The organism is Acinetobacter sp. CIP 64.2, from assembly GCF_000369645.1.
Taxonomy (GTDB): domain Bacteria; phylum Pseudomonadota; class Gammaproteobacteria; order Pseudomonadales; family Moraxellaceae; genus Acinetobacter.
Map to the genome: position 1 here is coordinate 1,074,475 of NZ_KB850121.1, position 57,671 is coordinate 1,132,145.

A 57,671-nucleotide genomic window follows, 5' to 3' on the forward strand; every position below is an offset into this window, starting at 1 on the left:
GATCAACACAATATTGTGTGAAGCTTCCGCAATCGCCAGATGAAATTCTGCATCTGCAACCGCCGCTCGGGCTGAATCGCCTGCATTTTGATAACGGCTGATCTCATCAAAATAATGATGGATTTTGGCACGATCTTCAGCGGTTGAACGCAATGCCGCATACCATGCCGTGCCGCCTTCCAGTAATAAACGGGCTTCTTGTACATCAAAACGATACAGTGGATCTTCTTCAATCAAAGGACTGATCGGATTGACGATGAGCTGTTGCGGCCATTGCTCAGGTAACTGTTGGATATAAGTGCCATCACCACGGCGGCTACTGAGCACGCCCTGACTATTCAACTGTTGGATCGCTTCACGCAAGGACGGACGAGATACGCCTAAGCTGGCCGCCAGTTGACGCTCGGCAGGTAAGCGATCACCTTGTTTCATCTGGCGTTGCCCAATGAGCGCCTGTAATTTCATGACCACTTGATCAGAGATTCTCATCACATTTCCTTGATTAGCGTTATGGAATCATCCACGGCAGTAGGTAAGCCTGAACCGTGACGATGATGCCGACAAAGACAGTAAATATGATGCTATGTTTTACCGTGAAACGGAACAAGTCTGACTCTTTTCCAACCAAACCCACCGCGGCACAGGCAATCGCAATCGATTGCGGTGAAATCATCTTGCCCGTTACGCCTCCACTGGTATTGGCAGCCACCAGTAACACTTCTGGAATCCCAATTTGCTGTGCCGTGGTCGCCTGCAAAGCCGAGAACAAGGCATTGGATGAGGTATCGGAACCCGTCAGGAAGACACCCAACCAACCCAAAAATGGAGAGAAGAAAGTAAAGGCATGGCCAGTATGTGAAAGTGCCAGAGCCAGTGTCGCAGACAGGCCTGAGTAATTGGCAATAAAGGCAAAGGCCAATACCATGCCAATCGAATAAATCGGGGTTTTTAATTCATTTAATGTTTCCGCAAAAGTACTGACCGCATCACGGGTTTTCATTTTCAGAAAAATGATGGTGATGATGGCCGCAATAAAAATAGCCGTACCTGTGGCAGAGAACCAGTCAAATTTATAGATCGCTTCATAGGCCGTGGTTTCTGGCACAATCGGCGGCATTTTTTCCACCAGTTTATGCAGATACGGGACTTCGATTTTAAACATCCAGTCCGCCAAGGCACCGTTTTTGGCAAACAGCGCTTTAAACGGTTGGATACTCCAAATCGTCACCATCACGGTTAAAATCATAAACGGCGACCATGCTTTAGCAATCTGGGCAATGCTATAGCACTGTTGAGATGAAGCCGCTTGGTTTGCTGCTTGTTCATCGGTCATGTCAAAACGGAAAATATGCTTTGGTTTCCAGACGCGGAACAATAGGGTCAGGCTGACCAATGAGGCAATCGCAGCGGTAATATCAGGCAATTCTGGCCCTAGAAAATTCGAGGTCAGGTATTGCGCAATAGCAAAAGCACTACCACCGACCAGTACCGCTGGCCAAGTTTCTTTCACACCACGCCAGCCATCCATGATCGCCATAATCCAGAACAGCACAATAATGGTTAAAAAAGGCAACTGGCGACCGACCATCTGGCTGATTTCCATGGTCTCTACACCCGACACTTGCCCTGCCACAATAATTGGAATCCCCATCGCACCAAAGGCCACAGGTGCCGTATTCACGATCAGACAAAGACCCGCAGCATATAGCGGTTTAAAACCTAAACCGACCAACAGGGCTGCGGTAATCGCCACAGGCGCACCAAAACCTGCTGCGCCTTCTAAAAAGGTACCAAAGGCAAAACCGACCAAGAGCATCTGCAAACGCTGATCTTCAGTGATCGACAAAATACTGGAACGAATCACATCGAACTGCCCAGTCTTCACCGAAATTTTATACAGAAATACCGCCCCGATAATAATCCACGAAATCGGCCACAAACCGTAAAAAAAACCATAAACAACAGAAGCAAATGCCATTTCAGCTGGCATTTGATAAGAAAACAGCGCTATCAGCAAAGCAATAATCACGGTACAAGTCCCCGCGACACTGCCTTTCATACGAAACACTGCCAAAGCTAAAAAGAAGAAAATAATCGGGATCAGCGCAACGGCACTGGATAACCAAATATTATTGAAAGGATCATAAAGTTGTTGCCACACATTAAGCATTCTCATCTCCTTGAAATGCTGGGCGTCATTTTGTTTTCACTTCGATATTTAATGAATCTTTTTAATATTGGTATGACCAATATTAAACAAATAAGCAAATCCCACCTATTTGCAATCTAAATCCATCTTAATTGTACGAATTATCAGGCGCAACCCCACTATCACACCAATAATTGGTATGACCAATAATAATTAAACTAAATCAATCCCTTTTAATGAAGCCCTATTATTCACGCTAGACTAAAGTCGTATAAACAGTAAGGCATGCTGATTAAGCGAGAAAATGATGAGTTGGACACAAACAAGCTAAACACGATAAATATGACTTTTTAGCGATATCGGTATAATGTGTTCACAACTCAAATCACATCACTATGAATTGAACAATATGACTCAACTGACTTGCTTTAAAGCCTACGATATTCGTGGCAAACTCGGCACAGAACTCAATGAAGAGATTGCCTATAACATTGGTCGTGCCTATGGACAGATCTACCAGCCTAAAACCGTGGTGATTGGTTGTGATATCCGTTTAAGTAGTGAAGGCCTTAAACAAGCGACAATTCATGGTTTGAATGATGCAGGCGTAAATGTGCTTGATTTAGGCATGACTGGGACAGAAGAAGTCTATTTCGCCGCCTTCCATTTGGATGTACAAGGCGGTATCGAAGTGACTGCCAGCCACAACCCGATGGATTACAACGGCATGAAATTGGTACGTGAGAATGCACGCCCCATTAGTGCAGAGACAGGCTTAAAAGAGATTCAAGCGCTGGCAGAATCTGGTCAATTCGCAGAAGTTGTCGAAAAAGGCACCACGCAACACTACAATATTTTGCCTGAATTCATTGAGCACCTACTGACTTATATTGATCCACAGAAAATCAAACCGCTTAAACTGGTCGTGAATGCAGGCAATGGCGCAGCGGGCCATGTCATTGATGCCATTGAACAAAAATTCCAACAACTGAATATTCCCGTAGAATTTATCAAAATTCACCATGAAGCCGATGGCACGTTCCCAAATGGCATTCCCAACCCAATCTTGATTGAAAACCGCGACAGTACCCGTGATGCAGTGCTTCAGCATCAAGCGGATATGGGCATTGCCTGGGATGGCGACTTTGACCGTTGCTTCCTGTTCGATGAAAAAGGTCAGTTTATCGAAGGCTATTACATCGTTGGTTTATTGGCACAGGCCTTCCTGATCAAACAATCAGGTGAAAAGATTGTGCATGATCCACGTTTGGTCTGGAATACCTTTGATATCGTCGATCAATACCAAGGCATCGCAGTACAATCTAAATCTGGACATGCGTTTATTAAGGATGTCATGCGTGAACACAATGCCGTGTATGGCGGGGAAATGAGTGCCCATCACTATTTCCGTGATTTTGCTTACTGTGATAGTGGCATGATTCCTTGGTTGCTCAGCATCGCTCTGCTCTCAGAAACGGGACAATCACTTTCAACCCTGGTTGAAAACATGATTGCCAAATTCCCATGCAGCGGTGAAATCAACTTTAAAGTGGCAGACACGCAAAAGACTGTACAAAAAATCTTTGACCATTATGCCGACAAAAATCCGCAGGTCGATCGTACTGATGGCGTCAGCCTTGATTTTGGCGCATGGCGTTTAAATGTTCGTGCTTCGAATACTGAGCCATTATTGCGCTTAAATATTGAGAGCCGCGCCGATCAAAATCCGCAACCGATGCAGCATTATGTTGATGAATTAACTACTTTAATTCAGGGTTAATTTATTTCCAATAAAAAAGGAGCATCTTGCTCCTTTTTTATTGCTTTTATCGTTAATTGAAGCCGTTTGGATTCTGCTTCTGCCAATTCCAGCTGTCTGCTAACATATCTTCCAAAGTATATTGAGGCTGCCAGCCAAGTTCAGCTTTAGCCCGTGAGGCATCTGCATAAAAGGCTGCTAAATCTCCTGTTCTGCGGTCAGCAAATTCTGCAGCAATTAGAATCCCAGTTACACGTTCAAAAGTTTCTTTAATTTGTAAAACCGAAATCGGAGTGCCTGTCCCAATATTCCATGCCCGACATCCTTGATTTTTTAAGCGATTGCTAACCGCCAAAACATGCGCCGATGCCAAATCAACGACATGAATAAAATCCCGCTCACAAGTCCCATCGTTTGTTGGGTAGTCATTACCATAAATAGATAACTTTTCACGACGACCGACCGCCACTTGGGTGACATAAGGCATAAGGTTGTTCGGAATGCCTTGTGGATCTTCACCGATCTGGCCACTTTTATGGGCACCGACTGGATTAAAATAACGTAGCAAGGCAATAGACCAACATGCGTCTGCTTGTGCTAATTTTTGCAGCATCTGCTCGATAATCAGTTTGGTATAACCATAATTATTGTTAGGTAAGTTTAACGGCATATCTTCCTGATACGGGGATGGGTTCAATTCACCATATACTGTAGCGGACGAACTAAATACCAAGGTATAAACACCTGCTTTTTTCATGGATTTAAATAGTTGTACACTACCTGCAATATTGTGATCAAAATAAGTCAAGGGAATTTGTTGACTCTCACCAACTGCTTTTAAACCGGCAAAATGAATCACAGCATCAATCGAATGATCCTGAAAGACTTGATCCAAGCCTTTTTGATCACGAATATCACCTTTCACAAAAACCAACGCTTTATTCGCCAACTTTTGCACACGAATCAGTGATTCTTCACAGCTATTCGAAAGATTGTCAAAGACAATAACTTCATGACCTGCATGAAGTAACTCTAAACAGGTATGTGAACCAATATAACCTGCACCACCAGTGACTAAAATCTTAGCCATCCGCCTTTCCCAACAATATTTTCAACAAACCTTGCGTAGATGCATCAAAAGGAGATAAATCATCCTGCTCACGATTTAAAATTGGCAAAAGTTGATTGGCAATCTCTTTGCCTTTTTCCACCCCCCATTGATCAAAGGGGTTAATATTCCAGAGTACCGACTGTACAAAGACTTTATGTTCATACATCGCAATCAACATCCCTAGACTATAAGGATTCAGCTCTTTAAGTAAAATGGTGGAGCTCGGTTGATTACCTTCATATTGCTTATAAGTTGGTAAGTCTTTTAGCTCATCTACCGCAAGTGCTTGATTCCCAAAGGCCAATAAACGTGACTGTGCCAGACAATTTGATAAGGCCAAATGATGCTGCTCAGCCAATGCCTCTGCACTTTCAGCATAGGTAAATTGATTCGCATTATAACGTTTTACAGGCGCAATAAAGTCACAACTAACTGAATGGGTACCTTGATGAAGCAACTGGTAAAAGGCATGTTGTGCATTCGGCCCTACCTCCCCCCAAACAATCGGGCAAGTAGCCGAGCTGACCTTTTCACCATTGCGTTGAATCGACTTACCATTCGACTCCATTTCAAGTTGCTGTAAATATGCCGCGAAATACTTGAGACGGCCATCATAAGGCAGAACTGCATGGGTCTGGATATCCAAGAAATTATTATTCCAGGCACCTAAAAGACCCATCAGGACAGGAATATTCTGCTGAAATGGTGCGGTCTGGAAATGCTGATCAATGGCATGCGCTCCTGCAAGCAGTTGCTTAAAGCCCTCTACACCAATGGTCAATGCAATTGGTAAGCCAATACATGACCAGAGCGAATAACGACCGCCGACCCAATCCCAGAGCAACAGTTGCTTGTCAGTAGCAATGCCCCATTCCGTCATTTTCTCAGGTTTAGTCGAAACCCCAATAAAATGATTTTGCAGAATCTTCTCATTATGGCCCAATGCCTTTTCTAGCCATTGACGTACGGTCTGTGCATTAGAAAGCGTATCAATGGTACCAAATGATTTTGACGAGATAATAAATAAAGTTGTTTCAGGACGAAGCTGATGTAGCAATTCCGATAGCTGACTACCGTCCATCGTTGAAACGAAATGTACATCTAAAGGCTTTGTGGTTGTAACTTTAAAATCGGACAGTGCATGTGTCACCATCAATGGTCCTAAATCGGACCCACCGACTCCAATATTGACCACATCCTGAATCACTTCACCTGTCGCACCACGATACTGCCCCGCATGGATTTTATCCACCAAGGCATACATACGCTCAAGCTGTTGGTGTACCGCTTGATTAATCTCGGAAAAGTTCTCGCTTGATTGAGGTAAACGCAGAGCCCAATGCATCGCTGCCCGATGCTCAGTGTAATTCACTTGCTCTGATGAAAATAACTTTTTGATCCATGGTCTTAGATCTTGGGCCTGTGCCAGATCAACCAGACTATTTAAAATAGTCTGGTTGATCCGATGCTTGCTAAAGTCTAAAACAATTTGATCATATTCAACCGAAAAACATTTAAAGCGTGTAGGATCAACTTCGAATAATGTTTTTAGATGGGTCTTTTTAAACTGCTGTTGTAAAGAGGACAAATGCTTAAGCACCTCAGCTGGTACCTTGATTGCAAAAGGTTGAGTCTGCTTGATCATCATTATCGTCCCACCCCCATATATGCAAAACCTTGCGCTTTAACATAATCTGGGTCATAAATATTGCGACCATCCAAAATTAAAGGATGCGCCATAAGCCGTTCAAGTTGCTTAAATTCGGGGCTCCAATATTGTTTCCAAGCGGTCAGTACACAAAGACCATATACATTTCTCACTGCATCATACTGATCTTCGCAGAGGACTAAGTCATCACGTTGCCCATACATCAATCTAATTTCATCTAATGCCTGAGGGTCATGAAGATAAACTGTTACCCCTTGTGCCCAAAGTGCAGCCAGCATTTGGTGAATCGGTGATTGTTGAATACTGGAGGTATTTTCTTTAAAAGATGCCCCCCAAATCGCAATGGATTTACCTTGCAAGTCACCGTGGTAATAATTCCAGAACTTACGAAACAGGATTTCTTTTTGCTGCTCGTTAATTTCCCAGACTTGGCCTAGCAATTGGCTTTTCACCCCAGTATTTGCCACCGTATTAGAAAGTGTCAAAATATCATGAGAAAAGTTTTCACCGCCAAATCCAGCACCTGGCGCTAAGTAGGCTGAACCAATCCGGTTATCTGCCGCCATGCCCTGTCGCACTGAAGCAATATCAATCCCAAGCTTTTCAGCCACCACAGCCAAGTCATTGATATAACTGATCCGTGTCGCCAACATGCCTGAAATACTGAGTTTGGTAAATTCAGCATCTAAAATTGGCATAAACAGATATTGCTGTTCCAGAGGGAAAAAAGGTCGAAGCAATTCTTTTACTTTGATCTGAACATCAGTCTGGATACACCCTACAATCAGTTGTTTGGCTTGAGTTAAACTATGTAAAGCATTTCCTTCTTGAATCGTATCGGGTAAATAGACCCAGTCATCCTTGGATAGAATCTGCTGGAAACGCTCTGTGCCTTGTAAACCAAAGGTTGACGCATTAATCATAAGTTTAGGATGAATAATCGGTCTCTGTTTTAACGACTGCAAAAGTTGAAAAACTTGCTGCTCTTGTGTCTGATTAAAACTAAACAGATAAACATCAATATCGAGTGGAATACCATTCAGATCACGATAACTCAAAAAACCAGTACTTAATTGCTTCTCTAATAACTGACTTACATGCTCATCATGAAATGAATATTGTTGCCCTTCTACGGCTTTATCGAGTTGTGAACACCAATAAACAAAGTGCCCAGATTCAGACAATAATGCAGACATGACGCCTGCATATAAAGTATTACCAAAAATTGCAACTTTCATTAATATTTGCTCCCCAATCTAGAGAGCCAATTCTTGGATTAAGCTCTTAAAATCTGTGCCTAATTTTGGATGTTCAATTCCATAGTGTAATACAGCTTTTAGATAGCCGAGTTTGCTACCACAATCAAAGGTTTGTCCTTTCATACGATAAGCTTCAACTGTTTCCGATTGTTGCAATGCCGCAATCGCATCGGTAAGCTGGATCTCATTTCCTGCACCACGTGGCGTATTTTCCAAAAGCGCCATAATCTGAGCTGGTAAAATATAACGGCCAACTACGGATAAATTCGAAGGCGCTGTGCCTACTGCCGGTTTTTCTACAATACCTTGCATGACAATACTTTCACCTTCATGCGGTGATGCAGTAACATCCACAATACCATATTGGTCAACCAAATGGTCTGGCACTGCTTCCACCATAATTTGTGCAGCCTTAGACTGCTCAAAACGTTGAATCATCAAGGAAAGGTCATTAACTGTTGACTGATTTTTTACCAAAACATCAGGTAACAATATTGCAAAAGCATCATTACCAATAATGTCTTTAGCACAAAGTACCGCATGTCCAAGCCCAAGCGGCTGTGGTTGACGGACACTCACGACACTGACATGTTTTGGTAAAATATCAGTAATTTCTTTAAGTAGATCAAATTTCTTTTTTTGCTCTAAGGTTGTTTCCAGCTCAAAATTACGATCAAAATAGTTCTCAATCGACACTTTAGATGAATGCGTGACCAAAATAATTTGTTCAATACCCGCTTCAACCGCTTCACGCACCACATACTCAATCGCTGGACGGTCAACTACGGTAACCATTTCTTTTGGGATAGACTTACTTGCCGGTAAGAACCGTGTACCTAAACCAGCGACTGGTAAGATTGCTTTTTTAACCATTTTCTGTAAATCTTTACTTTGTTAAGGAGTTTGATTGAGACTCTGAACCTGTGAAACGAGTTGCACCAACAACCTGATCTGGTGAGTTGATGCCTTCTTTTCTGAGCATAACACTAACAGTCTTGAACATAATTTTAAAATCTAGGGAAATATTATGAGTTTCGACATATTTAACATCTAAATCAAATTTTTCTTCCCAAGATAAATTATTTCGTCCATTCACTTGAGCCAGTCCTGTCATTCCTGGTTTTACTTCATGGCGACGCATTTGGTAAGGCGTATAATGTTCTAAAAACTCTGGCATCTGTGGTCGAGGACCAACAATGCTCATTTCACCCTTTAAAACATTCAATAATTGAGGCATCTCATCTAAAGTAGTAGCCCTTAATTTATGTCCAAATGGGGTAATTCGTTGATCATCAGGCAATGCATTCCCTTCAGCATCCAAAGCATCTCTCATAGATCGAAATTTTATCATTTTAAACAGCTTTCCATGCTTTCCTGGACGCTCTTGTAGATAGAAAATTGGAGAACCTAAATTTTTTCGAACTTTATAAGCAACAATTAAAAAAACAGGTAATAACAAAATTATTGCCAACGAACTAATAAGAATGTCTAAAAGCCTTTTCATATAATAGCACTCAAATGGTTTCTAAGACTTGTAGCAACCTAGCAAAAAGAAATCATTAAAATTTAAACCTGAAGAATAGTATACCCAGATCGATCTAAATGCCTTAAAAAAGCTGCTTTTTTAACCATACTTTAACAATAATACAGTTCCATTAAACCATACAAATTTTAGCATATATTTCTAATGTCATCTTGAAAACGCTATTGTTTTACATAATTTTTTTACAAAAAAATTAAACAATTTAATTAATTCAGATACATAACTAAACGTTAAATATTGTCATAAGCAAAGACCTCGGACTCTTCAATAATGTATCTCTTTACTGGGGAAGATATCTTATAACCAACAATTACTTGAACCCTTATCTTACAAACTTGTACTTAATACCATACATTTCACGCAAAAAAAACCTGTCTCAATACTATGAATAATGAATGAAAACTTAAGATTATAAAACTATAACTTAAAATACATTTCAATTATTCTTTAATTAGTTAAAAATTAATCTTTAAAAAATCAAGATAATGTTTAAAAAACCACAATCAATTAAATACAGAATAACTGCAAAACATTGATAAGATAATAAATGCAACTTAAAATCATGAAAACCTGAATCACAGACAACTCTATTAAAAACATCTCAACCCTTAAAAATTTATAAATAAAACCATTTCTAACACTCTACATTAATCCAAGAAAAAAGCATAAACAGCAGATATTAATTTACTCTATCAACAAGATAATTCGTAAAGATCAAAGCATCATACATACAGTAATTACAAAATCTTGCAAAAACCATGAAATATTTCAAAAACGAAAAAACTCTCCAATGCAACTATAAAATCACTCACCCATTTCTATTCAACTCAAAAATATTTCTTACTTAACATCTTCATATTGCATACTAATAGATTTTAAGCATTGTTTATTAAGTATTTTGCGATTAGGATCATAAATCCATCCCCACTTATTAAAATAATGAAAAGCACTTTGTATATGTGCCTTGAGCAACAAACCACTTTTATAAGAAGCTTTTTCATGTACATGAGTTATAAAAAACTGTGGGCAATATAATGCTCCAAATTTCTCTGCACACCGTCTTGATAAGTCAATATCCTCCATATACATAAAGTATCGCTCATCAAATCCGTTTAAATTTAATAAAGCATCTGACTTAAACAGCATAAAGCATCCTGAAAGATAGGGTGCAAACACAGGTTTCTCTATGTGAAAATTTTGTAATAAATATTTTCTATCCAATTTAGCAGCCAACTTCTGAGAGAACCGTCTTGAAAACAAATTCATTGGTGTTGGAAGTAACCTAGCACCAAATTGATTTTCTCCATTCGGATATAAAATTTTAGGTAGAAATAATCCTTCTTCCCTAGCCAAGGCATATTTAACCAAGTTCTCAAATTCTTTTTGCTCAAAACGAATATCTGGATTGCAGACAAGAAAAAGGGGGCCTCCATCAGCATATTTTTGAATTGCAAAATTATGACCATAACCAAATCCAAAGTTACCATTTGACTTCAAATAAACTACTTTTTCATTTTTGTACGTATTTGCCCAATCACTATGATCATTATCAACCAAGATAATTTTTTTAACGGCATTAGAACTCGATAGACAATTTAAAGTATCTTTCAAATCATCATAAGTGTGTTTGTATAAAACTATTGATGCAATAACCATAAACTACCTAAAATATCTTAGTGGGAATTTCAAATATTCGAAAATATAAGCTAACAAGAAAAAAACTAAGGAAATTTTTTTCTTTTCTCTTAAATATAATAATGCATCAATAAATCCTTTATGCATTTTATAAATATTACTAGATAAACCGCTCTCACCAAGTGGTTTTTTAAAGCCATTAGCTAAAGGTTTATCAATAAAATAGAAATTGCTTTGAATTGACATAAGCCAGCAACAATAATCTTCACAGTATGATAGATGTTCAGGAAATCCAGGAAATTTATTTTTTCTAACAAAGACAGTAGGAGTAGCAATAAAGTTTTTTAAAACAAAAGAATATCTTTTTTTCTTTTTTAAAATAATATTTTCCAAACAAATTTCTTCATCAGAAGGCAATGGTGAATACAAATGATATAAAAAGTCGAGATCATACTTTAATGCAAACTGGAGCATAACCTCCATTTTTTGAGCATGCCAAACATCATCAGAATCTAAAAAAGCAATATATTCACAATTTGATCTAAGCACGCCATTGTTGCGTGCTCTAGAAGGGCCACTATTCTCTTGTTGAATTATTAAAAAAGAAATCTCCGCAGGTGATACTTCTTTTAACTTTTTTAAAATAGATATTGTAGAATCGGAGGAACCATCATCCACACATATTACTTCTGTCGGCTTAAATGTTTGGTTAAAAACAGAGTTAACTGTTCTTTCAATCGTCATTTCCGAGTTAAAGCAAGGAATAATTACAGATACTGACATATATAAAATTACTCAACTAAAACACTCATATGATTTTCGCCAGCTTATATACAAGAACAATTAAAATAATTCAACAAATCCTCATACATTTACTTATCAAAAAAAATATTTTTATAAGGTACCAAATTATTTACAGTTCTTGTCTCAGCCATATCAACTTTGAGGGCCCCTACATACAAAACAGAATATAAAAGAACCAATGATATTAATACTAAAACACGAATTTTTTTATCAAAAATAAATAACAATTCAGCGACCAACACTATTTCAAAAATTTTAAAGTAGTATGAGAACCGAGATAATGCAATTACAGAAGAAAAAACATTCAAATAAACAATATTCATCACAAATAAAGCGACAATATAAATATTATATTTATTCTTTTCAATAATCCTTGGGGAAAGGTATACATAGACTAATGCCAAGGCATTTAATATTAAAATTTTAATAAAACTTACAGACTCTCCTGCCTGATAAAACTCATACCTTGCACCTTTAGCAAAATAATATACTAAATTCCCAATATTAAAACCTAAAAACAACATTGAAAATAAAATTAAAAAGTAATAGTAATTATATTTAACTTTTGGAGCATATTTCCATACAAGCAGATGAGTCACAAATGCAATCGCTGCAGTATAATGAAAAGAAAATGCCAAAATCATCAATAAAAGATAAATAAAGAACTTCTTATCTCTCAAGAATGAAAAAGCATAAAAAGCAATTACTATTGCTAGCTCTTGCCTCATAATAGAAAAAGTATTTAAAAACAACCCAGGTATAAGGACAAAAATTAATATTGCAATACTTGAGTGGTTGGTATATTTTTTTATACCAAGATATAAAAATAGAAAAGTAGCTAAGGCAGTAAAGAAGAATAGACTTTGGAAGTCATCAAAAAAAACTCTTAAGAATTTTATTAAAAAAACATAACCAAATTCTATAGTATGATGAAAAGTATCATACTCAAAAAAGTTACGATACATAGCCCAATCGTAACCAGTTTCAAATCTAAAACCAACAAAGAAAACAATAAAAATGAATGCAATTTTTTGAAAAAGTTGGATATCCGTCTTTATTAAAGAGTTCAATATCAGCAAGGCTATAAGGACAACAACAAAAAGGATATAAATTGTCACTCTAAATATCCTATAATTTTAACTACAGAACAAACCATCTGAATCATCTTATATTACCCAGCTACCCATAGAAATATTAAAATTAATCGATCTATTAAATTAACTATTTAATATCTGGTAAAAATGACTATTCCCAGTTTTTCTTTCATTTTCAACTTTCGACTCAAGCTTAGTTAAAACCTCTCCGACTGAACTAGCATCGAGGCGTTCAATATTTAGAAATTTATTGATACCAAAATAAATACTATAAACCTTTGCCCAATATCGCCATTTTGATCTAGCAATCCGCTTCATATATGAATTAATCTGAACTTTTATAGCTTGTACTTCCTCAACACTATACCGCAATTGTAAAAACAACTCAAAGTCTTCAGTAAACTCTGGAAATTCCGACAAATATTCAGCATAAATTAGTGGAAAATTTAATTTAGAAATTAAATCAGCATGGCCTACTTTCTTTAATGCACTCATTGCTGCATCAGGCCAGACAGTCTGCCCAACAATACGTTTTGGAAGTTTGTCAGACCATTCTTCTATTGTTTCTTTAGCAAACCAAGGCTGATGTTCAAAAGCAGTATGATTATTCTTTTTAGCTCCTTTACCTGCATAACTTGAACCAGAAGCTCCTGAAATTATGAGAGGAAAATTTAAATAATAATGCTTCTTAGCAAAAAAGACTAACCCAACCGCTGAAGACATGTCAGCAATGGAGCCAGGAAAATATGTACCTGTTTTCGCTTTTAATAAGTTCAAAGTTTCCCTAGACACAATTCCATGGTAAAGCCTAGTTATTCCATTCAAAGTCAAGCATCCATTTTCCAACAAGGAATTTAGCCCAGAAATCGCATCTTGTTGATATAAATCACCATTATGAGAGTGATAAATCAACATACCAGCTAAAGATTTTTTCTTCCCACAATTTTTGTATCTATATTCTGGCCAGCAATATGATCCTTGTTTGCAATTTAATGAATCAACATCATGCTTTTTCATCCATTTAACTATATCTAAAGACTGTTTGATAATTCCATCATCGTCGCCTAAAAAGCAAACATACTCACCACTTGAATTATCAATTGCATCCTCAGAATTCTGACAAACTGTAACATGGTTAAGATTATGAAAATATTTTAATCGTGGATCATTACTATAGTTGATTAAAAAATCTTTAATTGGAGCATTATCTTCAGAATTATCTTGAATTACAATCTCATAATCACTACTATTCCAATCTAAAAGTTTTTGGACTAGATTTATTAAGGTTGAATACCGATTTTTTGAGGGTATAACAATACTTAAAAGAGGCCTCATTTGCTGCCACTCCTTACAAGATTAAATAATTTATTTGACGGATTGCATTTATTATAGATCATTATATTAATAACAACACTGGATAAACCAATAACTATTGACTCAATAATAAATGCATAAGGAAGCTTCGTAGAAACAGGAAATGAGATTACAAAAGCACCAATGACTATAGTAATTAATGTAGGTAGAAAAATATCAAACATCAACCACCTAAAAGTATGTCCTGCTAAAAATCTATTTACAACGTATAAGCCTATGATAAAAAAACTAATTAAATTAACAAATAACCAAGGAATAGTAGCGCCTAACATACCATAATTCTTAATACTAAATATCATTAAGGGAATGACAGTCATCAAGCAAACAACTCCTAAATACAAATTTATTTTTGTAAAACCATTAGCTAAAGCAAGATAAAAGGGGGTCAGTTGCATACACAGGAAGAATCCACCTAAAACCAAAAATTTCACTACATAATTCGTAGCTAAGGAAATTTCAGGCTTACCAGTCCACAACGTAATTAATGGAATAGAATAAAATGCAATGCAAAATACAACTGGAGCAACTACTGCAGTAATTAAAAAAGAATATTTATGATATGTTTCACTTAGTTTATCGATATTAAATTGTGAAACATAACCAGTAAATAATGGAAAAACTGAGATAACAATAGGACTAGCTATAATGGTTGGAACTTGTGCAAGTGTACTTGCAATTGAATAATAACCAAACTCAGTAAGGCCCAAGTATTTACTTGTTATCAACTTATCACTTTGTATATTTATAGCAGAAATAAAAGCAATCCCCATCATACCCAATGCATATTTTGAGACCGATTTAAACAAATCTATTGAAAATACTAGTTCTCTTGTAGCCAAATAATTATACAATAAATTTCTAAATACGAATAAAAGAATGATATTACAAATTACTTGCCACCAAAAATATATTTCTAATTTGGGGATAAAATATAATGGTATTAACACTATACCAGACCTAAAAGCGCTCCATATAATTTTAACTTTATTTGTTAAAACCTGATGCTGCAAACCATTTAACCCACCCTCATACAACGTGGAAAAAAGTTGTAATGCAACACCCACACCAATTAGTCTTAAGAAATATGCCACATTATCAATTGAGTAATGGTCAGATTTTAAAAAATTCTTTGCAATATAGCCTGCAAAAACCACAACTAAAGCCATTAATAAAAAACATATACCTAGATAAATTCTCTCAAAGGTATAAACCAAGTTGGCTTTTGTTTCTACATTAATATCTCTTGCCAACTCTCTTGTTAAAGTTGCAGTTAAACCAGCATCAGCAAATACTAACAGCCCCAATATTACTGTATAAAAATTTATTATTGCGTATGATTCAATACCTAACAAATCAATATATAAGCGTACAAAGATAAATATAGATACAAAGCCCCATAGCTTACCTAAATAGTTAGCAACAATATTTTTAGTAACTTTATCCACTCTGTTAAAAACCTGTACTCATGTTGCCAACCTTCAAATTAACTTTAAAATATATAAACCTTAAAAAGTTCAGCCAAATTAAATAATTTGAAACGCACTAAAAAGACTGCATGAATTAAAAAAGAATCCCATCATACTTAAAAAAAACACCATTTCTAGTGTTAAAAACCATGACCTTGCTATTCCCACAATTAATATTATATTCAGCTTGGTCTAATTCAACCCAGCCTAAAGAACTATAATATTTCAACAATGGTTCCTTGCAAAACAATAATCCAACTTTATTTAACTCAATTATAGTCTTATTCGCTACTTCCATTAATTTAAATCCATAACCCTGACCCTTTTCAATTGCACATACATTACCAACACCAAAACCTTTTATCACCATTTCCTCTATAAACAAATCAATGTCAATTAAATTTAAATAAGCCACATTTTTCCCATTCAAAGATAACAGCACATGAATATCTGAGTCCTTTATATTTTTCTTTATCCACTGCAATTGCTCAGCATAGCTATAATGCCATTGTGCAGATTTAATTCTGATGATGTCATTTAATTCATTCTCAGTTATTTCTTTGTGTACTATCAACTTAATTTCATACATATTGATCAACCTATATTTCAGTTTCCTTTACCCACCAACCACAGGGTAACGCTAGAAACTTATTCATAAAATCATTAACTCCATTTAAGTTTTCAGCATTATTAAAAACAGAGTAAATATTGTTATTGATATGAACTCCTGTTGCATACCAATTTTGATTACGGAAATTTTGTAAAGCTTGTGCTTTATCCTCACATAAGACACCAAAAACCCAATAATTTGGCTGAGTATTAGGTATTAATTTTAGAGGTTTTATAAATGGAACTTCTTGAATTCTATTATTCCAATCTATCGCATTTGCCTTTTGTTTTTCTAACAAACTAGACAAATTATCCATTTGCTTCAAACCAATATATGAATTAATTTCACTAAGCGTTGCACCATAACCCTCTAAAGTGATATCACAATTTGGATTAATTTCACCCGCTGAGGTTCTAAAATCCTTTCGATCTATACCGTAGTCACGCATGAGAATTGCTTTCTCATATAATTCTTTAGAAGAAAGGCTTATTGCCGCCCCGTCTACAGTATTTGGTAATCGAACTGTTTGGAAAGAAAATACTGTTAAGTCGGCGCCTAAATTTCCTGTTTTTTGGGTGTTGTATTCTGAACCGAATGCTTCAATACAATCATCAACAATCCAAAGACCATGATCTTTAGCTAATTGATTAATTGCTGCTATATCACCTAAATAACCACAAAAATGATTATGAAATATCGCTTTTGTTTTTGCAGTGATTCTTTTCTTAACATCGGCAACGCATAGCGAACCAGTATTTGGGTCAACATCAGCCCACACGACCTTGAGTCCCTTAATCACAAAAGGCTGATTAGATGCCAAACAACTTACAGGGGATGCGATTATCTCATCCCCTGGCTTTAAATCTAATATCGACAAAGCTAATAGCATAGCTTGATTATAAGAATTCACAGATATTACGTGTGGATTCCCTATAAATTTTGCTAATTCTGATTCAAATAGTTTCCCATATTTTCCATATGCTAATTGACCTGAATATAGAATATTCTCTAGTTCAGGCAAAATATCATTTGGCATATACGGTTTAAAAATAGGAATCATTACCAACCTTTCCGAATTAATTCAATCATCTTATCGCAGTCATCTTTAGTGACCCACCACCCACATGGAATGTGTACCATCTTTTCATAGAACTGATCTAAATTTGGTAGTTCCACAGGATTATCATTTAAGTATTCATGTAAATCATTACGTTTATGAAGTTCAGAAGCAGCTATTCCATTTGCCTCCATCATTTTGATAAATCCAGCTCTATTCTCAACCTTTAATGTGTATAGCCAGTAAGATGGCTCTGAGTTATCATAGTATTTAATTATCTCTACACCTTGTACACCCGTTAGATTCTGATCAAGGTATTTACCATTCTCGATATACTTATCAACAATTTTATTGATTCCTTCCAACTGTAGAAGGCCTACGCAAGCATTCACATTGTTCATATGATACTTATAGCCCTGTTCAGTTATATTATTCTCTAATCTGGTTTTCTTTTTATCCAACCCAAACCATCTTATAATTTTACCACGCTCGTAAAGGGCTTTATCTTGAATCTGCAATGCCCCACCATCTATGGTCGTTAGATGTTTTATTGCTTGAAAAGAAAATACGGTAAATGGAAAATGATTGCCTGTTTTTTTGCCATCAAATTTAGCCCCTATTGCATGCGCTGCATCTTCAATTACAGGAATCCCATATTTTTCAGAAATTTCCTGAATTCTCTTTACATCAACAGGGATACCTGCATAGTCGACAACAATGATTGCTTTCGTTTTTTCATTGATTGCTTTTTCAATCGAGTCTGGCGATATATTGCCAGTTTCGTAATCGACATCAGCCCAACGAACGTTTGCTCCAACCATTTTAATCGCTACATTGGTTGGTTCAGCGGTCAATGCTGTACTAATGACTTCATCACCTTGCCCAACCCCAGCCAATATCAATGCGATATGTAATGCTGCGGTGCCTGAGTTTAATGACAGCGTATTTCCACTTCCAATATATTCTTCGAATTTTCTTTCAAAATTTTCAACAACCTCGCCTTGAGCGATATATCCACTATACAAGACCTCCTCTAAACGAGGAATCAACAGCGCTCTGTCAGGTAAACTGGTTTTTATCAATGGCAACATTTTCTTATCCTTGATGTGCTTTTAATTCATCTTGAACATAATCTAAAGTGAGTAATAGTTCTTTTAGCTCTGCAACATTCAATCTATGAGTATTATGTGAATTATATTCGTCATCAAGTAAAGCTGGTGCATTTTCTTGCACGTACTTACTATAGTTTAAATCTCTAAAATCAGCAGGAATCCGGTAAAAATCTCCTAAATCATCAGCTTTAGCCATTTCCTCTTTAGAGCAAAGAGTTTCAAACAGTTTTTCGCCATGACGCTCGCCAATAATTTTAATCTCATTATCTGCATTAAAGAGCTCTTTAAGTGCTTGAGCTAAAACCTCAATTGTTGCACCTGGTGATTTTTGTACCAGAATATCGCCAGGATTACCCTGACTGAAAGCAAACATAACTAGTTCTACTGAATCCTGTAGCGACATCATAAAACGTGTCATATTAGGATTCGTAATCGTTAGAGGTAAACCTTCTTTAATTTGTTTAATGAATAACGGAATAATGGAGCCACGTGAACACATCACATTTCCATAACGCGTTGCGGTATAAACCGCCTCTATATTTTTTACTCGGGTATCTCTAGCTTTAGATACGGCCAATTTTTCCATTAACGCTTTTGACATTCCCATAGTGTTAATTGGATATACCGCTTTATCTGTACTCAAAACAACAACACGTTGTACATTATTGCGAGCTGCGGCTTCAAGCACATTTTCTGCACCTAAAATATTGGTTTGCACCGCTTGCATTGGATAGAACTCACATGATGGGACTTGCTTCAACGCTGCTGCGTGAAAAACAAAGTCCACCCCCATCATTGCTTGATTTATATCATTGAAATTCCTAATATCCCCAAGAATAAAATCAAGCTTTTCATTTTTATACTCAATTCGCATATCTTCTTGTTTTTTCTCATCACGGCTAAAGATTCTAATTTCTTTCAGCTGTGAATTTAAAAAGCCTTTGATCATCGCATTACCAAATGAACCTGTACCACCTGTGATCAAAAGCGTTTTACCTTTAAACATCTCTGATAGGTCTTGAACTTGTTTAGTTTCCATTTTTCCTCAATCTCTTTGCTTCACTACCCACATAAGTTATTAAAATCAAATGATTTCAATGTTAGATAGTTGTAACTATTTTGAATGGTGAGAATGCCTTTTAAATCCACTTCACCAAACACAACTTATTAATCCAAAATTTCCAAAATCTTAAAGATTGGAAAATCGGCTTGCCTCTTGATCTTTTTCACTCACCAGTATTTCCGCCAAGCCATCGACTTGCCAATCTATAGCCAAGTCTTCATCATTCCAAATTATTGCACGCTCACTTGCTTTATTATAATAATTGGTTGCTTTATATAAAAATTGGGTGTTGTCCTCTAATGCAACAAAACCATGAGCAAAGCCTTCAGGAATCCAGAACTGCTTATGGTTTTCACCTGACAGTTCAACGCCAACCCACTGCCCATAAGTTTTCGAGTCTTCTCGAATATCAACAGCTATATCCCATGCACGCCCTTGAACAACTCGAACTAATTTACCCTGTGCAAAAGGACTAAGTTGATAGTGCAATCCACGTAATACACCCTTTTGAGATAACGAGTGATTGTCTTGAACAAATTGAGGGATACCGAGACCACGCTCTTGTAATGCTTGTTCGAAAACCTGTTGATTAAAGCTTTCCATAAACCAACCGCGGTCATCTCCAAACACTTTGGGTTCAAGTATTAGAAGGCCTTTAATTTTTGTTTCAATTACATTCATTTTACTTCTCTATCGAGGCTACTAAGCTTAATTAAAAATTATGCTTTTGACTTCTTTTGCTGTTCTTGGTGCAATTTCAATAAATATTGACCATAACCAGTTTTCTTGAAAAAAGTAGCTCTATCTAATAGCTGATCAGTATCAATCCAACCATTGTTAAAGGCAATTTCCTCTAAACAAGCAACTTTCAAGCCTTGACGATGTTCAACTGTTTGAACAAATTGACTTGCTTCCAATAGTGAATCGTGTGTACCCGTATCTAGCCAAGCAAATCCGCGACCAAGTAATTCCACATTGAGATGTTCTTGCTGCAAATACACATTATTTACATCAGTTATTTCCAACTCACCACGATGTGATGGCTTAATATTTTTTGCAATTTCAACTACTTTATTGTCATAGAAATACAATCCCGTAACAGCATAATTTGATTTAGGCTGTTCGGGTTTTTCTTCAATACTTAAGGCTTTGCCTGTTGAATCAAAGTCGACTACACCAAAACGTTCGGGATCCTTAACATAATACCCAAACACTGTTGCCCCTGTCTGTCTTTCAGAAGCACGTTTTAACTGAGCTCCAAAGCTTTGCCCGTAGAAGATATTATCTCCAAGGATAAGGCAGACATTATCATCACCAATGAACTCCTCTCCGAGAATAAAGGCTTGAGCTAAGCCATCTGGTGAAGGTTGTACTTTATAAGAAAGTTTTATTCCTAATTCTTCTCCTGTGCCTAATAATTTCTCAAAATTAGGTAGGTCTTCAGGAGTAGAAATAATAAGAATCTCATTAATTCCGGCCAACATTAAAACAGACAAAGGATAGTAAATCATCGGTTTATCATAAATTGGAAGGAGCTGTTTTGATGTACCCATTGTAATAGGGTATAAGCGCGTTCCAGACCCGCCAGCAAGAATAATACCTTTACGTTTTAATTGGCTCATTAGATTATTTCCTCTAAAACATGTGCTACCCCGAACTTCCAGTCGGGTAAGTGTATTTTAAAATTCGTTTGTAATTTATTGGTATTCAATCTTGAATTCAATGGACGTTTGGCTGGTGTTGGATATGCTATTGTTTCAATGGCATTGACTTTTTGAATTTCTAAGTTTTGACCTTTTTGTTTTGCCAAATCAAAAACAAACTGTGCATATTCATACCATGAACATTGCCCCGCAGCTGCAAGGTGATAATGTCCAAGTAACTGTTTTTGTTTATCTAAGTCAACCAGTGAATAATATTTCAAAGCTTGGCTAGTAACATCAGCAATCAGTGCAGCACCTGTAGGAGCTCCAATTTGATCATTGATAACACTTAACTCTTCACGACTCGATGCCAATTTCAACATCGTTTTTATAAAGTTATTGCCATGCGAGCCGTATACCCAACATGTTCTAAAATTTATAAAAGCGCATCCACTTTGCTCTAATGCAATTTCACCTAGTCGTTTAGTATGTCCATAGAGATTTACAGGATCAGACTGATCATTTTCAGACCAAGCTTTTTCGCCTTCACCATTAAATACATAATCCGTAGAATAATGAATCAATAGCGCCTTGTGTTCCGCGCAAAGCTCAGCTAGTTTTTTAACTGCTAGATGGTTAATCAAATCAGCTGTTTCCAGATCCGATTCAGCTTTATCGACAGCCGTATATGCAGCAGCATTTACCACGACATCGGGCTGAACTGCTTCAATTGCGTTTTGAATTTGAACAAAATTTGCTAAATCACCACACAAACCATCTTCATTTATAGTACGATCCAGAGCGACCACTTCACCTAAGGGTTGTAAAGCGCGCTGCAACTCCCAACCCACCTGTCCATTTTTTCCAAGCAATAATATTTTCATAATTTTGTTCAGCGCTTAGGCATTGCTGGCCTGATATTGTCGTTGAACCCATTTTTGGTATTCACCACTTTGAACATTTTCCACCCACTCTTGGTTATTCAAATACCATTCAACTGTTTTACGTAAACCAGTTTCAAAACTCTCTTGTGGAACCCAACCTAGATCTTTCTGAATTTTGCTTGCGTCAATCGCATAACGTAAATCATGACCAGGACGATCTGTTACATAGGTAATCAAATCTTCATATTGGTCTACGCCACTTGGCTTGTTCGGGGCTAACTCTTCCAGCAATGTACAGATTGCCTTGACAACATCTATATTTTTTTGTTCGTTGTGCCCACCAATGTTATAGGTCTCACCTACAGCAGCCTCAGTCACAACTTTATATAACGCACGAGCATGATCTTCGACAAATAACCAATCACGGATTTGACTACCATTACCGTAAACAGGTAAAGCCTTACCATTTAATGCATTTAAAATAATTAAAGGGATAAGCTTTTCTGGGAAATGATAGGGGCCATAATTGTTTGAACAATTCGTTAAAACAACAGGCAACCCATATGTACGCTGCCAAGCACGTACCAAGTGATCTGAACTTGCTTTGCTTGCAGAATAAGGAGAACTCGGGGCATACGGTGTCGTTTCCGTAAACAGATCCGTTGTTCCTTCTAAATCACCATAGACCTCATCCGTCGAGATATGATGAAAGCGAAAATTCTTTTTTTGTGCTTCGTCTAATGCTAACCAATATTTACGTGCAACCTCCAGCAAGGTGTATGTTCCGATAATATTAGTCTGAATAAAAGCACTTGGTCCATCAATAGAACGATCAACATGAGATTCGGCCGCGAGATGCATAATAGCATCTGGCTGGAACTGTTCAAAAACATGTTCTAATTTTTCAGCATCACAAATATCAACTTGTTGAAACTGATAACGGGGATCCTGATCAATTTCTTTTAATGACTCCAAGTTACCCGCATAGGTAAGCTTATCTACATTGAGAATTTCATCATTCGTATTTTTTATAATATGGCGCACAACAGCAGAACCGATGAATCCAGCTCCGCCAGTTAATAATATTCGCATACTTCCTACCACTTCTCTTAAAATTCGACCACAGCTTACGCTTTAAACATTAAGTTATTTAGACATTAAAGTTACAGAATATAAGTTAAGTTTTTGTAGCCAGATCCTATTTTGAAGCATCATATAACAAATTTTGTCACTTTGTTAGAGTATCCTTCTTATCGTTTTCTTATATTTATTTTAAGTTTTGAAACTTTTCACAACAATCCTGTATTGTTTGTTGTCATTACAATTTACCAAACAATTCGAAGATTTTAGATCAAAAAAAGAGTGTTATGATTTTTCCTGCTTTTCAGCTAAAATTGCAGAGTTTTGTGTTCCCTAATGGTCGGCAATAAGAGTTAGGGTTTAACAGATAAAATATAATTAAGGGTTTCATGTGAAGTACAAACAGCTTTTCTCGATTCTTGCAGTCAGTCTTAGCACAGCAAGTTGTGCAATAACTTCTGGTCTCCAAACATATGATTTACCAGCTGAAGGAAGCTACCAGACTGATCAAGGTGCCAATATCGCCGTTGTACAACTTACCCAAGAGAACTTGCTCAATCTGACGCCAGAAAGCTACCTTGCCCAAAAAGATCTTAGTTCCCTCTTTAATACACCACATTATCAATATCGCTTAAGTGCAGGCGATGTACTTTCTATCCAGTTATGGGCCTATCCAGAAATCACACCCCCAGTAAACAATATTAACAATACTGAATCAGCTCAAGCAAGCGGATATCCTATTGATATTAATGGAAATGTACAACTTCCACTAGTAGGACAGGTACATATTGCAGGTAAAACACTCCCTGAAGCAAATCGATTTTTACATACCCAATTCGCAAAGTATTTAAAAGCACCAGACATTGTGGTTCGTGTTCTATCTTACGAGGGCAATCGCTATTTTGTGAATGGTCAGGTGATGCGTAGTGGGCAATATACCTTAAAAGACCAACCTATTAGCTTATATACCGCATTAAGTATGGCTGGAGGTATCAACACGCAATCTGGCGATAGTACATCTATTCAGCTTATTCGTAATGGTGTTAGCTACGACTTAAATCTTATTGCACTAGAAAAAAATGGCTATTCTTTACATAAACTCCTGATCCAACCTAACGATACTATTTTTGTAAATACCAAGCAAAATCAGAAACTTTATGTCATGGGGGAGTCCAGCCGTAGTCAAGCGATTAGTCTACGCGATCAAGGCATGACCTTAAGTGATGTCCTTGGAGAAAGTGAGGGCATTAATCCATATTCAGCAAGTGCAGCACGTATTTATGTAATGCGTACAAATCTCAATACCCACAAGTCTACGGTTTATCATTTAAACCTTAGTAATTTCGGTAATCTGGCATTAGCCAACCAGTTTCAAATGCAGAAAAATGATATTGTCTATATTGATGCTACTGGCCTCACTCGCTGGCAACGTATCATGAATCAGGTTATTCCATTCTCTAGTGCTTTATATACCTTTGATCGACTAGGTAAGAATTAGAATGCAATTACAAAATATCTTAGTCGTCTGTGTGGGTAATATTTGTCGAAGCCCAATGGCAGAGTATTACTTACAAGCTCAGCATCCAACTTTACATATCTCATCGGCAGGTATTGCTGCACTTGTCGGAAATCCAGCTGATGCCAAAGCAATTCATTGCATGGACCAAGTGAATATCGATATGCGGGCACATGTTGCTCGTCAGCTGAATGCTGAACTAATCAAGCAAAATGATCTTATTCTCGTCATGAGTAGTAATCAGCAAAAGCACATTGAACAAACTTGGCCATTTGCAAAAGGGAAGGTTTTCCGGTTAGGTCATTGGCAAGAAAAAAATGTGCCTGACCCCTATCAGCATGACCAAGCTTTTTTTGATCAGACTTGTCGTAATATTCAAAGCTATACGCAAGATTGGCGTACCCGATTATAATTCTGTATTAGTTGTAAACTTATGAACCAAAATTCTAAAATTAGTGAAGATACGATTGATGTAAAAGAATTATTCTTTTCTTTAATCGCTCAATGGAAAATTATTGCACTCTGCGTAATTTTAAGTTTGATTTGCGCACTTCTTTATCTACGCATTACATCGGATATCTATTCTGTAGATGCAATGGTGCAAGTTGAGGAAAGTAAAGGCGCAGCATCGGCAGCACTACTGGGTGACCTATCGAAGGTTGCAGGCGGTTTAGAAAAATCTCCAGCTGACGCAGAGATTGAAATCTTACGCTCTAGAATGGTTCTAGGTCAGGTCATTCATAACCTCAATCTTGATATTATAATTAAGGATAATTCATCAGGATTAATAAGTAAGCTTACATCACAGAACAATAATAAAATTAAATATCAACATGACGCAGTCACTTTCAGTAATCAACAAAATAATCTAACCATAAAAAAACTAATTGTACCTGAATTTTATTTAGATAAACCATTAAAATTAGAATTTAAAGACTCTGATCGTTTCAATTTGATCTATAACGACCAAATTGTATTTAGCGGAAATATAAATAAAAACAATAGATTAGATTCAAATAAGGGATTGTGGACTGTTGAAATTAATGCTCAAGGTGAACTGTCAAAACAAAGTTATACGTTATCTAAACTTGCGCTGCCGACCGCAGTTAAAAATTTTAATGACATATATTCCGTTGCAGAAAAAGGGAAAATGACTGGGGTCATTGGCCTTAGCTATCTGGGTCAGGACCCTAAACAAATTACTCAAACGCTAAATAATGTCCTTAACGTATATCATCAGCAAAATATTGAACGTAAGTCTCTAGAATCTAAACAGACTTTAGTTTTCTTGGAAAAACAGCTCCCAGAGCTTAGAAAGCAGTTGGAAGATTCTGAAATTAAATTTAACCAGTTCCGTGAAAAGTATAAAACCGTTGATGTGAATGCAGAATCAGAGCTTCTACTAAAACAAAACATTGACCTAGAAAAGTTAAAAATCGAATTGCAACAGAAACAAGCAGAACTGTCTGCCAAATATACCAATGACCATCCATTAATTCGTCAGATTGATGCGCAAGTTGCAGAAATTAATAAAAAAATAGCTGATTTAAACAATCGTCTTACCCAGCTTCCTGAAACACAGCGCCTCTATTTACAGCTGTACCGTGATGTCAAGGTAAATACGGAATTGTATACCTCATTACTTAATTCGTACCAGCAATTGAAAATTGCCAATGCTGGTGAGATTGGCAATGTTCGCATTATTGATACCGCTGTAGAGCCAGTTAAACCAGTTAAGCCACAAAAGTTGATCGTTTTAATTTTATCACTATTTATGGGTATCTTTATTGGTGTTTTAATTGCCTTGATTCGCAATCTGTTTCAAACAGGGGTTAAAGATTCGGCGCAAATCGAAAATGAGTTTGACCTACCTGTTTACGCGACTGTACCTCGCTCACCTATTCAGGAAACTCGTATAAGTATCTTGAAAAAGAAAAAATCGATTCCTATTTTGGCAGTTAAACATAGTGATGATATTGCCATTGAAAGCTTGAGAAGTATTCGAACCGCAATCCATTTTGCTTTGAGCAGTGCCAAAAATAATATCATTATGATTTCTGGTCCAGCGCCAGAAGTTGGTAAATCCTTTGTCTCGACCAACCTTGCAACAATATTCGCACAAAGTAATAAACGCGTATTACTGATCGATGCCGATATGCGTCGTGGCTATATGCATAAATACTTTAACCTAGAGGTAACGCCAGGCCTATCAGAACTGTTAAGCCAACAAGTTAGCTTAGAACATGTTCTGCATAAAACGAATGTTGAAAATTTAGATGTGATTAGTCGGGGTAAAAGTCCAACCAATCCATCTGAAATGCTAAGCTCAACCTTCTTTAAAGAGCTTTTAGAAACACTGAGCCCGCTCTATGATCATATCATTATTGATACACCACCCGTTTTAGCAGTTACTGATGGGATTATTATTTCACAATACGCTGGTGTCAATTTAATGATTGCTCGCTACGCAAAATCTCAAATGAAAGAACTAGAACTGAGTGTTAACCGTTTTGAGCAAGCCGGGGTTAAAGTCAATGGCTTTATTCTCAATGACATTCAACGTTCGACTGCCGGAGGTGGATATAACTATGCTTATGCCTACACGGCGCAAAAAGATAATTAATATCTTCTAATTGAATGTGCAAAGCCAGATCTCCGGATCTGGCTTTTTATTTGACACCTGCAAACATAAATCTTATAAAAAACACACGCATTTTTGCGGTTAATTATTCAATGCCCTAGCCTATACATGCTAAGATCAATGCCATATTTTTTATCAAAATCTCACTTTGGGACATCTCATGAGTAAAGCTTTACCTTTCGTTGTCGCGGTCGTTTTAGGCGGTGCAGCGCTCGTTCCTGTATATTATGCGACTAAACATCCGGCAACTGAACTTGGGGCCAAAGCTGATAAAAATGCAGCGCCTGTCGCGAAAATCAGTTATGCATTGGGCTATGAGGTTGCTAAGCAAACACCACCTGAATTAGAAACCAGCGCCTTCATTACCGGTTTCCGTGACGGACATGGACAAAAACCTGCTGCTTATACAGAAGAGGAACTACAAGCCGCTTATGTTGAGTTCCAGAAAGAAATGCAACAAAAACAGCTCAATGACAGTAAAAAAGTTCAAGCAACTAACAATAGCTTCCTAGCAGAAAATGCGAAAAAAGAAGGCGTGAAAACTACGGCTTCTGGTTTGCAATATAAGATCACCAAAGAAGGTACAGGTAAACAACCGACGGCCAGTTCTGTGGTAAAAGTTCACTACAAAGGCCAGCTCACCGATGGTAAAGTCTTTGACAGCTCTTATGACCGTGGTGAGCCAATTGAATTCCCACTGAACCAAGTCATTCCAGGTTGGACTGAAGGCTTACAACTAATGAAAGAAGGCGGTAAGGCCACGCTTTATATTCCTGCAAACTTAGCTTACGGTGAGCAAGGTGTTCCTGGTTCAATCCCACCAAACAGCACATTAATTTTTGATGTAGAATTAATCGCGGTAAAATAAATTGATATAAGGAGAGCTTGTGCTCTCCTTTATTTTTGGAAGAAAGAATGAAAAGACTCGGTTTAATTTTAATTGCCTCAACCATCGGAACGGTTTACGCAGCACCTATTACACAAAAAAGCCCACAAAAAGATCAGCTTGGCTATAGCTATGGTTATCTGATGGGTCGAGGTAATGCTGAAACTTTAAAAGATTTGAATATGGATGCCTTTGTACAAGGCTTACAAGAAGCGATTCAAGGGAAAAATGCCTCCTTAACGGATGAGGAAATGGCCAATGTTCTCAGCCAATATAAAAAGCGCTTGGAAGCAAAGCAACTGGTTGAGTTTCAAGAACAGGCCCAAAAAAATGATCAGGCAGGTAAAGCCTTTTTAGCTGAAAATGCGAAGAAAGCAGATATCGTCACAACCAAATCAGGCCTGCAATATCAAGTTTTACAGCAAGGCAAAGGCAAAACACCAAAGGCTACATCTACAGTGAAAGTAAATTATGAAGGGCGTTTGCTTGATGGTACCGTTTTTGATAGCTCTATTGCACGCAACCATCCGCTTGAGTTTAAGCTTAGCCAAGTGATTTCAGGCTGGACCGAAGGTGTGCAAACCATGAAAGAAGGGGGCAAAAGCCGTTTCTTTATTCCTGCCAATTTAGCATATGGTGATGTTGGCTCTGGTGATGCAATTGGCCCCAACAGCACTTTAATTTTTGATATTGAACTGCTCGAAGTTAAATAATAAAAAAACCCTCCTTCACGGAGGGTTTAATTTTTCAGTCATATCCTTAAGCTTTTAAATGTCGAGGACGGAAACCGGTCACCAACAATCCAATCACATAAGCCATTACGCCGACCACACACAAACCGACCACCTCTGCGATACGTAACCATTGCGAGATATCGCCTTGGTACCACGTTAAACCATACCAAAGTGCAGCGATCATGGTGATATTGGCCACGGCATATTGAAATGCTAATTTCTTCCAGTGCCCACCAAAACGATAAATATTGCGTTTATGTAAATAGAAATACAGCATCCCTGCATTCACCAAAGCAGAACCTGAAGAAGCAAGCGCTAAGGCCATATGCTCTGCATGCCAATCAATCAATTTAAAGAAGCCAATAAAAATCACGTTTAAAATAGCATTGGCTGCGACCGCCATTAAACCGACACGAACGGGTGTTTTGGTATCTTGCTGTGCGTAAAAACCTGGTGCAAATACTTTGATTAACATAAACGAGATCACCCCCGCACTCATACATTGCAAGGCCAATGCTGTCATTCGGGTATCTTCTAAAGTGAACTCACCTCGTTGGAACAAGGCCTGAATAATTGGTGTCGAGAGCATAAACAGCGCAATACTCGATGGAATCCCCACCAACAAAATAATCTTGGCAGCCCAATCAATCATATTTCTAAATTTAGCTTGATCTTGTTCCGCATGACGCGCAGACAGCGAAGGTAAAATCACAGTACCAATTGCCACACCAATCAAACCGAGTGGCAGTTCAGTCATACGTTCCGCACTGTATAACCAGGACACCGAGCCATCCTGCATGAATGAAGCCCAAATGGTGTTCAGTAATAAATTAATCTGCGTGACCGAAACACCAAACAAAGCAGGAAGCATTAATTTTAAAATGCGATCCACGCCTTCATGCTTGAAGTCCACTTTAGGCGGAATCAGTAAATTCTTCTTCCATAATTCAGGAATCTGGATCGCCAACTGTAAAACGCCTGCAACCACAACAGCCCAACCTAAGGCCATAATCGGTTCCGCCATATACGGCGTCAGCCACCACGCCCCTGCAATCATCGCGACATTCAGCAACACTGGTGAAAATGCAGGTGATGCAAATGAGCCATAACTGTTTAGGATACTGCTGGCAAAAGCCGTCAATGACATAAACATTAAGTAGGGAATGGTCAGGCGGAACATATCCACAGCAAGCTCAAACTTCTCTGGATCGTTATGGAAACCTGGCGCATAAATATAAATAATTGCGGGTGCAGCCACCATCGCCACAAAGGTCAGCAATGACATTGCCGTCAGCAAACAACCAAATACCCGACTAATTAAAATCTGGACTTCGGCGTGCGCTCGACTGGTTTTGTATTCCGTTAAAACAGGAATGAAAGCCTGAGAGAAAGCCCCCTCGGCAAATAAGCGCCTGAAAAAATTGGGAATACGAAAGGCAACGACAAAAGTATCGAAGTCCTTACCGGCACCAAATACATTGAGCAGCACCACATCACGTACTAAACCCAACACTCGAGATAACATCGTCATTGCACTGACAATTACAGTCGATCGCCACAATGCCATCGCATTCACCTACGGCTTATCTTTTAAAAAGCGTTATTGTAATGAAAGTCCAAATAAATTTTGTTATCAAATCATAAATCCGATGAGATTTTTTTAGATAACTTTTGTTTAACCAACAAGTTTCGGAATAATTGCCAATCAAAATGTTCACCTGGATCGGTTTTACGATTTGGCGCAATGTCCGAATGGCCTGCAAGATGCTGTTGAATCTTTGGATAAGCCTGTTGCAACGTGCTGACCACTTCAACTAAAGCTTGATATTGTTCAGGCTCGAAAGGTAAATCATCACTGCCTTCTAGCTCAATTCCAATCGAATAATCATTACATTCTTTCTGAGCAAGATAACTAGAACGCCCTGCATGCCAAGAACGATCATTAAAATTTACAAACTGAATCACCTCCCCTGTCCGCAAAATTAGCAGATGAGTAGACACTTTCATTCCTTCAATCGTTTGAAAATAAGGATGCACAGACCAATCCAGTTGATTCTGAAAGAATTGCTGAATATAACCACCACCGAACTGTGAGGGTGGCAAACTGATATTGTGGATGACAATCAGTTGAATCTCGGTATCGGCAGGACGTGCATTAAAATTGGGCGATGCAATCTGTGTTGCGCCGACCAATACACCGTCTTGTACTTGAGCAAATCTAGCGTGTTGCATGAGGACTCGAATCAGCAATTTAATCTTTACAGCAGCCATTCTGCCATGCTTTATCTAGAATAATCGAGATGAAATGCTTATTTTTTACGATGGGAGTGCTAATATAACGCACACGTTTTTTAGTCAAACATACACTGGAACTGGTATGAGTATCGCTCAATCTTTGCTTGAACACTCTATTCAAATCAATATTCAACAAGCATTACAAGAAGATATTGGGGACGGCGATATTACCGCCATGCTTACACCAGTTGATGAACAAGCCACTGCGACTATTATTAGCCGTGAAGAGATGGTGCTGGCAGGCCAGCCTTGGGTCAATGCCTTAATTCAGACTTATGACAGCTCAGTTGAGGTGATTTGGTTAAAACAGGAAGGTGATGTTGTTGCCGCCAATGAAGCCTTTTTAAAACTGGCTGGTTCAGCACGCAGTTTGCTCACGGTAGAACGCCCAGCATTAAATTTCATTCAAACCCTGTCCGCTGTTGCAACGAAAACAGCAAGCTATGTCAAACAGCTTGATGGTTTACATACCAAACTACTGGATACACGTAAAACCTTGCCGGGTCTCCGTATTGCTCAGAAATATGCAGTTGCGATCGGCGGCGGTCAAAATCATCGTTTAGGTTTGTTTGATGCCTTCTTAATTAAAGAAAATCACATCATGGCCGCAGGCGGTATTGCGCAAGCGATTCGCAAAGCGCATGACATTGCGCCGGGCAAGCCAGTCGAAGTAGAAGTCGAAACTTGGGATGAACTGAATCAAGCGCTTGAAGCAGGTGCGGATATTGTCATGCTGGATAATTTCAGCCAGCAGCAAATGATTGATGCAGTCAAGCATGTAGCAGGTCGTTGCAAACTGGAAGCCTCAGGCAATATCACCATCGACAATTTACGTGAAGTTGCGACCACTGGAGTCGATTACATCTCTATGGGGGTATTGACGAAAGACGTACGTGCAGTTGATTTATCAATGCGTTTTAACGCTTAAGCCTGATCTTGTTCTTGCTTTACAGGCTGTTGCTGAGCAACAGTCTCTGTTTGAATCGATTGCGTTGTTGCTACTCGCTCACCCCACGCTGATTTGGCCTCGGTCGAATTAGCTGGTCGTGGATCCGCAGCCATTAAAACAAATGTAACTGCCGTAAGTAAAACCAGAAAAATTTGTAGCATCATTATCCCTTTATGATCTTCGTTTCAATTTTTGCCTAATCTATCAAAGTAAAATGAGCCAAATCTGAGGACTGTGTAACAGCATGCAACCGCACCGTGATCTCTTGTTGAAGATAATAGGGTTTTGTCGGCATTGGTTAAATGTATGTAAAGCCACATCAAGAAACAGGTCTATTCATTCAGCACGAAGCAGCCCAAACCTTCTTGGGCTGCTCTTGGTTCAACTGGATTGAACTGCTTTTATGAATCCGTAAATCCCATATATGGATCAGAAATAGAGTCCTCATTGGTCTCCATACGACCCGCAAAACGGCGGCTATAACTTGGATCATTTTCAATCGTGACAGTAAAATCATACCAGCCACCAAATTCAGACATATCCCAACTTAGTTCTTTTTCAGTTGCAGCCGTTTCAATTTGCCAGATCTTCTTCGGTAAGTAAGCATTGGCTTTAATGACCAGTTTAGCGGTTTGGGCCGCATCATTACGGACCTTTAACAACAGCTTCGGATCACACGCTTCCATACAGACACGAATTTCTGGCAGCGCCTGAATCTGTACTGCCTGCGTCAGCTTACCCGCAAAACTGCGATGAAACCCATTTGGCCCCAATACCCACAAATCATATTGATTGTCTTTACTCTGCCAAACATCATCCAGTTGCTTGCCTGCCTCCACCATATAGCGGCGTGGTACAGCATCTAGATTCAACTTATCATAGACATGGAAAACTGCAGCATGTGTGCCTGTATTCGAGAACATCAGTTTGACGGTTTTCGCTGTGGCATCGACTTTGGCACTGGTGTGTAAGACATAAGGCAATGCACGCGATGGGCGAATCCCCATCTCTTGTACGGGATAAGTCTGAGTTAAAGGACGGCTGACCTGTGCTAAACGCTCCTGCGCTTTACGAATCGCATCTGCTTCAGCCTGACTCTTTTTACCAGATAAGTCTGGTACAGGCAGTAAATTAGGTGTTTTAAAATTAAATGCCGAGGTTAAATCTCCGCATACAGCACGACGGTATGGGCTAATATTCGGCTCTTGCACCCCAAAACATTGCTCCAGAAAACGAATCACCGAGGAATGATCAAAGACTTGTGAATTCACCCAGCCACCGCGGCTCCACGGTGAAATGATATACATCGGCACACGAATCCCTGGTCCATAGACCCCGACACCATTACTGACTTTAGGATCAGTAAAGTTCGGTTGTCCCGTAGAGGCTTTGGCATGCGTTGCATATTCATAGGACATTTGTTCTTTGCTCAGCGTCGACTTGCCATAGACCGTGCCTGCTGTATCCATTGACGGTGCACTTGGTGAAGGCACATGGTCAAAGAAACCATCATTTTCATCAAAGTTGATTAAGAAAACCGTTTGGCTCCAAAGTTCTGGGCGTGCAGTGAGGGCATTCAGGACTTCTTGGATATACCATGCCCCTTGTACAGGGCTCGATGGACCAGGATGTTCACTATAGGTCGCAGGTGCCACCAACCAGCTCACTTGTGGTAATTGGTCCTTGGCAATGTCTTCTTTAAATGTTCCGAGAAAACCGCCATCGGGCATGGTATTGGCAATGCCTTTATACAGCGGTTGGCTGGCATCAATCGCTGGGTCATAGGCTGGGCAAATGGTGCTGTTATTCACGGGCTTGCCAGATAACTCATTGGCACGACGATATTGTTTAAACCCTGCCAATGGATTATCCGTAAAGTTGTCGGGCATGTTCTGATAAACTTTCCAGCTCACGCCAGCTTGCTGCAAACGCTCGGGATAAGTAGTCCAGTCATAGCCTGTAGTCGATGGACCAATCTCATCGAGATCATTGACTACACTGGCCACATTGGCTCCTGTTGGACCATTAGTTCCTGTCCAGATAAACATACGGTTGGAATTGGTACCTGTATGCATGGCACAGTGATAAGCATCACATAGGGTAAAAGCATTAGCCAAGGCAAACTGGAATTCAACTTCCTGCTGTTTGTAATAACCCATCGATTGGGGTTGCTTGTATTGTACCCAGTTACCCATGCGCCCATGATCCCAGGCATATTGCCCATCAGTCCATGAATGCGGTGTACCGCTCACCCGTTGCGCGTTGCCACGGCTACTGTCCAAATGATAGGGATAAACTTTATTCTGCTTGGCGTCGTATTGTTCCCACACTTTTCGACCTTGGCTCAGCGGAATAGTGAAACGATCACCGAAACCACGTACTCCCTTCAACGTACCAAAATAATTATCAAAAGAGCGGTTTTCCTGAGTCAAGATCACCACGTGTTTGACATCTTTAATGGTGCCAGTTTCTACCTTGGCATCAATCGCAAGCGCTTTTTGAATACTCATTGGGAAACTGGTCAGCGCGGCTGTACCAAATAAGGCTTTGGTTGAATTTAATAAAAAGTCACGACGATTCATTTATAAATTTCCTTATTTTTATTGTTAGGGTGCACAGTGAATTTTGCAGCTGGGCTGTGGCGGCTGCGGATTTGACGTTGAATTATTATTGTCGTCACTATCGTTACAGGCACTCAGTAACAAGCAGCTCCCAGCAAGTAACGCTAAAAAGAAATTTCGCATTTGACTATCCGTTAAATATCAGTGCAGATAGTCAATACAATCTAAATGACAGTTCGATGATGATTTGATCGCAATTCGATGACAAAAAAACAGATAAAAAAAAGGCGGTCTAAAAAACCAGACCGCCCGCACTATCAACTGGAATTTACCAACCGAGTGCCTGCTGTTGCTTTTGAATCAATTGCGCGATTCCTTTTTCTGCAAGCTCTAACATGGCATTGCACTGCTGGCGCGTAAACGGTTTGTCTTCTGCCGTTCCTTGAATTTCAATAAATTCACCCGCCTGTGTCATCACCACGTTTAAATCAGTTTGGCAATTTGAATCTTCTTCGTAGCATAAATCGAGTAGTACTTCGTCTTGATACATCCCGACTGAAATTGCTGCGACTAAGCTTTTTAATGGATCTTGTTTAATTTTCTTATTGCTGAGCAATACATTCATGGCATCAACCAAAGCCACGGCTGCACCGGTAATCGCTGCAGTACGCGTACCACCATCGGCTTGGATCACATCACAGTCGATGGTAATCGTGTTCTCACCCAATTTCTTCAAATCCACCATGGCACGCAAGCTACGACCAATCAGGCGTTGAATTTCCTGAGTACGACCCGTTTGCTTTCCACGCGCCGCTTCACGATCGCTACGGGTATGAGTAGAACGCGGCAACATGCCATATTCCGCAGTGACCCAACCTTGACCCTGACCTTTGAGGAAACGAGGTACTGAGTTGTCAATGCTCGCGGTACACAATACTTTGGTATGACCAAACTCAACCAAAACCGAGCCTTCTGCGTAACGAGTATAGTTACGGGTAATCTTGACCTCACGTAATTGGTCTAATGTTCTTTGGTCAATACGCATAACAATTCCTTAAAACTATGGCTCAAATATCATTGCGCCATAGTATAGCTCAATTACACGTGCTTTCAGTTTTACTTATTCGTTACAATTCACCGAATTAAGCAAACTTGAACTTGGCTTTGAGTTGGCTCCAGCCTTGTCCCAACTGTGCTGACAGATCATTTGGCAATGAACATTTGGCTAAGCGTACCCACACCGTCCAGAACTGTTTCATGAAGTTCGCTTCGTTGTAGTTCACTCCATATTCAGCACATAAAGCCCTGATTTTTGGTGCGACTTGTTCATAACGATTGGCTGGCATATCTGGGAACAAATGATGCTCGATCTGATGACTCAAGTTACCACTCATAAAGTGCATCCATTTGCCACCCGTGAAGTTACTTGAACCCCGAATCTGGCGAAGGTACCACTGCGCCTTGGTTTCGTTCTCAGTGTTATCCGCTTCAAAGGTTTCAGCATCTTCAGTAAAGTGACCATTAAAAATCACCGCAGATGACCACACGTTGCGCATGATATTCGCCACTGCATTGCCTGCTAATACCGGAATAAAGTTAATGGTGGCAATCGCTGGGAAGAACACATAGTCTTTCAACACTTGGCGTCTGGCTTTTTTTCGGAACTCGGCCGCATCCGCCCAGACCTGTTTCCAGCTTTTGGTTTTATACACCAGTGCATCTTCTAAATGCAGATTTTGTACACCAACATACCATTGGAAAAAGAACATTAACTGCAAGGCCAATGGGATATTGGCCAAATGACGCACTTCCCACTTTTGATCTTCAGTCACGCGTAAAATGCCATAGCCCACGTCGTGATCCTTACCAACAATATTGGTATAGGTATGGTGCATGTAATTATGCGTGTAACGCCAGTCATTACCCGAACAGGTATTGTCCCAATCGTAGTCTTCGCCACGCAAGCTTGGGTCATTCAGCCAGTCAAACTGACCATGCATCACATTATGGCCCAGTTCCATATTCTCGACGATTTTAGAAACACCGAGCATCGCGGTTCCCAACAACCATACCGGTGGAATCCAGCCACCGAACATCAACATGCCACGTGACGCAATTTCGGTATAACGAACAAAATTACGGACTTTATAGATATATTTTGAATCCTGTTCGCCGAGATTCTGCATCACCTCTAAGCGAATTTGCTCAACACGGCGACCAAATGCCTCAACCTGTTCAGGGGTTAAATGCGCTGACTTTGATACGGTCTTAAATTCTAATGCCATATTCATGGTGTTCATCCTCAAATATCTTTGTTTTTATAGATCAATGGTGACTGGGCTTAAGGCCTGGCTGACACATAACTTGATCGGACGATTTGGTTGGTCATCAATTTCACCCGTGATGACGTTCTGAGTAACGCCACTGACTTTGGTACAGCTACAGCGGTTACATACGCCCATGCGGCAACCATGTTGTGGACGTAAACCGGCTTGCTCTGCACTACTCAGCAGATTGGTCGTGGCAATAAAATTTTGCTGTGCGCGACGGAAACTAATCGGTTGAGCCTCACTGGAATGCTCGATTTGTACAGGTTGGAAAAATTCTTGATGGAAGTTTTCCGCGGCACCCTGCTGTGCATAAATGTCTTGTGCTTGGCGCATCATACTGTGATGACCACACGCATACGCTTTTAGATCTTTAAAATTCGGAACTAACTTTTCTAACAATGCAGTATCTAAATGTTGTTTTTGTTCAGCAGTATTAAAGAAGTGATAGTGCAACTGCGGATATTGTTCAGCTAAAGCTAAAATCTCTTGATGAAACACTTCAGCGCGATTGAAGTACAACACATGAATTTCTTCGAGTTGCTGTTGTAATGCTTGTTGCAATAAAGAATAGATCGCGGTAATGCCTGAACCCGATGCAATCAGTAATGCAGGTTGCTGACCTTGATGTAAGACGAAATTCCCTTGCGGCTGAGAAATCTCAAAGCTGTCCCCAACACGTAATTGTTGTGCTGCTTTAGACACCACCCCTTGGACTTTGATGCCCAAACGGATTTCACCTTGAGACGTCACATCAATAATTGAATAACTACGTTGCTGATACACCCCATGAATCATCAGCGTAATCAACACGCTTTGCCCCGCTTGGACTTGGCGAACATCAAAATTATGATTGGGCTTTAAGGTCAATAACACCATATCTGCACTGAGTGGCTGTACCGCAGTGACTTCTGCAAGCGTACGTTTCCAAGCAAAGGTTGGTTTGATTTTTTGTAAAATAAAATCAACAAAATCTTCTCGAATCCAATGGGGTTGATAACTTAACTCTGCGTTCATACGTTCCTCGTTTTGTATCTGGCTATTTATATTGAGTGAACAAATGTTCATATAGTGAACATATGTACACTATATTTATTTGTGTTCACTGAGTCAACACTTGTTCACTAGTTTTTTGGATAATTTTTATACTTTTTGATAAGCCATTTAAAATAAGGAAAAAATAAAGAAATTGACGCATGCATCAAGCTCAAAGCCCAACCTGTGCTGATCAGTGAAAGATCAAAAACATTGGCATTTTGCAATGGACAAAGACTAAAAAGTTTCTGTTTTTTTTGCTAGACTCTGCTGTACGGTTTCAATGAGTCTTATTCATGTCGATTAGAGATGAACGAAAACAACAGAGTCGGCAGGCTCTACTGGATGCAGCACTTCACCTCAGCACTGCTGGGCGCTCATTTAGTAGCATTAGTTTGCGCGAAGTTGCTCGCGAAGTGGGCTTGGTGCCTACGGCGTTTTATCGTCATTTCCAAGATATGGACGCACTTGGGCAAGAGTTGGTTGACCAAGTCTCTTTACATTTAAAAAGTTTGATTCATCAATTGGGACAAAGCTACTTACAGCATAGTGGTTCTGCCAAAACCCGAACCAGTATTGAATTGTTTGTACAAGCCGTTAATCATAGCCCGCAACAATGGCAGTTTATGATTGCAGAACGCTGGGGTGGTTCAGAGACGGTACGTATTGCCATTGCCCGTGAAATTGAGTTTTTAATTGAAGATCTGGCTATTGATCTGTGCAAACTGGAAACCTTTAAACATATTAAAGAGGCCAAAGACTTGCAGGTACTGTCGACCATTTTGATTAATATGTCGTTTACATGGGCCATGACCTGGATCAATCTACCCAAACAATTCACGATTGATCATTTACTTGAGCAACAGAACCTGTTTATTGACAATGCCGCGACTCAAGTCCGCTTATTATTCAGTGGGATCTCAAATTGGGAACCCCAAAACGCCTGACCCGATCCAAACCAAAGTTTGATATATAAAAACATTGCTTAGCGTTATGATGGCTTAGACACCAATGCAAACGCAGTGTAGAACATTATGAGGAGCTTATAAGCATCATGAATCCTGATCGTCATACTCAGTTCTTAATTCGTAAAGAAAAAATTTTGCAGGTTGCGGAAAAGCTGTTATTAGAAAACAACCAAGAAATGACCCTAGATGAACTGGTGGCTGAGCTGGATATTGCCAAGGGAACCTTATACAAACATTTCCGCAGCAAGAATGAATTGCTGCTGGAGCTCATTATTCAAAATGAAAAAGAAATTTTAAAGATTTCAGATAAATATAACACTGATGTCAAAGAGTATGCACCACGCTATATGCTTTATCATTTAACCTCACCGAGCCGTACCATTCTGCTACATCAGTTAGAAGAACACCTCACCATGACCGAGTCGAAGTTAAAGCATCTGTTTGATGAACTTTACGCCATTCGTCAGCAACGCATTGTGTCATTAAAAGACATGACCGAAAAATATTTAAAATCACAAAATTACGATATGTCGATTCGTGACTACCTGTCTTATATCTGGTCACTGACCTATGGTGCAGCCTTATTACTGAACTCAAGCTATTACCAGCGTTCAATCGGCTCACGTGAGAAGTTAATCAACCTCTATGTCAATCAGGCCCTGTCCCTACCGACACAAAAAGTTCAGATTGATTTAAAAGACTTACAGATCGATCAAAACTAAATCAAAAAAGGACTGCAATCGCAGTCCTTTTTTGTTGGAGACAGCTCTAGATTATTTCGCTTGACGCTCTTTTTCCAATAAATAATCAACCACCTGGGTTACTTTTCCATCTTCACCCTGCACTACATATTTACCATTCACGACCACGGCTGGCACGCCCGTCAACTGGTATTGCTGCGCCAGTTTATTTGATTCGGCAATTTTTGCCGTGATTGGGAAGGAATTAAACATGCTGTTAAATTTCTGCTCAGGTACGCCATAACGTGCAAAGAATTTTGCTTGCGATGCTTGGTCAAAAATCTGCTGACCGCCGTCATGAATCGCATGGAATAACGGAATATGGGTTTTCTTGCGCACACCCAGTGCTTCAGACACATAGTAACCGCGTGCCCCTTGTTCCCAGACCTTATTCATTGCCGCAGGTGTACGGAGGAAATAAACATCTTTTGGAATTTGCTTTAACCATGTTTGCATATGTGGCTCAAGCTTGAAGCAGTGCGGACAGCCATACCAGAAGAACTCGCGCACTTCGAGTTGTCCAGCAGGTGCTGAGGTTTTGCCTGGATTGGCAATCACGGTATAGTCTTTACCAGCCACAAAATCTGCTGCCATCGCATTCATTGAGAATGCCAACGCAACTGCACTTAAACCACCTAATACTAACTTTTTCATTGGCTTTGCTTTTCCTCTAAGCATTTTTCGTAAGTTTATATGCTAAATATAAAACAAACACGAGCAATTCGTTTTGCTTGTGTGAAGTTTTTTATGGGATTTATCGCTTTTTTTGCCAGAATCGCTACACTAAGCTAAATTCAGACTCAAAACATTCTCTGAAACTAGATACTCGACAACGTCATCTGCAACCTGCGGGCTATCTACAATATATTGTTTTTGCAATAGATTGGATAAATGCAAGAAGTGAACAGGTTTTGCAGATGACAATGGTTTTGCCTACTTTTCCCGAAAGAAAAGTAGGTCGAACCGAAGGTCTATCCTGAAGCTGGATGAGAACTCAGCAAGACACTGCAGAGTTTAGTATTCTAGGATTCGATCAACAACACATCTCCATAAAATATTGATAGAGGTACTTCCATGTCGCAATTGAATGTTGACCCGCAAGAAATCGCAAAATTTGAAGCATTGGCTGCCAAATGGTGGGATCAACATTCTGAATTCCGCCCACTTCATCAAATCAATCCCTTACGTCTCAATTGGGTCGATGAACGTGTTGGTGGCTTGGCGGGCAAGAAAGTGCTCGATGTCGGCTGCGGTGGCGGTATTTTGGCTGAAAGCATGGCGCGTCGTGGTGCCGATGTCCTCGGTATCGATATGGGTGAAGCCCCTCTTGCTGTCGGTCGTTTGCATGCGCAACAAGACAATGTGCAAAACATTGAATATCGTCAAATCCCGGTTGAGCAACTGGCGCAAGAGCAAGCAGGTCAATACGATGTGGTGACCTGTATGGAAATGATGGAACACGTGCCTGATCCGGCCTCAATCGTGAAAGCCTGCCAAACGCTGGTTAAGCCAGGCGGTCATGTGTTCTTCTCGACCATTAACCGTAACCCTAAATCGTATTTATTTGCGATTATTGGGGCGGAATATGTGCTGCGTTTATTGCCTAAAGGCACGCATGACTATCATAAATTCATCCGCCCTTCAGAAATGGCGCATGATATTCGCAATGCCGGGCTTAGCCTGAAAGAAATGACGGGCTTACATTATAACCCGATTACCAAACACTACTGGTTAGCACCGAATGTGGATGTGAATTACATGGTGCATACCACCAATGCAGGTGCCAAATGAAAGCGGTTTTATTTGACCTCGATGGCACCCTGATCGACACCGCTGCGGACTTTATTCGTATCATCCAGCAAATGTGTCGGGATGAACAACGTCCCATGGTCGATGCCGATACCATCCGCACTCAGGTGTCGGAAGGTGCACGTGCCATGGTAAAACTGGTCTATCCTGAATTAGAGGTCACAGATCCGGTATTTTTAGCACATCGGCAACGCTTTTTAGATGTGTATGGTGACAATATTGTGGTCGATACCGACCTGTTTTCAGGGATGTATCCTTTGCTTGAGGAACTTGAAGCACATCAGATTCCGTGGGGCATTGTGACCAATAAACCGCGTGGTTTAAGTGAATCGTTATTGGCCAAACTGGATCTGACTGAACGCTGTGCGGTCTTGGTCTGCCCAGAAGATGTCAGCAAAACCAAACCCGATCCTGAACCCATGTATTTGGCTGCCAAACAGCTCGAAATCGATGCTCAAGACATTATCTATGTCGGTGATCATCCACGAGATATTGATGCAGGTCGCCATGCCGATATGTATACCATCTTGGCAGCCTACGGTTATTTACCGGTAGAATCACGTGATGATCTTGCTGCTTGGCAGGCGGATGCCATCATTCATAGCACTGCTGAACTGCACCAACTGCTTAAACAGAAAATCACGGTGTTGTCAGAAAATCAGGGTATGATGGGCTCAATTTAAATTTTTGTAGATAAGAACAGGAGGCATAACAATGAACTATTCAGAATATCAACCTCGTCCAGATTTACTGAAAGATCGTATTATTCTCATTACAGGTGCGGGTGATGGGATTGGCCGGGCTGCAGCGATGAGCTATGCCTTGCACGGCGCAACGGTGGTCTTGCATGGCCGTACGTTAAATAAACTTGAAGTGATCTATGATGAAATTGAAGGCTTAGGTGCACCGCAGCCTGCGATTTTACCCTTACAGCTTTCAACTGCATCAACCCACGATTATGAGCTGTTGGTGAGTACCCTAGAGCAACAATTCGGTCGTCTGGATGGTATCTTGCATAATGCGGGCATGCTGGGTGATCGGGTTGAGCTGGCCCATTACCCTGTTGATGTTTGGGATGATGTCCTGGCTGTGAATTTACGTGCCCCTTTTGCCCTGACTCAGGCTTTGTTGCCTTTACTGGAAAAATCTGAGCACGCTTCTGTGGTTTTTACCAGTTCAAGTGTTGGTCGTGAGGCACGCGCTTTATGGGGTGCTTATTCGGTCTCTAAAGTAGCCACTGAAGCCATGTGTAAAATTTTTGCTGCAGAAAATACTTATCCGAATATTCGTTTTAACTGCATCAATCCAGGAGGAACCCGTACCGCAATGCGGGCCAAAGCCTATCCACAAGAAGATCCAAAAGTTCTTCCAACGCCAGATAGCATTATGCCTGCCTATCTATACCTCATGGGTGATGATAGTTTAGAGATGAATGGGCAAAGTATTGATGCCCAAGCTTAAATTCCATCATTAGAATAATTCTAAATAACATTGGACACGGTGCCTAAAACTGCTTTTTTAAGAGAAATATGTGGAGAATCTTCATTGTTTTAATGGAATAATGAATCGATCTTCACAGTTTCTCTGCATTTTTAACGTACAGTAGTTCACATGAGAGACATCCGAAGTCAATAAGGTGCATCATGAAAAAATTTTTCATTATCTTGGTATTAGGTTCGACAACCCTGTTCAGTAGTCTGGGGACTTTCGCAGGTCCACATGATCGCGACGATGATTCTCGTGGCGGCTGGCAAGGTGGTGGTCGTAACTTTGATCGCCCAGATGGTGAAAATCGTCAACGTGAGCGTCGTATGCGTGAAGAACGTGGTGTTGAGCGCTTAAAACAACATCGTTGGCAAGAAGGCTATGTGATGCCGCAACATTACCGTGGTAACGGCTATAAAGTCGACTATAAAGACAACAATCTACCTCGGCCAGGTCGCAACGAACAATGGTATAAAATCAATAACGACTATATTTTAGTCAACTCAGATGACAACAGTATTATTCGGATCATGGGTTTTTAGAGCGTTTTCAACACCGTCACGAAAGAAAGTTGAATGCTCGCTTTACGAAGAGATTTATCTTTTCGTTTTTTTCGTTAGAATCAAAGCAATTGATGTACATCTGAGAACCCCATGGCGAACCAAATGATTGAAACTTCACATAGTACAACCCAAGATTATGTGCATTGGTTTCGCCACTCCGCTCCTTACATCAATGCACATCGTGATAAAACCTTTGTGTTGATGTTTGCCGGTGAAGCGGTTCAGCACGAAAATTTTCAACATATTATCCATGATATTGCCCTGCTGCACTCTTTGGGCATCCGCCTGATCTTGGTCTATGGCGCACGTCCACAAATCAATCAAAATCTGCGTGATTGTCATATCGAAGCTCCATTTCACCACAATCGTCGTGTCACCACACGTGAATCCCTGCGTGCCGTCATGAATGCAGTCGGTTCGATCCGCCTAGAGATTGAAGCATTGTTATCGATGGGTTTGGCCAACTCTCCCATGTACGGCGCTCGCATTGATGTGGTCTCTGGTAATTTTGTCACGGCAAAACCGTACGGGATTCGGGATGGCATTGATTTCCAGCTCACTGGAGAAGTCCGTTCAATTGATACCGATGCCATTCAGCGCCATTTAGATAATCATAATATTGTCTTGTTGGGACCAACAGGTTATTCAACTACGGGAGAAGTCTTTAACTTACTGGCAGAAGAAGTTGCCACCAAAACAGCCATCTCCTTAAAAGCAGACAAGTTGATTTTTCTTGGTGAAAAACAAGGGCTTATGAACTCTCAACAACAATTGTTGCGTGAATTAAGTCCACGCCAGCTGGAGCCCTATATTCAGCAGAATCAGCAACAATATCCCGAGTTCGCTTTACATCTCAAACAAGCGCAACAAGCTTCTTTATCTGGTGTGCATCGCGTGCATTTAATCTCTTACACCTATGACGGTGCCTTGATTGAAGAGCTGTTTACCCGTGATGGTATTGGGACATTAATTACCGATGCACACTATGAAGAAGTGCGTATCGCCAATATTCACGATGTGGGTGGCTTGATTCATCTCCTTCGACCACTGGAACAAGAAGGCATTCTGGTTTATCGCTCACGCGAACGCCTTGAAAGTGAAATTGAACAGTTTGCTGTCATTGAACGAGATGGCATGATCTTGGCCTGTGCAGCGCTTTATCCAATCCCAGCAGATAGCAGTGAAATCCGTTCTGCTGAAATCGCCTGTGTTGCAGTCGATTCAAGTTATCGAAAATCCAATCGCGGCAGCCAAATTCTGCAATTTTTGGAAAGCAAGGCCAAACAACAAGGAATTCAACAGCTGTTTGTCCTCACCACGCGAACCGCACACTGGTTTTTAGAACAAGGCTTTATCCCTGCCAGTGTGGATGATTTACCGAATGCACGTCAGGCCCTATATAACTATCAACGTAATTCGCTAGTATTTAAAAAGAGACTGGGCTAAATATCCAGCATGATGAAGAGATATGTTTATTTTTGATAAAGATCTCTCTTCATCATCATTATCTCTGCTTAAGTCTGTATAAAGAAAAAATTTATTAAACAGAAAAATCATAAAATATAAATAAAAAACAAATATTTAATATTGTTTACTTTTTAACACTTATTCCATTTATTGATAAGATTATGCAATCTTCTATTTTGCACTTTTCATCATAAGCAAAGCCTGATTACTTATTTTTTATGCAATAAAAAAAGCTTTAGCTTAATTGCTCATCTTATTTAAATCTTTTTGATTTGTCGGGGAGCACAACCAACATGACTATTTCCATCCAGCGTTCATGGACAACATCAGCCCTCATTGCGGCAAGCCTTGCCAGTGTGATTGGTGTTACAGGTTGTGCAAAAAAACCAGAGCAGCAAGCAACAACAAAACAAGAAACCACAACATTAAATATCGGCTTTCAAAAGTATGGCATCTTGCCGATTCTCAAAGCAAAAGGTGAATTAGAAAAAAACCTTGCTGCTCAAGGTGTAACCGTGAAATGGGTGGAGTTCCCAGCGGGACCACAACTGTTGGAAGGACTCAATGTCGGGAGTGTAGTGTTTGGTGAAACAGGGGAAGCCCCGCCAATCTTTGCTCAAGCAGCCAACCGCAACTTGGTCTATATTGCCAACCAGCCTGCAGCAGCAACTGCTGAGGCTTTGATTGTTCCAAAGGATTCTCCAATTCAATCAATCCAGGATCTGAAAGGTAAACGGGTTGCGTTGAATAAAGGGTCAAATGTTCACTATCTGTTACTTAAATTACTCGAAGCCAATAATCTGACCTTAAAGGATGTTCAGCCTGTTTATCTGCCACCCGCAGATGCACGTGCTGCTTTTGAAAAAGGTGCAGTGGATGCTTGGGTAATTTGGGATCCATTCCTTGCCGCAGCGGAGCAGCAAATTCATGCACGTCAGATTGCCAACGGTGAGCACTTGGTCAGTAACCATCAATTCTATCTGTCTGATCGTCAATTTGCGGAAAGTCATCCTGCAGTTCTTAACACCTTGGTCACGACGCTCAACCAAACTACAGATTGGGTCAAAACCCATCCTGATGCAGCTGCACAATTGTTAGAAAAACCCACTGCACTTGAGCTTGATATTTTAAAAACATCCATTTCCCGCATGGGTTTTGGCGTTCTACCCATTTCTGAAAAAGTTGCAAAAGAACAGCAGTATGTTGCTGATGCCTTCTACGCTCAACAACTCATTCCAAAACAGCTCGTCATTCAAGATGCCTTATTGACCCCCAAAAAATAATTGACCTTTCATCAGTAGATACGAGTTCAAGGAGATTGCAATGCAACAACAAGCCCACCGATTCAAATGCCTCATCGCCTTGACGAGCCTGAGTATGCTGCTTTCTACTCCGGTTTGGGCGGTTGATCCAACGGTCAAGCAACTGCGCATTGGTTTTCAAAAAAGCTCGATTAACTTTGCAATCGCCAAACAACAAAAACTATTGGAACAAGAATTCCCAAATGCCAAGGTCAGCTGGAATGAATTCCCCGCAGGTCCACAGATTTTAGAAGCGCTCGCAGTCGGTTCAATCGATGTCGGTGTGACTGGAGATGCACCTCCAGTTTATGCGCAGGCGGCAGGAAAACCGCTTTATTATATCGCTTATGAAACGGCAAAACCTTTGGCTTCCGCTATTTTAATTCCAAAGAACTCAAACTTGAAGCAACTGAGTGAGCTTAAAGGTAAACGTATCGCTCTACAAAAAGGTTCCAGCGCACATTTCTTATTGGTACAAGCCGTACGTAAGGCAGGATTGAAGTGGAGTGATATTCAGCCGATCTGGTTAACCCCGGCCGATGCACGTGCCGCTTTTCAAAAAGGGGCTGTCGATGCTTGGGCCATTTGGGATCCTTATTATGCATCGACCCAGTTAGAAGATCAGGCCAAAGTCTTGGCAACAGGACAAAATCTCAGTCCAAATTATACGTTTTATCTGGCTGCACCAAATTTTGTGCAGCAATCACCTCAAGCCGTTGCAGCTCTCTTAAAACAAATTAACCAAGCAGATCGTTGGGTACAACAACATCAAAGCGAAACAGCCGAACTGATCGGGAAAGCTACTGGCCTGAAACCGACGGTTAGCAATTTATTTGTGCAGCGCCGCCCACGGTCTTCTGCTGCCGCACCACTCAATGCCAAAGTGATTGCGGAGCAACAGCAGCTCGCCGACATTTTTACCCAGCAAGGCATTATCCCGAATAGCATCAGCATCAAACAAGCTGTTTGGCAAGCCAAATAATTTCAACATATAGGTAAGCATATGAATATTTTCTGGTTTATTCCCACTCATGGTGACAGTCGTTATTTAGGCACCAGCAAGGGTGCTCGTCAGGTCGATCATGCTTATATGAAACAGATTGCCGTTGCCGTAGACAATCTGGGATATGCAGGGGTACTCATTCCAACAGGACGCTCTTGTGAAGACCCTTGGATCACCGCTGCCAGCCTGATTGATGCCACCAAACAGCTTAAATTTCTGGTTGCACTGCGTCCCGGTATCACCACACCAGCACTTGCAGCACGTATGGCCGCCACCTTTGATCGCCTGTCGAATGGTCGTATTTTATTGAATCTGGTGACTGGTGGGGATGAGCAGGAACTTAAAGGCGATGGCCTGTACGAAGATCACAGCACCCGTTATCAGACCGCCTCCGAATATGTCAAAATCTGGCGTGAAATTCTCACCCGTTCACACACAGGGGAGGCTTTTACTTTTCATGGTGAGCGCCTAAGCGTCGATGATGCCAAATTACTTTATCCACCCGTGCAACAGCCTTATCCCCCCCTCTGGTTTGGGGGATCTTCAGAAGCAGCAACTGAGCTGGCGGCTGAACAGGTCGATACCTACTTGACGTGGGGCGAGCCTCCTGCTGCAGTCAAACAGAAAATTGAACATTTACGTGCCAAAGCAGCAGCCAAGGGCCGTATCCTGAATTATGGGATTCGCTTACATGTGATTGTACGTGAGACCAATGAACAGGCTTGGGCTGCAGCGGATGAACTGATTCAATATCTAGATGACGCAACGATTGCTGCCGCTCAGAAAAAATTTGCGCAAATGGATTCGGTTGGTCAGCAACGTATGGCCGCACTGCACGGCGGACGTAAAGACCAGCTGGAAGTTTCTCCAAACTTATGGGCAGGCATTGGTCTAGTTCGTGGTGGCGCAGGAACAGCCTTGGTCGGTGATCCTGAAACTGTTGCTGCAAGAATTCAGGAATATGCTGATTTAGGCATAGATACCTTTATTTTCTCAGGCTACCCACACTTGGAAGAATCCATCCGTTTTGCCGAACTGGTGTTCCCATTACTGCCTCTTAAAACTCGTGAAAAACTGGCGCAGCCTCATCTCACAGGCCCATTCGGAGAAATCATTGCCAATAACTATGTCCCTGAGACCAAGGAAACAAAAACCTTGATCAAGGAGGACGCATGAGTGCAAAACCTTTTTTGAATGATGTTTCACGTGGAACACAAAATATAAGCAAAGTTCTGCTGCCTTGGCTATTCCCGATTTTGCTCCTTCTCGTCTGGCAAGCAGCCTCAAGTTCCGGTCTTTTACAAAGTCGCGTTTTACCTGCCCCAACCGCTGTGGTGAGTGCCTTTTGGCATTTGTTACTGAGCGGTGAACTTTGGCAGCATGTCAAAGTCAGTGCAGGGCGTGCCTTGCTCGGTTTATTGATTGGTGGCGGGCTCGGTCTGGTTTTAGGACTGCTCAATGGTTCATCGCGTTTGGCTTCAACTTTATTGGACACCACCCTGCAAATGATTCGTAACATCCCTGCACTGGCGCTGATTCCACTGGTGATTTTATGGTTTGGGATTGATGAAACGGCCAAACTGTTTTTGGTCGCTGTTGGGGTGTTCTTTCCAATTTATATCAATACCTATCATGGGATTCGCTCGGTTGACCCACAATTGATCGAAATGGGCAAAAGCTATGGACTGAATCGCTGGCAACTGTACAAAGACATTATTTTACCAGGAGCGATGCCGTCCATTCTAGTTGGACTCCGCTTTGCACTCGGTCTGGTCTGGGTACTTCTGATTGTTGCTGAAACCATTTCCGCGCAGTCTGGCATTGGTTATATGACCATGAATGCTCGCGAGTTTTTACAAACCGACATTGTCTTGGTTGGGATTTTACTCTATGCCCTGCTGGGTAAATTAGCCGATGTTTTGGCCCAGGCTTTAGAGCGTTATTTATTACGCTGGCATGCAGGCTACCAAAAATAAAAGGAGATCACGATGAGTAACCTCAATTTAAATTTTTATGACAACAATCTCATTCAGCCGATTGCTGAGCCAGAAAGCACAACGACACCCGCCAATGGCGCAGATATTCTGATTGAGCAACTGTATAAATTTTATGGCGACGTTAAGGTACTTGAAGACTTAGACCTGAATATTCAAGCAGGTGAGTTTTTGGCAATCGTTGGACGTAGCGGTTGTGGTAAAAGTACGCTGTTGCGCTTGATTGCCCAACTGGAAAAAGCCAGTTATGGCGAAATCAAATTCCAGTCTGCCCGTCATTTCCGCGAAGGGATTACCAATGCAGATATCCGTGTCATGTTTCAAGACCCTCGCCTTCTGCCTTGGAAAAGTGTTTTACACAATGTACAACTGGGCTTGCCGAAAGATCAGCAGCAGCTTGCCGCAACGCTATTGGAAAAAGTAGGTTTAAAAGACAAAGCTAATCACTGGCCAGCACAGCTTTCTGGCGGACAACGGCAACGTGCTGCACTGGCACGTGCCTTATCCCATGCCCCACGTATTTTACTCTTAGACGAACCTCTGGGTGCCTTAGATGCGCTGACTCGCTTAGAGATGCAAAATTTGATTGAACGTTTATGAAGAGAACAAGGTTTTACTGCGATTCTGGTCACCCATGATGTCAGTGAAGCGGTACAACTTGCTGATCGAATTATTCTGTTAGATCAGGGGCATATTGCGCATAGCTTTCAGGTCAATCTACCCCGCCCTCGCAAAAAGAGCATTGCCTTTGCACAACTTGAGCAACAAGTACTTGATGCGGTTTTAGCCACCTAAAACCCGCAAACAAGTCCGTTTAGCTTTATGAACAATTGATGAATTATTTACAAAATATGTATTCGCTGTTTTAGATTTCAATAATTATCAAATACATCGTCACCATTGGTCTAAGAAGCATAGCTTTTTCGATAAAAAAATTATGTTACTGTGCACAAATCCAACAATTTATCTTACAATGTCAAAGACATTTTTTGAATTAAGCTCGCAGATGGAACAGAAAAAAAGTACACAAAAGCGCAATCAACTGCTGAATGCTGCCCTCGATGTTTTTTCCGTCTATGGGTTCAGTGGTGCCAGTCTGGATGAGATTGCGCAACTGGCAAATATGCACAAATCTAATATTTTCTACTACTATGAAAATAAAGAGTCACTGTATGTTGAAGTGCTCACCACGGTCTTACAAAAATGGCTTGCACCCTTGCAAACCCTAGAGTCAGAGCTTGAACCAACAGAAGCACTAACGCATTATTTAATTCAAAAAATCGAAAGCTCACGTGACCAACCCAAAGCCTCACGTTTATTTGCACTTGAGATCATTCAAGGCGCACCACATATTTTACCGATCTTAAAAGGCCCTCTGAAAAAGCTGTTTAAACGTAAAGCCAAAGTCATTCAAACCTGGCAAGAACAAGGCAAATTATCAGCAGATATTGATCCAGAACTTTTAATTCTGAATATCTGGGCCATTACACAGAATTATGCGGATTTCTCAACCCAGATTGAAATGGTGACAGGGAAAACCTTACGTAACCGTAGTATGTTCCAACGTACAATCGAACATACTGTACATGTGATGTTATACGGCGTATTGCCACGCTAAACACTCAAAATATTGTCCAAGAAGCCCATCGATTTGATGGGCTTCTTGATTTAAAAATGTGCCTGATACAGCGCCAGTAATTTTTGTGCCCCAAGTAACAGGTTTTCTTCCCAATCTAAATGAGTCGTATCATTGGCACCATCTGTAATATATTTGACCGAGATTAAACGCACTCCTAGCTTTTGACAGACTTTGGCTAAAGCGTAGGCCTCCATATCCACCAAATTACAGCTCACTTTCGGTACGCCTGTTTCAAACGAATCGCCTGTGCCACAGATCCCTTTGGGTAAAAGCTCAAAATGTGGCTGTACATGAATCTCTGCTGGAATCTCATCATCCATGGGGGTCACTCCAACTGCGAAACCGAGTGGAGACACATCCATATCGCGCTGTACAAAAGTGACCACCTCAACCAGACTGTGCGCGTCGAAATGTGAACTACCTGCACTGCCTAGATTGATCAGCGTTTTACAGCCTGTCTTTTGAATCACCTCAAAGGCTTTAAATGCTGCATTAATTTTGCCGATGCCACTGTAATGAACGTCAATACCAGCTTGTTCAAACAACCCTTTAGACTCATTCGGCAAAGCCATAATCAGAGCAACATCAGCATTCATAAAGGACTCTTTTCAATCAGAATAAACAAACATAGCCTGAATTTAACAAAAAATATGATTCTCGGAAACGTCGTCCGCAACTGTTCGAGACAGGGCTCTATTTATAAGAAGTTGTTTCTGCGACTCTTTCGGCTAGTTGATGATAGTCAACGAGTTTTGCTGCTCATGCCGAAACAAAAGTAAGTCGAACCGAAGGTTTATCCTGAAATTGGATGAGAACAAATAAGATTCCATCAAGATAATTGTTTTTAAAAAACTAAAGATATAAACCGAACCTAGATCACATAAAAAGGCGTGCTTTAGCACACCTTGATATTATTGCATCTTCTGCTGTAAGGCGACCAAACAAGGAGAGAAAAATAGTTGACCGCTATAGGCTCCTGCCAGCGTTTTCTTCATCACCAGTGCCCACAGACCCACCAGCAACACGCTTAAAACCACTGCCACATACTGTAACAAGTCGAGATGCAGTTGATGCGCCAAGTTAAAGATCGCCAAGATAAACACACCGAATGGGAAAGTCAGCCCCCACCAACCCAAGTTAAATGGAATGCCAGTACGCATATGACGCAGTGTGGTCAAAATCGCAATCCCAAACCACCATAGACCAAAACCTAATAGCACCAAACTTGCCACAATGCCCAAGGCTGGAAGTAATGTGGCTAAGCCTTCGAAACCCATCGCCTGCATGATACGTGGCGCTTGTTCACCGAGTAGCAATAATGCCAATGCCCCTGTTCCAATCGGTCCTAAACATAACCAGCTAGAAATCGCGACTTCTTTCTCAGGTAATTGATGCAAAGCCAGACGTAGCATCAAAATGGTTAAGATCGCAAAAGCAGGTAGTACAGAAATGCCCCATAACACATAGCCTGTGATCAAGATGGTTAATGCATGCTGATCTGCTGCTAAATGTTGCAATAGCAGCCCCGCAGAGCTGGCAGCGACTTCACAGGCCACGATCGGGAGTAACCACACTGCGGTCATGCGATGTAATTGATGATCTTGGCAGCTAAACATACAAAACGGCACCGCCCATGCAATCACCACTGCCAGAAACACATCCAGATACCAGAGATAGGTCGCAATCTGGATGGCAATATCACCATATAAATGAGTCCCAAAACTGAGAAAACCATTGGCAATCGTCGCTAAGCCCATCGGAATCGCACCGAGGAATAAGCTCATGTTGGAATGAGTAAAAATCTGCTTAGCTTCAGCCGGAAATAAAATCCAGCGTAAGATATAGAGCACACTAAAGGTGCTAAATAACAGAATATTAAACTGCCATAATTTGGTCGCAAGCATAAATAAGATCGATGAAGCGAAAGGCAGCTGTGCTAAAATCATTGCCACCACACCCGTACCCATGGTTGCAGTAAACCAGTTTGGGGTAAAATGGCGAATCACATCGGTGCTCTGCTCTAGTTGATAAAACGGCTTTTTCATCTCTATCTCGATATCAAGCGACTATGAAACTATTTTAGATCAACCTTTAAATAAGAAAAATTGATTTATTTTTATTTTATGAATCAATTTAATTGATATAAAAACTTTAAATATTGAAATTTTTCTGTGTAAAAACACAACAACAAGACGAAACGCTGAGAATATGGCAATATATAGCCTTTGCAAAAATCACTGTATTTAACGCCCATGAAGTTGCTTCGTCTCAACGCATTATCGCCAGACTTTCAGTTACCCCCAACTGCGGTAACGATTGGCAATTTTGATGGTGTCCATCTTGGCCATCAGGCGATGATCAGCCAATTGAAAAGTCTGGCTGAGGCACAAGGTCTAAAAACACTGGTGATGATTTTTGAGCCACAACCGCTTGAATTTTTTAAAGGCTATGAAGCGCCACCACGGATCAGCTCACTCAGAGAAAAAGTAGAATATTTAACTGAGCTGGGTGTGGACTACATTGCTGTTGCGAAATTCGACCAATATTTTAGAAGTTTAAATGCTACTGAATTTGCTGAACTACTCAAATTAAAACTTAATGCACAAAGTTTGGTACTCGGCGATGACTTCCATTTTGGCAAAGACCGCCAAGGCAACAGCGAATTTTTACGCGATTATGGCTTTGACGTGACCAATTTAAATACCGTCGCTTTAAATGGTGAACGTGTCAGTTCAACCCGTATTCGTCAAGTTTTACAAGAAGGTGATCTGGCATTGGCAGCCAAACTATTGGGTCGCCCTTATAGCATCACAGGCCGTGTGCAATATGGTGACCAGATTGGCCGTACCCTTGATTTTCCAACCATTAATGTTCGTTTAAACCGTCACAAACCATGTTTAAACGGGATTTATGCGGTGGATGTAGTCTGTGAAAATGCATCCTTGAATGCAAAAGTAAAACATGTCGATCCTGCCCTGAACGGGATTACAGGCTATCAAGCCGACAGTTTATTTGGTGCAGGTCATGTGGGGACACGCCCAGCCATCAAACAAGTCCATCCAGAATGGCGATTAGAGGTACATTTCCCTGATGTTTCTGCTAATCTGTATGGCTTATTGATGCGGGTCACTTTCCTTCACTATTTACATGGTGAACTGAATTACCCTTCGCTTGAAGCCCTCAAAGCTGGAATTAATCATGATGTGCAACAGTTACGAGACTATCGGACCAGTACACCAGAATTTCCATTTTAAATTTAATTAGTAGGATTTGTTTACACTTCACAATGCTTGCGACAGAGGAGTTTTTTAGACGATACAAGGCATGACTTGCGAAATTTAGTCATTCTAAATGAGCCAAGTTATAACGCAGTAGCGGCAAAAAATATCCCTGTCCCGAAGGGTTATAGCTAAAACTGCCCCAAACATCGTTATGAGACTTGACAAGGGGATCGCCATTGCCTACGTTTCATGCCTTGTTTGTGTGGTTTTAGCCAATAACGCAAGGCATGGCTGAAGTGTTAACAGACCCTAAAGTAATACATGTCAGTTTACAAACTGATCAAACTGGAAGAAAACTTGCATGAGCGATAAGCAAACTCCTGAAAATGCAGTGGATTATAAAGCCACACTCAATTTGCCAGCGACTGAATTTGCCATGAAGGCAAACTTGGCTGTGCGTGAAGCCAAATGGTTAGAAGAGTGGTATGCCGACAACATTTATCAGCAGATTCGTGAATCGCGTATTGGCAAGAAAAAATATGTACTGCATGATGGCCCTCCCTATGCCAATGGTCAAATCCATTTAGGTCATGCTGTCAATAAAGTCCTCAAAGACATCATCATTAAAAGCCGCGTTTTAGACGGCTTCGATGCACCGTATGTGCCAGGTTGGGACTGTCACGGTCTGCCAATCGAACTGAAAGTCGAAGAAAAAGTCGGTAAAGTGGGCGTTAAAGTCGATGCTTCAACCTTCCGTAAAGCTTGTCGTGAATATGCGTATACCCAAGTCGAACTACAAAAGAAAGACTTTGTGCGTATGGGTGTGTTCGGTGATTGGGACAATCCGTACCTGACCATGAACTTCAAGCAAGAAGCGGATATCGTGCGTGCACTGGGCGCTATTGCCAAAGCAGGCCATATCGAACCGGGTTTAAAACCTGTGAACTGGTGTATGGACTGTGGTTCTTCCTTGGCTGAAGCTGAAGTTGAATATGAAGATAAAAAATCAGATGCAATTGATGTTGGCTTTACCGTGGTTGATCTCAAAGAGCTCAGCGCACGTTTGAATGTTGATGTTCAAGATGCCACGGATATCGTGATCTGGACCACTACACCATGGACCTTGCCTGCCAACCAAGCCGTGGCGCTACACGCTGATATCGACTATCAATTGGTTCAAGTGACCACTGAACGTGGTACGCAAAACTTTATTCTGGCCAAGGATTTGGTTGAATCTGCAATCGAACGCTACAAACTGGCAAATCCAGTTGTACTTGCTGATTTCAAAGGGGCTGCGATCGAAAACCTGTTATTGCAACATCCTTTACTGGCCGATCGTCAAGTGCCTGTGATTTTAGGTGAACACGTGATTGCGACCAGCGGGACTGGTGCAGTACATACCGCACCCGGTCATGGTGTGGACGATTATAAAGTTGGCTTGCTGTATCAATTAAAAGTTGAAAATCCTGTCGGTGGTAATGGTGTTTATTTAGCAACATCACCTATTTTTGCAGGGGAACACATCTATAAAGCCAATCCTCAAATCATTGAGGCCTTGGGTGCAGTTGGTCGTCTATGGGCACATCAGCCAATCAAACATAGCTATCCGCACTGCTGGCGCCATAAAACTCCAATTATCTTCCGTGCAACACCACAATGGTTTATCAGCATGGATGCCAATGGTCTGCGCCAAAATGCCTTGAATGCAATTGAAAACGAGATCGAATTTGTGCCTGATTGGGGCCAAAGCCGTATTCAGTCGATGATCGAAGGTCGTCCAGACTGGTGTATCTCACGTCAACGGACTTGGGGTGTGCCAATCCCATTCTTCGTACACAAAGACACCAATGCCCTGCATCCACGTACCCCTGAATTGATCGAAGAAGTGGCTAAACTGATCGAACAAGAAGGCATTGATGGCTGGTATAACCGTGAAGCTAGCGAATTCATCGGTGCTGATGCTGAGCAATACAATGCCATTCGTGACACCTTAGATGTCTGGTTTGACTCTGGAACTACACATTATGCCGTGTTACGCGAGCGTGATGATCTGCAAGAGCCAGCAGACCTCTATCTGGAAGGTTCAGATCAACATCGTGGCTGGTTCCAATCATCGTTATTAACCTCTATTGCCATCAATGAACGTGCGCCATATAAAGGTCTGCTCACGCATGGTTTCGTGGTCGATGAGAAAGGCCGCAAGATGTCTAAGTCATTGGGGAATATCATTACCCCACAAGACATCATTAAAGATATGGGTGCAGATGGCTTACGTTTCTGGATCGCATCTGCGGACTATCGCTATGAAATGACGGCTGGTAAGGAAATCTTTAGCCGTGCCTCTGATGGCTATCGTCGTATCCGTAATACCTTACGTTTCTTGTTGGCCAACTTAAATGGTTTCAAACCATCGACAGATGCTTTACCAGTCGACCAACTGATTGCCTTGGATCAATACATCTTGCAACGCGCTGCTGAGGTTCAAAAAACCATCCAGCAAGCCTATGAAGAGATGAATTTCCATATTGTCACCAATGCATTGACCAACTTCTGTATTAACGACTTAGGTGGTTTCTATCTCGACATCATCAAAGATCGTCAGTACACCACTAAAGCAGATTCTCAAGCACGTCATTCTGCACAAACAGCGCTATATCACATCGTACAAGCCTTTGTACGCTGGATGTCACCAATCTTGAGCTTTACCGCACAAGAAGCTTGGCCATTGATTCCTGAACAAACCGGTAAATATGTGTTCACGGCTGAATGGTATGACATCCCAACCGCATCAACAGCAAACTTACTGTCTGAAGCAGATTGGCAAACATTGATTAGCGTAAAATCAGCAGTAAATAAACAGATCGAAGCCGCACGTAACGCTAAACTCATCGGCAGTAACTTATCTGCCAAAGTTGAACTTTGGGCAGATGAAGCCTTACAGACATTGTTAAACCAATTGGCTGATGAATTACGTTTTGTCTTGATCACCTCTCAAGTCATCGTTCACCCTTATGCTGAACAAGGTGAAAGCACGGATCTTGCAGGATTACGTGTCCAAGTCTCCGCAGCAGATGGTGAAAAATGTGTACGTTGCTGGCATGTACTGCCAGATGTAAATACACATGTTGGCCATCCTGGTTTATGCGCTCGTTGTATTATCAACGTCACTGGCAGTGGCGAAGTGAGAAAATATGCATAATTCTGTGCAAACTAGCCCAGCAAAAA

At 40.5% G+C, this 57,671-nt stretch carries 52 protein-coding genes and 1 pseudogene (2 of these 53 only partly in view); 23 read left to right on the plus strand and 30 right to left on the minus strand.

What is annotated here, in order from left to right:
* Both lldR and lldP read right to left on the minus strand, forming a co-directional pair.
* Positions 1 to 489, minus strand: partial view of a transcriptional regulator LldR gene (gene lldR / locus F895_RS11370; RefSeq protein WP_005240558.1) — the 5' portion only. The gene continues 264 nt to the left of window position 1, outside the view; 489 of the gene's 753 nt are visible here — the first part of the coding sequence; its start codon is at positions 487 to 489; the stop codon falls past the left edge of the window.
* A 19-nt stretch (positions 490 to 508) separates the two neighbouring features.
* A complete protein-coding gene (gene lldP / locus F895_RS11365; RefSeq protein WP_171057848.1) occupies positions 509 to 2,176 on the minus strand; it encodes an L-lactate permease in 1,668 nt (555 codons plus the stop codon).
* Positions 2,177 to 2,558: 382 nt separating this feature from the next.
* On the opposite strand from lldP, the gene F895_RS11360 reads away from it, so the two are divergent.
* Positions 2,559 to 3,929: a phosphohexomutase domain-containing protein gene (locus F895_RS11360; RefSeq protein WP_010589895.1), complete on the plus strand. Its 1,371-nt coding sequence runs from the start codon at positions 2,559 to 2,561 to the stop codon at positions 3,927 to 3,929.
* 52 nt (positions 3,930 to 3,981) lie between these two features.
* Here the strand turns inward: F895_RS11360 and galE are convergent, their stop codons facing one another.
* From galE to rfbB, 18 genes are all read right to left on the minus strand, one after another.
* Positions 3,982 to 4,998, minus strand: coding sequence for a UDP-glucose 4-epimerase GalE (gene galE, locus F895_RS11355; protein WP_005240565.1), 1,017 nt, complete (start codon positions 4,996 to 4,998; stop codon positions 3,982 to 3,984).
* The gene (gene pgi, locus F895_RS11350; RefSeq protein ID WP_005240567.1) at positions 4,991 to 6,667 is read right to left on the minus strand and encodes a glucose-6-phosphate isomerase; all 1,677 of its coding nucleotides are present in this window, start codon (positions 6,665 to 6,667) and stop codon (positions 4,991 to 4,993) included. Before pgi ends, galE begins: the two co-directional genes overlap by 8 nt.
* A complete protein-coding gene (locus F895_RS11345) occupies positions 6,667 to 7,926 on the minus strand; it encodes a nucleotide sugar dehydrogenase (protein WP_005240569.1) in 1,260 nt (419 codons plus the stop codon). Before F895_RS11345 ends, pgi begins: the two co-directional genes overlap by 1 nt.
* Before the next feature lie 18 nt (positions 7,927 to 7,944).
* Positions 7,945 to 8,820, minus strand: coding sequence for a UTP--glucose-1-phosphate uridylyltransferase GalU (galU, locus tag F895_RS11340; RefSeq protein WP_005240571.1), 876 nt, complete (start codon positions 8,818 to 8,820; stop codon positions 7,945 to 7,947).
* Positions 8,821 to 8,833: 13 nt separating this feature from the next.
* A complete protein-coding gene (locus tag F895_RS11335) occupies positions 8,834 to 9,451 on the minus strand; it encodes a sugar transferase (protein WP_005240573.1) in 618 nt (205 codons plus the stop codon).
* An 879-nt stretch (positions 9,452 to 10,330) separates the two neighbouring features.
* The gene (locus F895_RS11330) at positions 10,331 to 11,146 is read right to left on the minus strand and encodes a glycosyltransferase (protein ID WP_005240576.1); all 816 of its coding nucleotides are present in this window, start codon (positions 11,144 to 11,146) and stop codon (positions 10,331 to 10,333) included.
* A gap of 3 nt (positions 11,147 to 11,149) precedes the next feature.
* Positions 11,150 to 11,908 (minus strand): glycosyltransferase family 2 protein, encoded by a 759-nt coding sequence (locus tag F895_RS11325; RefSeq protein WP_005240578.1) that lies wholly within the window; start codon positions 11,906 to 11,908, stop codon positions 11,150 to 11,152.
* An 89-nt stretch (positions 11,909 to 11,997) separates the two neighbouring features.
* Complete coding sequence (locus F895_RS11320; RefSeq protein WP_005240580.1) at positions 11,998 to 13,047, minus strand: EpsG family protein; 1,050 nt, start codon at positions 13,045 to 13,047, stop codon at positions 11,998 to 12,000.
* A gap of 99 nt (positions 13,048 to 13,146) precedes the next feature.
* The gene (locus F895_RS11315; protein ID WP_005240582.1) at positions 13,147 to 14,358 is read right to left on the minus strand and encodes a glycosyltransferase; all 1,212 of its coding nucleotides are present in this window, start codon (positions 14,356 to 14,358) and stop codon (positions 13,147 to 13,149) included.
* On the minus strand, positions 14,355 to 15,842 hold the full coding sequence (locus F895_RS11310; RefSeq protein WP_005240584.1) for a lipopolysaccharide biosynthesis protein: 1,488 nt from the start codon (positions 15,840 to 15,842) through the stop codon (positions 14,355 to 14,357). The genes F895_RS11315 and F895_RS11310 overlap by 4 nt, the downstream gene beginning before the upstream one ends.
* 115 nt (positions 15,843 to 15,957) lie before the next feature.
* Positions 15,958 to 16,452, minus strand: coding sequence for a hypothetical protein (locus F895_RS11305; RefSeq protein WP_005240586.1), 495 nt, complete (start codon positions 16,450 to 16,452; stop codon positions 15,958 to 15,960).
* 10 nt (positions 16,453 to 16,462) lie between these two features.
* The gene (locus F895_RS11300) at positions 16,463 to 17,533 is read right to left on the minus strand and encodes a DegT/DnrJ/EryC1/StrS family aminotransferase (RefSeq protein ID WP_005240588.1); all 1,071 of its coding nucleotides are present in this window, start codon (positions 17,531 to 17,533) and stop codon (positions 16,463 to 16,465) included.
* A complete protein-coding gene (locus F895_RS11295) occupies positions 17,533 to 18,621 on the minus strand; it encodes a DegT/DnrJ/EryC1/StrS family aminotransferase (protein ID WP_005240590.1) in 1,089 nt (362 codons plus the stop codon). The genes F895_RS11300 and F895_RS11295 overlap by 1 nt, the downstream gene beginning before the upstream one ends.
* Positions 18,622 to 18,625: 4 nt before the next feature.
* Positions 18,626 to 19,648 (minus strand): polysaccharide biosynthesis protein, encoded by a 1,023-nt coding sequence (locus F895_RS11290; RefSeq protein WP_010589899.1) that lies wholly within the window; start codon positions 19,646 to 19,648, stop codon positions 18,626 to 18,628.
* Positions 19,649 to 19,831: 183 nt separating this feature from the next.
* Complete coding sequence (gene rfbC / locus F895_RS11285; protein WP_005240595.1) at positions 19,832 to 20,386, minus strand: dTDP-4-dehydrorhamnose 3,5-epimerase; 555 nt, start codon at positions 20,384 to 20,386, stop codon at positions 19,832 to 19,834.
* Positions 20,387 to 20,424: 38 nt separating this feature from the next.
* Positions 20,425 to 21,327, minus strand: coding sequence for a glucose-1-phosphate thymidylyltransferase RfbA (rfbA, locus tag F895_RS11280; RefSeq protein WP_005240597.1), 903 nt, complete (start codon positions 21,325 to 21,327; stop codon positions 20,425 to 20,427).
* A complete protein-coding gene (gene rfbD / locus F895_RS11275) occupies positions 21,327 to 22,232 on the minus strand; it encodes a dTDP-4-dehydrorhamnose reductase (protein WP_005240599.1) in 906 nt (301 codons plus the stop codon). The genes rfbA and rfbD overlap by 1 nt, the downstream gene beginning before the upstream one ends.
* 15 nt (positions 22,233 to 22,247) lie before the next feature.
* Complete coding sequence (gene rfbB, locus F895_RS11270; RefSeq protein ID WP_005240601.1) at positions 22,248 to 23,324, minus strand: dTDP-glucose 4,6-dehydratase; 1,077 nt, start codon at positions 23,322 to 23,324, stop codon at positions 22,248 to 22,250.
* A 379-nt stretch (positions 23,325 to 23,703) separates the two neighbouring features.
* Between rfbB and F895_RS11265 the strand changes: the two genes are divergently transcribed.
* The 5 genes from F895_RS11265 to F895_RS11245 all read left to right on the plus strand — a co-directional run bounded on the left by F895_RS11265 (position 23,704) and on the right by F895_RS11245 (position 29,068).
* Positions 23,704 to 24,810 carry a polysaccharide biosynthesis/export family protein gene (locus F895_RS11265; protein ID WP_005240603.1) on the plus strand — a complete coding sequence of 369 codons (1,107 nt, stop codon included), beginning with the start codon at positions 23,704 to 23,706 and terminating at the stop codon, positions 24,808 to 24,810.
* Position 24,811: 1 nt separating this feature from the next.
* Entirely contained in the window at positions 24,812 to 25,240 is a 429-nt protein-coding gene (locus F895_RS11260; RefSeq protein WP_005240605.1) for a low molecular weight protein-tyrosine-phosphatase, read from the plus strand.
* A 21-nt stretch (positions 25,241 to 25,261) separates the two neighbouring features.
* Positions 25,262 to 27,451 (plus strand): polysaccharide biosynthesis tyrosine autokinase, encoded by a 2,190-nt coding sequence (locus F895_RS11255; protein WP_005240607.1) that lies wholly within the window; start codon positions 25,262 to 25,264, stop codon positions 27,449 to 27,451.
* A gap of 178 nt (positions 27,452 to 27,629) precedes the next feature.
* Complete coding sequence (locus F895_RS11250) at positions 27,630 to 28,337, plus strand: BamJ family beta-barrel-assembly machinery protein (RefSeq protein WP_005240609.1); 708 nt, start codon at positions 27,630 to 27,632, stop codon at positions 28,335 to 28,337.
* A gap of 47 nt (positions 28,338 to 28,384) precedes the next feature.
* A complete protein-coding gene (locus F895_RS11245) occupies positions 28,385 to 29,068 on the plus strand; it encodes a BamJ family beta-barrel-assembly machinery protein (protein WP_005240611.1) in 684 nt (227 codons plus the stop codon).
* Positions 29,069 to 29,114: 46 nt separating this feature from the next.
* Here the strand turns inward: F895_RS11245 and murJ are convergent, their stop codons facing one another.
* A complete protein-coding gene (gene murJ, locus F895_RS11240; protein ID WP_171057849.1) occupies positions 29,115 to 30,665 on the minus strand; it encodes a murein biosynthesis integral membrane protein MurJ in 1,551 nt (516 codons plus the stop codon).
* A gap of 62 nt (positions 30,666 to 30,727) precedes the next feature.
* Positions 30,728 to 31,321, minus strand: coding sequence for a 1,6-anhydro-N-acetylmuramyl-L-alanine amidase AmpD (gene ampD, locus F895_RS11235; protein WP_005240614.1), 594 nt, complete (start codon positions 31,319 to 31,321; stop codon positions 30,728 to 30,730).
* A gap of 145 nt (positions 31,322 to 31,466) precedes the next feature.
* Here ampD and nadC point away from each other — a divergent pair, with 145 nt between their 5' ends.
* Positions 31,467 to 32,312: a carboxylating nicotinate-nucleotide diphosphorylase gene (gene nadC, locus F895_RS11230; RefSeq protein ID WP_005240616.1), complete on the plus strand. Its 846-nt coding sequence runs from the start codon at positions 31,467 to 31,469 to the stop codon at positions 32,310 to 32,312.
* On the opposite strand, the gene F895_RS11225 is transcribed toward nadC, so the two are convergent.
* The 5 genes from F895_RS11225 to F895_RS11205 form a co-directional block, all read right to left on the minus strand.
* On the minus strand, positions 32,309 to 32,494 hold the full coding sequence (locus F895_RS11225; protein ID WP_005240618.1) for an ABZJ_00068 family colistin stress protein: 186 nt from the start codon (positions 32,492 to 32,494) through the stop codon (positions 32,309 to 32,311). The genes nadC and F895_RS11225 overlap by 4 nt on opposite strands.
* Before the next feature lie 240 nt (positions 32,495 to 32,734).
* Complete coding sequence (locus F895_RS11220; protein WP_005240619.1) at positions 32,735 to 34,915, minus strand: phosphocholine-specific phospholipase C; 2,181 nt, start codon at positions 34,913 to 34,915, stop codon at positions 32,735 to 32,737.
* Between the two features lie 307 nt (positions 34,916 to 35,222).
* On the minus strand, positions 35,223 to 35,939 hold the full coding sequence (gene rph, locus F895_RS11215; protein WP_005240621.1) for a ribonuclease PH: 717 nt from the start codon (positions 35,937 to 35,939) through the stop codon (positions 35,223 to 35,225).
* 97 nt (positions 35,940 to 36,036) lie between these two features.
* Positions 36,037 to 37,179: a fatty acid desaturase family protein gene (locus F895_RS11210; RefSeq protein WP_171057850.1), complete on the minus strand. Its 1,143-nt coding sequence runs from the start codon at positions 37,177 to 37,179 to the stop codon at positions 36,037 to 36,039.
* A gap of 33 nt (positions 37,180 to 37,212) precedes the next feature.
* Positions 37,213 to 38,238, minus strand: a complete 1,026-nt coding sequence (locus tag F895_RS11205; protein ID WP_005240625.1) for a flavin reductase family protein — start codon at positions 38,236 to 38,238, stop codon at positions 37,213 to 37,215.
* A gap of 314 nt (positions 38,239 to 38,552) precedes the next feature.
* Between F895_RS11205 and F895_RS11200 the strand changes: the two genes are divergently transcribed.
* Together F895_RS11200 and F895_RS11195 are read left to right on the plus strand one after the other, a co-directional pair.
* Entirely contained in the window at positions 38,553 to 39,203 is a 651-nt protein-coding gene (locus F895_RS11200) for a TetR family transcriptional regulator (RefSeq protein WP_005240627.1), read from the plus strand.
* Positions 39,204 to 39,310: 107 nt separating this feature from the next.
* Positions 39,311 to 39,946 (plus strand): TetR/AcrR family transcriptional regulator, encoded by a 636-nt coding sequence (locus F895_RS11195; RefSeq protein WP_004801761.1) that lies wholly within the window; start codon positions 39,311 to 39,313, stop codon positions 39,944 to 39,946.
* Positions 39,947 to 39,997: 51 nt separating this feature from the next.
* On the opposite strand, the gene F895_RS11190 is transcribed toward F895_RS11195, so the two are convergent.
* On the minus strand, positions 39,998 to 40,618 hold the full coding sequence (locus F895_RS11190) for a thiol:disulfide interchange protein DsbA/DsbL (RefSeq protein WP_005240629.1): 621 nt from the start codon (positions 40,616 to 40,618) through the stop codon (positions 39,998 to 40,000).
* 420 nt (positions 40,619 to 41,038) lie between these two features.
* Between F895_RS11190 and ubiG the strand changes: the two genes are divergently transcribed.
* The 11 genes and pseudogenes from ubiG to F895_RS11140 all read left to right on the plus strand — a co-directional run bounded on the left by ubiG (position 41,039) and on the right by F895_RS11140 (position 51,204).
* Entirely contained in the window at positions 41,039 to 41,755 is a 717-nt protein-coding gene (gene ubiG / locus F895_RS11185) for a bifunctional 2-polyprenyl-6-hydroxyphenol methylase/3-demethylubiquinol 3-O-methyltransferase UbiG (protein ID WP_005240631.1), read from the plus strand.
* Positions 41,752 to 42,456 (plus strand): HAD family hydrolase, encoded by a 705-nt coding sequence (locus F895_RS11180; protein ID WP_005240633.1) that lies wholly within the window; start codon positions 41,752 to 41,754, stop codon positions 42,454 to 42,456. The genes ubiG and F895_RS11180 overlap by 4 nt, the downstream gene beginning before the upstream one ends.
* A gap of 31 nt (positions 42,457 to 42,487) precedes the next feature.
* Positions 42,488 to 43,234, plus strand: a complete 747-nt coding sequence (locus F895_RS11175) for a YciK family oxidoreductase (RefSeq protein WP_005240635.1) — start codon at positions 42,488 to 42,490, stop codon at positions 43,232 to 43,234.
* Between the two features lie 182 nt (positions 43,235 to 43,416).
* Positions 43,417 to 43,800: an RcnB family protein gene (locus F895_RS11170; RefSeq protein WP_005240638.1), complete on the plus strand. Its 384-nt coding sequence runs from the start codon at positions 43,417 to 43,419 to the stop codon at positions 43,798 to 43,800.
* Positions 43,801 to 43,911: 111 nt separating this feature from the next.
* Entirely contained in the window at positions 43,912 to 45,267 is a 1,356-nt protein-coding gene (gene argA, locus F895_RS11165; protein ID WP_005240639.1) for an amino-acid N-acetyltransferase, read from the plus strand.
* A 314-nt stretch (positions 45,268 to 45,581) separates the two neighbouring features.
* The gene (locus tag F895_RS11160; protein WP_005240642.1) at positions 45,582 to 46,571 is read left to right on the plus strand and encodes a sulfonate ABC transporter substrate-binding protein; all 990 of its coding nucleotides are present in this window, start codon (positions 45,582 to 45,584) and stop codon (positions 46,569 to 46,571) included.
* 94 nt (positions 46,572 to 46,665) lie between these two features.
* Complete coding sequence (locus F895_RS11155; protein WP_416202038.1) at positions 46,666 to 47,571, plus strand: sulfonate ABC transporter substrate-binding protein; 906 nt, start codon at positions 46,666 to 46,668, stop codon at positions 47,569 to 47,571.
* A 21-nt stretch (positions 47,572 to 47,592) separates the two neighbouring features.
* Complete coding sequence (gene ssuD, locus F895_RS11150; protein ID WP_005240646.1) at positions 47,593 to 48,768, plus strand: FMNH2-dependent alkanesulfonate monooxygenase; 1,176 nt, start codon at positions 47,593 to 47,595, stop codon at positions 48,766 to 48,768.
* Complete coding sequence (gene ssuC, locus F895_RS11145) at positions 48,765 to 49,568, plus strand: aliphatic sulfonate ABC transporter permease SsuC (protein WP_005240648.1); 804 nt, start codon at positions 48,765 to 48,767, stop codon at positions 49,566 to 49,568. Before ssuD ends, ssuC begins: the two co-directional genes overlap by 4 nt.
* A gap of 12 nt (positions 49,569 to 49,580) precedes the next feature.
* Positions 49,581 to 50,381 (plus strand): annotated as a pseudogene (locus F895_RS0118870) (ABC transporter ATP-binding protein).
* A 211-nt stretch (positions 50,382 to 50,592) separates the two neighbouring features.
* Positions 50,593 to 51,204: a TetR/AcrR family transcriptional regulator gene (locus F895_RS11140; RefSeq protein WP_004773426.1), complete on the plus strand. Its 612-nt coding sequence runs from the start codon at positions 50,593 to 50,595 to the stop codon at positions 51,202 to 51,204.
* Positions 51,205 to 51,254: 50 nt separating this feature from the next.
* Here the strand turns inward: F895_RS11140 and F895_RS11135 are convergent, their stop codons facing one another.
* Complete coding sequence (locus F895_RS11135) at positions 51,255 to 51,821, minus strand: phosphorylase family protein (protein WP_005240652.1); 567 nt, start codon at positions 51,819 to 51,821, stop codon at positions 51,255 to 51,257.
* 315 nt (positions 51,822 to 52,136) lie between these two features.
* On the minus strand, positions 52,137 to 53,270 hold the full coding sequence (locus F895_RS11130) for a TDT family transporter (protein WP_005240654.1): 1,134 nt from the start codon (positions 53,268 to 53,270) through the stop codon (positions 52,137 to 52,139).
* Between the two features lie 207 nt (positions 53,271 to 53,477).
* Between F895_RS11130 and ribF the strand changes: the two genes are divergently transcribed.
* The 3 genes from ribF to lspA all read left to right on the plus strand — a co-directional run.
* Entirely contained in the window at positions 53,478 to 54,479 is a 1,002-nt protein-coding gene (gene ribF, locus F895_RS11125) for a bifunctional riboflavin kinase/FAD synthetase (RefSeq protein WP_005240655.1), read from the plus strand.
* A gap of 328 nt (positions 54,480 to 54,807) precedes the next feature.
* The gene (gene ileS / locus F895_RS11120; RefSeq protein ID WP_005240657.1) at positions 54,808 to 57,645 is read left to right on the plus strand and encodes an isoleucine--tRNA ligase; all 2,838 of its coding nucleotides are present in this window, start codon (positions 54,808 to 54,810) and stop codon (positions 57,643 to 57,645) included.
* 4 nt (positions 57,646 to 57,649) lie between these two features.
* On the plus strand, positions 57,650 to 57,671 hold the start of the coding sequence (gene lspA, locus F895_RS11115; protein WP_101236801.1) for a signal peptidase II. The gene runs 509 nt beyond the window's last position; 22 of the gene's 531 nt are visible here — the first part of the coding sequence; the start codon lies at positions 57,650 to 57,652; its stop codon lies off the right edge, out of view.

Excerpts from the sequence above, each read along its gene's own strand:
- F895_RS11360 (WP_010589895.1), top strand. The coding sequence starts at position 2,559 with ATGACTCAACTGACTTGCTTTAAAGCCTACGATATTCGTGGCAAACTC.
- F895_RS11325 (WP_005240578.1), bottom strand. The coding sequence starts at position 11,908 with ATGTCAGTATCTGTAATTATTCCTTGCTTTAACTCGGAAATGACGATT.
- pgi (WP_005240567.1), bottom strand. The coding sequence starts at position 6,667 with ATGATGATCAAGCAGACTCAACCTTTTGCAATCAAGGTACCAGCTGAG.
- F895_RS11135 (WP_005240652.1), bottom strand. The coding sequence starts at position 51,821 with ATGAATGCTGATGTTGCTCTGATTATGGCTTTGCCGAATGAGTCTAAA.
- F895_RS11330 (WP_005240576.1), bottom strand. The coding sequence starts at position 11,146 with ATGGTTATTGCATCAATAGTTTTATACAAACACACTTATGATGATTTG.
- F895_RS11220 (WP_005240619.1), bottom strand. The coding sequence starts at position 34,915 with ATGAATCGTCGTGACTTTTTATTAAATTCAACCAAAGCCTTATTTGGT.
- nadC (WP_005240616.1), top strand. The coding sequence starts at position 31,467 with ATGAGTATCGCTCAATCTTTGCTTGAACACTCTATTCAAATCAATATT.
- galU (WP_005240571.1), bottom strand. The coding sequence starts at position 8,820 with ATGGTTAAAAAAGCAATCTTACCAGTCGCTGGTTTAGGTACACGGTTC.
- F895_RS11160 (WP_005240642.1), top strand. The coding sequence starts at position 45,582 with ATGACTATTTCCATCCAGCGTTCATGGACAACATCAGCCCTCATTGCG.
- F895_RS11155 (WP_416202038.1), top strand. The coding sequence starts at position 46,666 with ATGCTGCTTTCTACTCCGGTTTGGGCGGTTGATCCAACGGTCAAGCAA.
- F895_RS11210 (WP_171057850.1), bottom strand. The coding sequence starts at position 37,179 with ATGGCATTAGAATTTAAGACCGTATCAAAGTCAGCGCATTTAACCCCT.
- F895_RS11205 (WP_005240625.1), bottom strand. The coding sequence starts at position 38,238 with ATGAACGCAGAGTTAAGTTATCAACCCCATTGGATTCGAGAAGATTTT.
- argA (WP_005240639.1), top strand. The coding sequence starts at position 43,912 with ATGGCGAACCAAATGATTGAAACTTCACATAGTACAACCCAAGATTAT.
- lldP (WP_171057848.1), bottom strand. The coding sequence starts at position 2,176 with ATGAGAATGCTTAATGTGTGGCAACAACTTTATGATCCTTTCAATAAT.
- rph (WP_005240621.1), bottom strand. The coding sequence starts at position 35,939 with ATGCGTATTGACCAAAGAACATTAGACCAATTACGTGAGGTCAAGATT.
- F895_RS11290 (WP_010589899.1), bottom strand. The coding sequence starts at position 19,648 with ATGTTTAAAGGTAAAACGCTTTTGATCACAGGTGGTACAGGTTCATTT.
- F895_RS11260 (WP_005240605.1), top strand. The coding sequence starts at position 24,812 with ATGCAATTACAAAATATCTTAGTCGTCTGTGTGGGTAATATTTGTCGA.
- rfbC (WP_005240595.1), bottom strand. The coding sequence starts at position 20,386 with ATGAATGTAATTGAAACAAAAATTAAAGGCCTTCTAATACTTGAACCC.
- F895_RS11200 (WP_005240627.1), top strand. The coding sequence starts at position 38,553 with ATGTCGATTAGAGATGAACGAAAACAACAGAGTCGGCAGGCTCTACTG.
- ribF (WP_005240655.1), top strand. The coding sequence starts at position 53,478 with ATGAAGTTGCTTCGTCTCAACGCATTATCGCCAGACTTTCAGTTACCC.
- F895_RS11180 (WP_005240633.1), top strand. The coding sequence starts at position 41,752 with ATGAAAGCGGTTTTATTTGACCTCGATGGCACCCTGATCGACACCGCT.
- F895_RS11175 (WP_005240635.1), top strand. The coding sequence starts at position 42,488 with ATGAACTATTCAGAATATCAACCTCGTCCAGATTTACTGAAAGATCGT.
- F895_RS11190 (WP_005240629.1), bottom strand. The coding sequence starts at position 40,618 with ATGAAAAAGTTAGTATTAGGTGGTTTAAGTGCAGTTGCGTTGGCATTC.
- F895_RS11250 (WP_005240609.1), top strand. The coding sequence starts at position 27,630 with ATGAGTAAAGCTTTACCTTTCGTTGTCGCGGTCGTTTTAGGCGGTGCA.
- F895_RS11255 (WP_005240607.1), top strand. The coding sequence starts at position 25,262 with ATGAACCAAAATTCTAAAATTAGTGAAGATACGATTGATGTAAAAGAA.
- F895_RS11305 (WP_005240586.1), bottom strand. The coding sequence starts at position 16,452 with ATGTATGAAATTAAGTTGATAGTACACAAAGAAATAACTGAGAATGAA.
- ssuC (WP_005240648.1), top strand. The coding sequence starts at position 48,765 with ATGAGTGCAAAACCTTTTTTGAATGATGTTTCACGTGGAACACAAAAT.
- F895_RS11335 (WP_005240573.1), bottom strand. The coding sequence starts at position 9,451 with ATGAAAAGGCTTTTAGACATTCTTATTAGTTCGTTGGCAATAATTTTG.
- F895_RS11300 (WP_005240588.1), bottom strand. The coding sequence starts at position 17,533 with ATGATTCCTATTTTTAAACCGTATATGCCAAATGATATTTTGCCTGAA.
- F895_RS11345 (WP_005240569.1), bottom strand. The coding sequence starts at position 7,926 with ATGAAAGTTGCAATTTTTGGTAATACTTTATATGCAGGCGTCATGTCT.
- ileS (WP_005240657.1), top strand. The coding sequence starts at position 54,808 with ATGAGCGATAAGCAAACTCCTGAAAATGCAGTGGATTATAAAGCCACA.
- ampD (WP_005240614.1), bottom strand. The coding sequence starts at position 31,321 with ATGCAACACGCTAGATTTGCTCAAGTACAAGACGGTGTATTGGTCGGC.
- rfbB (WP_005240601.1), bottom strand. The coding sequence starts at position 23,324 with ATGCGAATATTATTAACTGGCGGAGCTGGATTCATCGGTTCTGCTGTT.
- F895_RS11130 (WP_005240654.1), bottom strand. The coding sequence starts at position 53,270 with ATGAAAAAGCCGTTTTATCAACTAGAGCAGAGCACCGATGTGATTCGC.
- F895_RS11140 (WP_004773426.1), top strand. The coding sequence starts at position 50,593 with ATGGAACAGAAAAAAAGTACACAAAAGCGCAATCAACTGCTGAATGCT.
- ubiG (WP_005240631.1), top strand. The coding sequence starts at position 41,039 with ATGTCGCAATTGAATGTTGACCCGCAAGAAATCGCAAAATTTGAAGCA.
- F895_RS11195 (WP_004801761.1), top strand. The coding sequence starts at position 39,311 with ATGAATCCTGATCGTCATACTCAGTTCTTAATTCGTAAAGAAAAAATT.
- F895_RS11225 (WP_005240618.1), bottom strand. The coding sequence starts at position 32,494 with ATGCTACAAATTTTTCTGGTTTTACTTACGGCAGTTACATTTGTTTTA.
- galE (WP_005240565.1), bottom strand. The coding sequence starts at position 4,998 with ATGGCTAAGATTTTAGTCACTGGTGGTGCAGGTTATATTGGTTCACAT.
- F895_RS11315 (WP_005240582.1), bottom strand. The coding sequence starts at position 14,358 with ATGAGGCCTCTTTTAAGTATTGTTATACCCTCAAAAAATCGGTATTCA.
- F895_RS11170 (WP_005240638.1), top strand. The coding sequence starts at position 43,417 with ATGAAAAAATTTTTCATTATCTTGGTATTAGGTTCGACAACCCTGTTC.
- rfbA (WP_005240597.1), bottom strand. The coding sequence starts at position 21,327 with ATGAGCCAATTAAAACGTAAAGGTATTATTCTTGCTGGCGGGTCTGGA.
- F895_RS11295 (WP_005240590.1), bottom strand. The coding sequence starts at position 18,621 with ATGTTGCCATTGATAAAAACCAGTTTACCTGACAGAGCGCTGTTGATT.
- F895_RS11245 (WP_005240611.1), top strand. The coding sequence starts at position 28,385 with ATGAAAAGACTCGGTTTAATTTTAATTGCCTCAACCATCGGAACGGTT.
- rfbD (WP_005240599.1), bottom strand. The coding sequence starts at position 22,232 with ATGAAAATATTATTGCTTGGAAAAAATGGACAGGTGGGTTGGGAGTTG.
- ssuD (WP_005240646.1), top strand. The coding sequence starts at position 47,593 with ATGAATATTTTCTGGTTTATTCCCACTCATGGTGACAGTCGTTATTTA.